Origin of the sequence: Lacinutrix mariniflava, assembly GCF_001418015.1 — a bacterium.
Classification (GTDB): domain Bacteria; phylum Bacteroidota; class Bacteroidia; order Flavobacteriales; family Flavobacteriaceae; genus Lacinutrix; species Lacinutrix mariniflava.
The window spans coordinates 173,014-230,684 of record NZ_LIQG01000015.1 but is presented as its reverse complement, the minus strand read 5'-3'; the positions used below and the strand labels follow the sequence as shown (position 1 = coordinate 230,684).

At 31.0% G+C, this 57,671-nt stretch carries 53 protein-coding genes and 1 riboswitch (2 of these 54 only partly in view); of the genes, 12 read left to right on the top strand and 41 right to left on the bottom strand.

Features of this window, described 5'->3' with window-relative positions:
* From ASC44_RS01105 to ASC44_RS01075, 7 genes are all read right to left on the bottom strand, one after another.
* Positions 1 to 1,474 carry the start of a VIT domain-containing protein gene (locus ASC44_RS01105; protein WP_055445775.1) on the bottom strand. It extends 1,850 nt beyond the left edge of the window, so the window shows 1,474 of its 3,324 coding nt (coding positions 1–1,474); its start codon is at positions 1,472 to 1,474; the stop codon falls past the left edge of the window.
* Between the two features lie 163 nt (positions 1,475 to 1,637).
* Entirely contained in the window at positions 1,638 to 3,275 is a 1,638-nt protein-coding gene (locus tag ASC44_RS01100) for a tetratricopeptide repeat protein (RefSeq protein ID WP_083476213.1), read from the bottom strand.
* A 104-nt stretch (positions 3,276 to 3,379) separates the two neighbouring features.
* Complete coding sequence (locus ASC44_RS01095; protein WP_055445773.1) at positions 3,380 to 4,441, bottom strand: AMP-binding protein; 1,062 nt, start codon at positions 4,439 to 4,441, stop codon at positions 3,380 to 3,382.
* Positions 4,442 to 4,444: 3 nt separating this feature from the next.
* A complete protein-coding gene (locus tag ASC44_RS01090; RefSeq protein WP_055445772.1) occupies positions 4,445 to 5,401 on the bottom strand; it encodes a CPBP family intramembrane glutamic endopeptidase in 957 nt (318 codons plus the stop codon).
* A 3-nt stretch (positions 5,402 to 5,404) separates the two neighbouring features.
* Positions 5,405 to 6,436 (bottom strand): o-succinylbenzoate synthase, encoded by a 1,032-nt coding sequence (locus tag ASC44_RS01085; protein ID WP_055445771.1) that lies wholly within the window; start codon positions 6,434 to 6,436, stop codon positions 5,405 to 5,407.
* A gap of 11 nt (positions 6,437 to 6,447) precedes the next feature.
* Complete coding sequence (gene menA / locus ASC44_RS01080; RefSeq protein WP_055445770.1) at positions 6,448 to 7,350, bottom strand: 1,4-dihydroxy-2-naphthoate octaprenyltransferase; 903 nt, start codon at positions 7,348 to 7,350, stop codon at positions 6,448 to 6,450.
* A 10-nt stretch (positions 7,351 to 7,360) separates the two neighbouring features.
* A complete protein-coding gene (locus ASC44_RS01075) occupies positions 7,361 to 8,200 on the bottom strand; it encodes a 1,4-dihydroxy-2-naphthoyl-CoA synthase (RefSeq protein WP_055445769.1) in 840 nt (279 codons plus the stop codon).
* Positions 8,201 to 8,494: 294 nt separating this feature from the next.
* Between ASC44_RS01075 and ASC44_RS01070 the strand changes: the two genes are divergently transcribed.
* Positions 8,495 to 8,920 carry a hypothetical protein gene (locus ASC44_RS01070; protein WP_055445768.1) on the top strand — a complete coding sequence of 142 codons (426 nt, stop codon included), beginning with the start codon at positions 8,495 to 8,497 and terminating at the stop codon, positions 8,918 to 8,920.
* Between the two features lie 278 nt (positions 8,921 to 9,198).
* Here ASC44_RS01070 and ASC44_RS01065 read toward each other — a convergent pair whose 3' ends face one another.
* The 5 genes from ASC44_RS01065 to ASC44_RS01045 form a co-directional block, all read right to left on the bottom strand.
* Entirely contained in the window at positions 9,199 to 10,029 is an 831-nt protein-coding gene (locus ASC44_RS01065) for a CvfB family protein (protein WP_055445767.1), read from the bottom strand.
* A gap of 189 nt (positions 10,030 to 10,218) precedes the next feature.
* A complete protein-coding gene (locus ASC44_RS01060) occupies positions 10,219 to 10,560 on the bottom strand; it encodes a DUF2853 family protein (protein ID WP_055445766.1) in 342 nt (113 codons plus the stop codon).
* 119 nt (positions 10,561 to 10,679) lie between these two features.
* The gene (menD, locus tag ASC44_RS01055; RefSeq protein WP_055445765.1) at positions 10,680 to 12,398 is read right to left on the bottom strand and encodes a 2-succinyl-5-enolpyruvyl-6-hydroxy-3-cyclohexene-1-carboxylic-acid synthase; all 1,719 of its coding nucleotides are present in this window, start codon (positions 12,396 to 12,398) and stop codon (positions 10,680 to 10,682) included.
* 39 nt (positions 12,399 to 12,437) lie between these two features.
* A complete protein-coding gene (locus tag ASC44_RS01050; RefSeq protein ID WP_055445764.1) occupies positions 12,438 to 13,568 on the bottom strand; it encodes a chorismate-binding protein in 1,131 nt (376 codons plus the stop codon).
* Between the two features lie 3 nt (positions 13,569 to 13,571).
* Positions 13,572 to 13,997 carry a PaaI family thioesterase gene (locus ASC44_RS01045; RefSeq protein ID WP_055437023.1) on the bottom strand — a complete coding sequence of 142 codons (426 nt, stop codon included), beginning with the start codon at positions 13,995 to 13,997 and terminating at the stop codon, positions 13,572 to 13,574.
* Between the two features lie 47 nt (positions 13,998 to 14,044).
* Here ASC44_RS01045 and ASC44_RS01040 point away from each other — a divergent pair, with 47 nt between their 5' ends.
* Positions 14,045 to 14,677, top strand: a complete 633-nt coding sequence (locus ASC44_RS01040) for an alpha/beta hydrolase (RefSeq protein WP_055445763.1) — start codon at positions 14,045 to 14,047, stop codon at positions 14,675 to 14,677.
* 60 nt (positions 14,678 to 14,737) lie between these two features.
* On the opposite strand, the gene ASC44_RS01035 is transcribed toward ASC44_RS01040, so the two are convergent.
* The 12 genes from ASC44_RS01035 to dnaK all read right to left on the bottom strand — a co-directional run bounded on the left by ASC44_RS01035 (position 14,738) and on the right by dnaK (position 26,373).
* On the bottom strand, positions 14,738 to 15,574 hold the full coding sequence (locus ASC44_RS01035; protein WP_083476212.1) for an IS3 family transposase: 837 nt from the start codon (positions 15,572 to 15,574) through the stop codon (positions 14,738 to 14,740).
* Positions 15,575 to 15,588: 14 nt separating this feature from the next.
* Entirely contained in the window at positions 15,589 to 15,960 is a 372-nt protein-coding gene (locus ASC44_RS01030) for a transposase (protein WP_055434618.1), read from the bottom strand.
* Positions 15,961 to 16,222: 262 nt separating this feature from the next.
* A complete protein-coding gene (locus ASC44_RS01025; protein ID WP_055445762.1) occupies positions 16,223 to 16,885 on the bottom strand; it encodes a CPBP family intramembrane glutamic endopeptidase in 663 nt (220 codons plus the stop codon).
* A 128-nt stretch (positions 16,886 to 17,013) separates the two neighbouring features.
* Complete coding sequence (locus ASC44_RS01020; protein ID WP_055445761.1) at positions 17,014 to 17,847, bottom strand: LytR/AlgR family response regulator transcription factor; 834 nt, start codon at positions 17,845 to 17,847, stop codon at positions 17,014 to 17,016.
* A 423-nt stretch (positions 17,848 to 18,270) separates the two neighbouring features.
* Entirely contained in the window at positions 18,271 to 18,675 is a 405-nt protein-coding gene (locus ASC44_RS01015) for a hypothetical protein (RefSeq protein ID WP_055445760.1), read from the bottom strand.
* 34 nt (positions 18,676 to 18,709) lie between these two features.
* Entirely contained in the window at positions 18,710 to 19,291 is a 582-nt protein-coding gene (locus tag ASC44_RS01010; protein ID WP_055445759.1) for a Crp/Fnr family transcriptional regulator, read from the bottom strand.
* A complete protein-coding gene (ribB, locus tag ASC44_RS01005) occupies positions 19,292 to 19,954 on the bottom strand; it encodes a 3,4-dihydroxy-2-butanone-4-phosphate synthase (protein WP_055445758.1) in 663 nt (220 codons plus the stop codon).
* 131 nt (positions 19,955 to 20,085) lie between these two features.
* Positions 20,086 to 20,601 (bottom strand): PAS domain-containing protein, encoded by a 516-nt coding sequence (locus ASC44_RS01000; protein ID WP_055445757.1) that lies wholly within the window; start codon positions 20,599 to 20,601, stop codon positions 20,086 to 20,088.
* 96 nt (positions 20,602 to 20,697) lie between these two features.
* Positions 20,698 to 20,827: riboswitch (cobalamin riboswitch) on the bottom strand.
* A gap of 123 nt (positions 20,828 to 20,950) precedes the next feature.
* Positions 20,951 to 21,604 (bottom strand): peroxiredoxin-like family protein, encoded by a 654-nt coding sequence (locus ASC44_RS00995; RefSeq protein WP_055445756.1) that lies wholly within the window; start codon positions 21,602 to 21,604, stop codon positions 20,951 to 20,953.
* A gap of 322 nt (positions 21,605 to 21,926) precedes the next feature.
* Positions 21,927 to 23,210, bottom strand: a complete 1,284-nt coding sequence (locus tag ASC44_RS00990; protein ID WP_055445755.1) for a hypothetical protein — start codon at positions 23,208 to 23,210, stop codon at positions 21,927 to 21,929.
* 91 nt (positions 23,211 to 23,301) lie between these two features.
* Entirely contained in the window at positions 23,302 to 24,249 is a 948-nt protein-coding gene (locus ASC44_RS00985; protein WP_055445754.1) for an NAD(P)H-dependent flavin oxidoreductase, read from the bottom strand.
* A gap of 222 nt (positions 24,250 to 24,471) precedes the next feature.
* Positions 24,472 to 26,373, bottom strand: a complete 1,902-nt coding sequence (gene dnaK, locus ASC44_RS00980) for a molecular chaperone DnaK (protein WP_055445753.1) — start codon at positions 26,371 to 26,373, stop codon at positions 24,472 to 24,474.
* A gap of 201 nt (positions 26,374 to 26,574) precedes the next feature.
* Between dnaK and ASC44_RS00975 the strand changes: the two genes are divergently transcribed.
* The 5 genes from ASC44_RS00975 (at position 26,575) to ASC44_RS00950 (ending at position 32,005) form a co-directional block, all read left to right on the top strand.
* The gene (locus ASC44_RS00975) at positions 26,575 to 27,075 is read left to right on the top strand and encodes a hypothetical protein (protein WP_055445752.1); all 501 of its coding nucleotides are present in this window, start codon (positions 26,575 to 26,577) and stop codon (positions 27,073 to 27,075) included.
* Positions 27,076 to 27,191: 116 nt separating this feature from the next.
* Positions 27,192 to 28,616: an L-serine ammonia-lyase gene (locus tag ASC44_RS00970; RefSeq protein WP_055445751.1), complete on the top strand. Its 1,425-nt coding sequence runs from the start codon at positions 27,192 to 27,194 to the stop codon at positions 28,614 to 28,616.
* A gap of 145 nt (positions 28,617 to 28,761) precedes the next feature.
* Positions 28,762 to 29,580, top strand: a complete 819-nt coding sequence (gene panB / locus ASC44_RS00965; RefSeq protein ID WP_055445750.1) for a 3-methyl-2-oxobutanoate hydroxymethyltransferase — start codon at positions 28,762 to 28,764, stop codon at positions 29,578 to 29,580.
* 278 nt (positions 29,581 to 29,858) lie between these two features.
* On the top strand, positions 29,859 to 30,557 hold the full coding sequence (locus tag ASC44_RS00955) for an RluA family pseudouridine synthase (RefSeq protein ID WP_055445748.1): 699 nt from the start codon (positions 29,859 to 29,861) through the stop codon (positions 30,555 to 30,557).
* Positions 30,558 to 30,634: 77 nt separating this feature from the next.
* Positions 30,635 to 32,005 (top strand): aldehyde dehydrogenase, encoded by a 1,371-nt coding sequence (locus ASC44_RS00950; protein ID WP_055445747.1) that lies wholly within the window; start codon positions 30,635 to 30,637, stop codon positions 32,003 to 32,005.
* A 14-nt stretch (positions 32,006 to 32,019) separates the two neighbouring features.
* Here the strand turns inward: ASC44_RS00950 and ASC44_RS00945 are convergent, their stop codons facing one another.
* The 15 genes from ASC44_RS00945 to ASC44_RS00875 form a co-directional block, all read right to left on the bottom strand.
* Entirely contained in the window at positions 32,020 to 32,844 is an 825-nt protein-coding gene (locus ASC44_RS00945) for a sensor histidine kinase (RefSeq protein ID WP_055445746.1), read from the bottom strand.
* Positions 32,837 to 33,220: a hypothetical protein gene (locus ASC44_RS17820; protein WP_161804990.1), complete on the bottom strand. Its 384-nt coding sequence runs from the start codon at positions 33,218 to 33,220 to the stop codon at positions 32,837 to 32,839. Before ASC44_RS17820 ends, ASC44_RS00945 begins: the two co-directional genes overlap by 8 nt.
* A 356-nt stretch (positions 33,221 to 33,576) precedes the next feature.
* Positions 33,577 to 34,308 carry a hypothetical protein gene (locus tag ASC44_RS00935; RefSeq protein WP_055445744.1) on the bottom strand — a complete coding sequence of 244 codons (732 nt, stop codon included), beginning with the start codon at positions 34,306 to 34,308 and terminating at the stop codon, positions 33,577 to 33,579.
* 19 nt (positions 34,309 to 34,327) lie between these two features.
* Positions 34,328 to 35,050 (bottom strand): hypothetical protein, encoded by a 723-nt coding sequence (locus tag ASC44_RS00930; protein ID WP_055445743.1) that lies wholly within the window; start codon positions 35,048 to 35,050, stop codon positions 34,328 to 34,330.
* 11 nt (positions 35,051 to 35,061) lie between these two features.
* Positions 35,062 to 35,583 carry a hypothetical protein gene (locus ASC44_RS00925; protein WP_055445742.1) on the bottom strand — a complete coding sequence of 174 codons (522 nt, stop codon included), beginning with the start codon at positions 35,581 to 35,583 and terminating at the stop codon, positions 35,062 to 35,064.
* A 154-nt stretch (positions 35,584 to 35,737) separates the two neighbouring features.
* Positions 35,738 to 36,460 (bottom strand): hypothetical protein, encoded by a 723-nt coding sequence (locus tag ASC44_RS00920; RefSeq protein WP_055445741.1) that lies wholly within the window; start codon positions 36,458 to 36,460, stop codon positions 35,738 to 35,740.
* 14 nt (positions 36,461 to 36,474) lie between these two features.
* Entirely contained in the window at positions 36,475 to 36,837 is a 363-nt protein-coding gene (locus ASC44_RS00915; protein WP_055445740.1) for a hypothetical protein, read from the bottom strand.
* 225 nt (positions 36,838 to 37,062) lie between these two features.
* The gene (locus tag ASC44_RS00910; protein ID WP_055445739.1) at positions 37,063 to 38,601 is read right to left on the bottom strand and encodes a YifB family Mg chelatase-like AAA ATPase; all 1,539 of its coding nucleotides are present in this window, start codon (positions 38,599 to 38,601) and stop codon (positions 37,063 to 37,065) included.
* Between the two features lie 90 nt (positions 38,602 to 38,691).
* Positions 38,692 to 39,651 carry a YheT family hydrolase gene (locus ASC44_RS00905; protein WP_055445738.1) on the bottom strand — a complete coding sequence of 320 codons (960 nt, stop codon included), beginning with the start codon at positions 39,649 to 39,651 and terminating at the stop codon, positions 38,692 to 38,694.
* A gap of 115 nt (positions 39,652 to 39,766) precedes the next feature.
* The gene (locus ASC44_RS00900) at positions 39,767 to 43,354 is read right to left on the bottom strand and encodes a T9SS type A sorting domain-containing protein (protein ID WP_055445737.1); all 3,588 of its coding nucleotides are present in this window, start codon (positions 43,352 to 43,354) and stop codon (positions 39,767 to 39,769) included.
* A 98-nt stretch (positions 43,355 to 43,452) separates the two neighbouring features.
* Positions 43,453 to 45,078, bottom strand: a complete 1,626-nt coding sequence (gene ade, locus ASC44_RS00895; RefSeq protein WP_055445736.1) for an adenine deaminase — start codon at positions 45,076 to 45,078, stop codon at positions 43,453 to 43,455.
* A gap of 171 nt (positions 45,079 to 45,249) precedes the next feature.
* Entirely contained in the window at positions 45,250 to 47,640 is a 2,391-nt protein-coding gene (locus ASC44_RS00890) for a protein-disulfide reductase DsbD family protein (RefSeq protein ID WP_083476211.1), read from the bottom strand.
* Positions 47,637 to 48,953 (bottom strand): tRNA lysidine(34) synthetase TilS, encoded by a 1,317-nt coding sequence (tilS, locus tag ASC44_RS00885; protein WP_055445735.1) that lies wholly within the window; start codon positions 48,951 to 48,953, stop codon positions 47,637 to 47,639. The genes ASC44_RS00890 and tilS overlap by 4 nt, the downstream gene beginning before the upstream one ends.
* Positions 48,954 to 49,050: 97 nt before the next feature.
* A complete protein-coding gene (locus ASC44_RS00880; protein ID WP_055445734.1) occupies positions 49,051 to 49,890 on the bottom strand; it encodes an alpha/beta hydrolase in 840 nt (279 codons plus the stop codon).
* Positions 49,891 to 49,892: 2 nt separating this feature from the next.
* A complete protein-coding gene (locus ASC44_RS00875) occupies positions 49,893 to 51,209 on the bottom strand; it encodes an anthranilate synthase component I family protein (protein WP_055445733.1) in 1,317 nt (438 codons plus the stop codon).
* 75 nt (positions 51,210 to 51,284) lie between these two features.
* Between ASC44_RS00875 and ASC44_RS00870 the strand changes: the two genes are divergently transcribed.
* The 3 genes from ASC44_RS00870 to ASC44_RS00860 all read left to right on the top strand — a co-directional run bounded on the left by ASC44_RS00870 (position 51,285) and on the right by ASC44_RS00860 (position 54,314).
* Positions 51,285 to 52,175 (top strand): aldose 1-epimerase family protein, encoded by an 891-nt coding sequence (locus ASC44_RS00870; protein WP_055445732.1) that lies wholly within the window; start codon positions 51,285 to 51,287, stop codon positions 52,173 to 52,175.
* Between the two features lie 41 nt (positions 52,176 to 52,216).
* Positions 52,217 to 53,575 (top strand): DEAD/DEAH box helicase, encoded by a 1,359-nt coding sequence (locus ASC44_RS00865; protein WP_055445731.1) that lies wholly within the window; start codon positions 52,217 to 52,219, stop codon positions 53,573 to 53,575.
* A 148-nt stretch (positions 53,576 to 53,723) separates the two neighbouring features.
* Entirely contained in the window at positions 53,724 to 54,314 is a 591-nt protein-coding gene (locus ASC44_RS00860) for a hypothetical protein (RefSeq protein ID WP_055445730.1), read from the top strand.
* Positions 54,315 to 54,373: 59 nt separating this feature from the next.
* Here the strand turns inward: ASC44_RS00860 and ASC44_RS00855 are convergent, their stop codons facing one another.
* Positions 54,374 to 54,763: a MotA/TolQ/ExbB proton channel family protein gene (locus tag ASC44_RS00855; protein WP_055445729.1), complete on the bottom strand. Its 390-nt coding sequence runs from the start codon at positions 54,761 to 54,763 to the stop codon at positions 54,374 to 54,376.
* Positions 54,764 to 54,954: 191 nt separating this feature from the next.
* On the opposite strand from ASC44_RS00855, the gene ASC44_RS00850 reads away from it, so the two are divergent.
* Together ASC44_RS00850 and ASC44_RS00845 are read left to right on the top strand one after the other, a co-directional pair.
* Entirely contained in the window at positions 54,955 to 56,022 is a 1,068-nt protein-coding gene (locus ASC44_RS00850; protein WP_055445728.1) for a sensor histidine kinase, read from the top strand.
* Entirely contained in the window at positions 56,015 to 56,725 is a 711-nt protein-coding gene (locus tag ASC44_RS00845; protein ID WP_055445727.1) for a LytR/AlgR family response regulator transcription factor, read from the top strand. Before ASC44_RS00850 ends, ASC44_RS00845 begins: the two co-directional genes overlap by 8 nt.
* On the opposite strand, the gene ASC44_RS00840 is transcribed toward ASC44_RS00845, so the two are convergent.
* A protein-coding gene (locus ASC44_RS00840; protein ID WP_152973241.1) for a M50 family metallopeptidase crosses the window boundary here: on the bottom strand, positions 56,722 to 57,671 show its 3' portion. 178 nt of this gene lie beyond the right edge of the window; 950 of the gene's 1,128 nt are visible here — the last part of the coding sequence; the start codon falls outside the window, past its right edge — the gene reads right to left on this strand; it ends in the stop codon at positions 56,722 to 56,724. The genes ASC44_RS00845 and ASC44_RS00840 overlap by 4 nt on opposite strands.

Sequence of the window (57,671 nt, the reverse complement as noted above, 5' to 3'; positions counted from 1 at the left end):
TCTCTTCATTTTTTCGTTGTAACTTGTTTAGTTTTTGCTGAGCCCATATACGTTGAACTAGTTTATTCTCTACATCGTTTGTTATGGTAATTTGCTCTTTTAAAGTTGTTTCTTTTCCATATCCAAAATTTAGAGTAATTACATCATTTACCTTAAAACCTTTGCCTGTAATAGAGAAATCGTTTGAAACCGTAGTTGGTTGATTTGGATAAAACTCTATATTTTTATTATTGGTTGAAGCACCCAAAAATTTAAACGACTGGTATATTATCTCATTTACAGCATCATTAACACTTGTGTTTTTTAAGTTGATATATTTTCCATTTGAAGCTTCTGCTATAGTATTTAATTTTGCGTGATTCGCTTTAATAATACTATTTACAACAAAAAAAGGTTGCTTTGTTTTCACGGAAAGTGCACTCAAATTTCTCATTCCATCTGAAAACAAAAGCACTTCATCAGTATCAACAACTTTAAATAACTTATCGTAAGATGTACCACCGTCATAAATAGAATTAGCAAGTTCCATCTTTAAATCTTCCCAATTTCCATCTTCAATTTTAAACATCTTATCTTTAATAATTGTGTTACTAAAGCTTATTAGTTTCACATTTACATTTTTTAAATGTTTTATATAATTGTTTAAAAAAGAAATCTCTTTTTCCAAATCTCTATTTTCCATAGATAGAGAAACATCCCAAAATAAGGTTATCGTTTTCGATTTTTTACGTAATCTTTTTTCTGCATTCAGTTTCTTATAGATATAGAAGTAGTCTTCTGAAACAATCATTTTATTATTAATCTCTTGTGGTATTTTTATAGTTAAAGCCTTACTTGGTGTGTAGTTTTCTTTTTCAAATTTTGCATAATAATTTTTATTTACCGTACTAAATTTAAAATCCTCAAGACTACCTTTATCTAAAGATGGTTGTAATTTCTGATCAAAAACATTCATAGTAAAACTAAAATGATCTAAGTCCTTTTTAAAACCTAAAGGCAACTGAAAATAGTGTGCATCTTCACTCAAAATCAGTTCTTGTTCATGTGCTAGAACAATACGTTTATGCTTTTTAGCAAAAATTGGATAAATACGTGCCTTGTAATTATTACCAGTTCCTTTTTCTAGTAATATTGGATCTACACCTCGTCTTACCACAGCTTCGAAAGCAACCCTACCTTGCTCCTTTTCTACGACTACGGCTTCTCTAAGTTTTCCATTTACATCTAATGCTAATCTTGATACATCTTGACCTTCGCCTAACGGAAAATTTAATTCGCCTTCTAACACTGTATTAGTAGGGTTGTAAAAAAGCATATCGTATGTTGTGGTCGCTATATTTCCAACGACTTCTACCTTTATATCTAGAGAAGTAATTCCTAATTTGTCTTCACCAACTTTAATAGATGGCATGTCTTGCGCTTGTATTTGTACTATCGCAAAAAACATAAAGAGTATTTTTAAAATGTTTTTCATAATCTTTGGTTTTTAAGTTTAATGTAAAACTATAACCAAAGTCTATATTATAAAATATAGAATGAGTGAACAGGTACTTTTAATGAGTGAAAGCTACTTTTAAGTATAGCGCAAAAAACAAGAGAAACACTTTCGTGTTTCTCTTTTTTAAAATTCTTTTCTTTTACATACTTATTTTTGCTACGATATTTTTATCCTTAGGGTTATTTAATTTTATAACTTTAACCTCTTTAGTTTGGTTTAATTTCCCAAAGTTTTTGTAAATAATTAGCTTTACAAATGCAGCTGCATCTTTTAAATTACTATCGCCCTCGTATTCAAAACCAATATAATAATCTCCTTTAGCAGCATTCCTAATAGTATATTCTTCTGGTCCAAAAACGTCATTAACACTAACTAACTCACCTCCCAAGCGTGTACTAGAATTATTCCTTGACACCACCTCTAAAGAAGGATCTATAACTTGCATGCTAATAGTATTGATTTCACGATTCCAACTTGCTAACACTCTTAAATCAAAAGTTGTATTTAATTTATTGTACGCTTCTAATTTAGAGTCATCAATATCTTCCATAGTTTGCAGCATCCCATTTATTTCGTTTTTAACTATTCCATTAATTTTTGAAGTATCTTTTGTTAACTCTAATAAATTAGTTAATAAGTCGAAAGCTTTTTGTTTTTTACCACTATCAATATAAGCTTGGGCTAAATCAATAAAAGACTGTGCATCATTTGGTCTTAAAATTAATAGTCTCTTATAAATTGAATTTGCTAAATCGTAATCTTTATCAACTTGTAATTTCATAGCCAATCCTTTTAAAGTTTGGTAATCATCCATTTTTGAAAAAACAACATCATTTAATACTTCTTTACCAATTGATTTATTGCCTGTTTCATTAAAAAAAGAATAAACATCTATATAATAAGAACTAAAATCTTTATATTTTTCTTTTTGTGTATTAAATAATTCAAAAGCTTTTTCTACAGAAGACTCATCTTCTAAAGCTTTAAGGTAAGCTGGTTTACTTTTTTTCGTTACTACTTTTAAGCGTCCTTTATAAGCTACAGGTTTAGTTATAGACTTTTTAAAGGTCGTATTTACAGCAGTATTTCTATACCTTTGAGTAGTTACAACAACGACACCATTAGAGCCTTGACTACCATAAAGCACTGCTCCTCCTTGTCCCTTTAAAACATTAATAGATTTAATAGAATTTGGATCTAAAGACTCTAATAGACCATAAGTAGAAATCGATCCATCTATAACAATTAATGCATTATTATTACCTCGCATAGATCTAGCACCTCTTAACGATATCGTGTTTTTTTTCCTATCTACAATTAATCCACTAACTTTACCTTCGAGCGCATTTATCGCATTAAAATTATTTCCCTGATTAAGTAATTTATTATCTATTTCTTTATAAGCATAAGTTATTTCATTTCTTTTTGTTTCAATGCCCATTGCTGTTGTTACAACTTGCTCTTGAATTAAATTTGAGATTTTTAAAGACAAATTTATCGGATTACTATTTAATATTTTTAATTCTTCGCTCTTATAACCACTAAAAGAAAAAGTAAGTGTTTCTCCAATAGAAACATTTATAGAATAATTTCCATATAAATTTGTTTGTGCTCCATTTTCTGTCCCTTGTATATTTACAGTTACGCCTGGAAACGGATTTCCATCTTCGTCTAATACAATACCATTAATAATTTCCTTTTCTTGAGATACTGGATTCTGAGCAAAACTTTGCGAAGCCATACAAATAATCAAAAATAATTGTAAAATTGATTTCATAATTTCGGTTTTTGGATTTTTGGATTTTTGGATTAATATAAATCTATAATGAGGAAACGCATCTTCTCAACATGCAAAACATTATTTTAAACAAATAAAATACTTTATGTTATTTTTGCTACACTTAGCGTCTCTTTACGTTTAATTTTACCGGAGTCCGTTAAAACAAACGCGTCTGCATAATATACAACTTTAGGTCTAGAATATGCGTTTAACGTATTAAATAGTGAAACATCTATATTATTTTCTTTTCCTTCAATAACTATAATAACACGTTCTCCAAGTATTTTATCTTCTTCTGAAGCTATAAAAAAACGAGCGCTTATAGCACTACTTAAAACGTTTTCCACTTGCTCAGGAAACACTTTTATACCTCCAGAATTAATAATAGAATCTGCTCTACCTATCCACTCAAATTCTGTTTTAGACTGAAGCTTAACCACATCATTTGTAATTATTATAGTATCTGAAACAAATGGAGCATTAACAATTAAACAGTCTCTATCGTCTTGCGTAATTACTATATTAGGCAAGGTTTTGAAACTATTAATTTTATATGAATTATTTAATTGTCTTACAGCAATATGAGATACAGTCTCCGTCATACCATAGGTTTCAAAAATATTAGTTTCTAATTCTTGTAATTTAGAATTCAATGCAGACGATACTTTTGCTCCTCCAACAATAACCGTTTTAATCGATTTTAATTTATCTAAATTTTTTTCAAGTTGTAGAGGCACCATTGCAGTAAAATGGTAATGTTTTTCTAAATCTATTTTAAGGTCAGACTTTGGTTCGATACTGTCAATTTCAAGCCCTAAAACTAGAGCACGAATCAGCATCATTTTTCCAGCTATATAATGAGCTGGCAAGCATAAAAGAGCTTTACTACTTGGTTGTAATTTAAAGTATTCTCCCGTTGCAATAGCACTATTTACCATTGCTTGTTTTTTAATTATAACTAGCTTTGGAACACCAGTAGATCCAGATGTTTTAAGCTCTATTGTATTCGAGTTATCTAACCATAATAGCAAGAAATCGCCAATATCTTTATTGTAAGACTGCTCACTTTTAATTAATTTTAAAGCAAACTCTTTTAGAGCAATAAAACTATAATGGACTCCATTATACTTAAAATCCTCATGAATACTATCGAAAATTGGCATGTATTATTCTATAATTTTATAGTTCTCCTCTAGTGGTTCTACCACCTTCCCAAAAAGTTTTTCTTTCCAGTTAGTCCATTTATACACTTTAGCAAAAATGAAAATGATAATAGGAAAAATTACAAATACAGGTAAAACAATATCTACAAATCCAACACCTGGTTCAGAAACATCTTTAAAAAGAGAGTGAGTTTGTAAAACTGTCCAATCTGCAGAAACTAACAACGCACCAAATAAATTGTTTGCCGCATGAAAACCTAAGGCCAATTCCATACCATCATCCATAAGCGTTATAATACCTAAAAACAGACCCGTACCAATGTAATATACCATTACCAAAGTTCCTAGTTTATCTACTTCTGGGTTAAAAAAGTGCATACCTCCAAAAATAAAAGATGTCATAAGTAACGGAAACCATCGGTTTTTCGCCAATGTACCAAAACCTTGCATTAAATAACCTCTAAAAATATATTCTTCAGTACTTGTTTGTATAGGTAAAAGAACGATTGCAATAACAGCTAGAATTAAAAACCTTTTTAATTTAAAATTCCAAACATAACTCTCCGGAGAAAAATAATAGTCCAATAATACCATACTTGAGGAGATTATTCCCCAAAAAATAAAAGCAAACCAAATACGTTTCCAATCTATTTTTTTTCTTGCTGTAGTTACTTCTCTTATAGACTGTTTATGCAAATATTTAACGACTAGAAATAGGGCCGATAAAGCAAAAGCGAAAGATAATAACATTAAAAACAGGTTTAGATTAGGTTCTAAAGCAGTCATTAATTCTTGCTCAGTCATCGAAAAAATCGAACCTCCTTTTTCTACAGCCTTTAAAAGTGCCGCAACAGTAAAAGGAATTTGCCCAATAACGGCACCAATAATTACTATTACAGAACCAATAAGGTATCTCCAAAATTCGTGTTTAACCTTAAATGCTTGTTGTATAAAATCCATCTTCTATAAATTAAATTTCCAATTACTATTATTGTAATGCAATGTACCATTTTTTACTTCTAAAGGAGATTGAAAGTTGTTTGTAAACAAACTTCCAGTACCCAATCCTTGAGGCATTGTACTCTTTTTTAAATACGTGTATTGCGCAATGGCACTAAGCCCAACGTTGCTTTCTAATGCACTTGTAATCCACCAACCTATATTCTGTTTTTCAGCTAGAGTAATCCAACTGTTACTGCCTTGAAAGCCACCAATAAAACTTGGTTTTAAAATAATGTATTGTGGTTTAATAATCTCAAGTACCTTTTCCTTTTCATGCGTTGTAAATACACCTATCAATTCCTCGTCCAAGGCAATTGGCAACGGTGTTTTTTTGCATAGATTTGCCATAGCTTCTAATTGATTTTGCTTAATTGGCTGCTCTATAGAATGTAATTTAAAATCGCTAAGTCGTTTCAATTTCTCTAAAGCATCCTCTGGACTAAATGCGCCATTAGCATCTACACGTAATTCTATATCGCTTTCGCTGAAATGCTTTCGTATACCTTTTAGTAATTCCAGTTCAGTATTAAAATCTATTGCTCCAATTTTAAGCTTGATGCATTTAAAACCTGCTTCAATTTTATCTTGAATTTGTTGTTTCATAAAGGCTTCGGTTCCCATCCAAATTAAACCATTGATAGGAATAGCGTCTTTGCCTTTTGTAAATTTTGAAGGGAATAAATTAAACTCATCTTCAGATTCTAGAGACAAAAAAGCCATTTCTAAACCCATCTGAATACTTGGAAATTCGATATTTGCCATTAAAAGCCAGTCTAAGCCCTTTTTTATATTATCGCAAGTGTATTTAAGTTGTTGTTCGTAATCTGGTCTATCGTCTATAGATAAACCTCTAAGAATACCACATTCTCCAATACCTTTTTTACCTTCAGAAGATAAAATAATAAACCATGTTTCTTTGGTTTTCAAAACACCTCGAGACGTACCACTTGGTTGTTTAAAATTAAGAATGTATTTATGATAAGTAGCTTTCACTTAATAAGTGTTTATAATATGTGACCAATACCTAAAAGTAAGGCTAACAACACCGTAGACAGTGCTAATTTTTTTAATTCTGGATCAAAATCTGTTAAAACAGTAATTGCATTAACGCGTTTTAAATGTAATATTAAAGGAATATAAGCTAGAAAAAAGATTAAATTAAATGGTGAAACGTAATATAAAATACCGAATAAAAACGATGCTATAATAGCTCCCAAAACTAAAAAATTATGATATCTTTTTGCTTTAACTTTACCTAGTTTTACGGCTGTTGTTATTTTATTACTTTTTAAATCACTTTCTATATCTCTCATATTATTGAGATTTAAAACACCTGCACTTAAAAGGCCTAATGCTATTGCTGGTAATATGGTTACATGATCGAATTCTTTTGCAAATAGAACATAACAACCTACAACACTTATAATTCCAAAAAATAAAAACACATAAATATCACCAAGACCTCTGTAACCAAAGGCTTCACTACCCATAGTATATTTTATTGCAGATCTTACAGCAAAAGCTGCAATACCAAAAAATAAAAGGGCTAATAATAAATGTTTATACCCAAAAGCAGAATATATTAAACTAACGGTGAGGCCAATACTTATTAAAATATTTATTCTAATGGCATGAAACATTTGGTCTGGAGATATAGCACCACTTTGTATGGCACGTTCAGGACCAATTCTGTCATCGTTATCTGTACCTTTTTCAGAATCACCATAATCGTTAGCCAAGTTGGATAACACTTGATAGCTAATAGTTGCCGCAATTGCTAAAATAAATATCAGCCAATCGAAAACACCATTATACTCTGCTAAAGATCCAGCAACAATTATTCCTGCGATAGACAGTGGTAATGTTCGCAATCTAATAGCGGATAACCAAATAGAAATGTTTTTCATTAATATAATTTTATGGAATCCATTGCTTAGGGAAATTAGGTTTTCTTTTTTCTAAAAAAGCATCTCGTCCTTCTTTTGCTTCATCTGTCATATAAGCTAAACGGGTTGCTTCACCAGCAAAAACTTGCTGTCCAACCATTCCGTCGTCTGTTAAGTTCATAGCAAATTTAAGCATCTTAATAGATGTTGGTGATTTTTCTAATATTTCTTGAGCCCATTGGTAGGCTGTATTTTCTAATTCGTCGTGTGGAATTACGGCATTTACCATTCCCATTTCGTATGCTTCTTGAGCAGAATAATTGCGCCCTAAAAAGAAAATTTCTCTTGCTTTTTTCTGTCCTACCATTTTTGCTAAATATGCAGAACCATAACCTCCATCAAAACTTGTAACATCTGCATCGGTCTGCTTAAAAATGGCATGTTCTTTACTCGCTAAAGTTAAATCGCAAACCACGTGCAAACTATGTCCTCCACCAACTGCCCAACCCGGAACAACCGCTATAACTGCTTTAGGCATAAAACGAATAAGACGTTGTACTTCTAAAATATTTAATCTATGGTAACCATCTTCTCCAACATAGCCTTGCTTACCACGGGCTTTCTGATCTCCTCCAGAACAAAAAGAATAAATTCCATCCTTGGAAGATGGACCTTCAGCAGATAATAATACTACTCCAATATTAACATCTTCCTGTGCATCGTAAAAAGCATCATAAAGTTCTTTTGTTGTTTTTGGTCTAAATGCATTTCTAACATCTGGTCTATTAAAGGCTATTCTTGCAACGCCGTTACATTTATTATAGGTAATATCTTCATAATCTTTGACTTTAACCCATTTTATCTCGCTCATATTATCATTTATTTTTCAGAATTTAAAAATACATAATTTTGATTATTGTAGTCCTGATTATTTAATTATTCTTTTAACTATTAATAGCATTCTGTTTTTTTAATTTAATGAGATAAATGACATAATAGCAGTAACAAATTACATCACGTAAGTATTAACCTACTTAGTAATGTTTTTTAACAGATAAATACAACACTTAATCCTTACTCCTGTTTATTAGTTAATAAATAAAGACAAATTAGGAGGTGGCCAATATCTTTGTCTCGTTATTAATTAATCTATAAAACCCTAAAAATGAGAACAGTTGACTCACCACTCTACCAAGACGTTCTAGAAACCCATCACCTCACTATTGGCGATTTTTATTTTTTCAAAAATTTAATAGTTGCGGAAGTAAAAGAAGGTGTCCATTTAGACACATCAAATACTAAGACTCTTATAAAAATTACAAAATCATTTTTTAAGAATAGACCTTTTGGTCATGTTACAAATAGAATAAACCAATACTCGGTTTCACCATTAGACTTAGTACACTATAGTAATCAATTAGAAAACGCAGTGTCATTTAGTTCTATAGTATATAATAATCATTTTGATGAAATGAACGTAAAAATTGAACAACATTTCTTGAAGAAACCATTTTATATTGCAAATAATCTAGCAGACGCTGCAAATTGGGCAAAAGAAAAAGCTCAAAATATGTTTACAATTAGCGCATAAAACGTCTTAATTAAATATGATACAAACCTTTGTTAGTTTGTATAAGAAGACGGCTAGTTGTTTTTTTGCTGATTATAGCTGTGTTGTAGATTATAGACAACCTTACTAAATACGTGCTATTCTATTAAATTATTTAACCTAATTAAAAATATAAATTGATATAAAAATATTTTAATAACTAATAAATGCCCCTTAAATATCAAGTTAGTTGAAAGCTACTACGTCTACTTAGGTAGAATAGTAGCTTTATTTTTTTACTAAAACTTAAAACTGTAGGATTACACTAAACGAATACCATCCTTTTCGATAGTAATTTGTTTCTGCTTATAAAGTGTACCAATCGCTTTTTTAAAGTTTTTCTTACTCATTTCTAAAGTTTCTTTAATTGCTTCTGGAGAAGATTTATCGTAAAGTGGTAAAAAACCTGAATTATCTCCTAAAATTTCTAGAATCTTTTTAGCATTAGGTTCTATGTTTCTAAAACCAACTTGCCCTAGAGCTATATCTAATTTATTTCCTGGTCTTATTTTTTTAACAATCCCTTTTAAACGATCTCCAATACTTAATTCTTGAAAGATACTGTCTTTATAAATTAGTCCTGTATGTTGCTTGTTTACAATAACATTCATCCCAAAATCACTTGGATGCGACACTATTAGTTCCACTTCCTCGAACTCAGCAACTGTTAGTTCTTCATTATCTAAAAACCTATTTGTTTTACTTGTTGCTACAAGTCTTTCACTCTTTTCATCTAAATAACAATGTACTAAATACCAACCTCCTTTTTTCATTGGAAAGGCCTGTTCTTTAAACGGACAAAATAATTCTTTTACCATTCCCCAATCGAGAAAAGCACCATAATCGTTTACTGCATTACAACGTAAAACTGCAAAATCGTCTACTGTAATATGCGGCTCGTCTGTAACTGCCACTAAACGTTCATCGTTATCTAAGTATATAAATACTTCTACATCATCTCCAACTTTAAAAACGTCCTCAACATAACGGTTTGGCAATAAAACCTCGTTACCATCTGTATCTCCAAGAAACATACCTGGTTCGGTTTCTCTTAGTATTTCTAAAGTATTAAATTTTCCTATATTTATCATGCTGCAAAAATACTAATATTAATACTCAAAAATGATGTTTTTTTCATTTTGAAAGCATTTTTAAAATCTAAATATAAATTCTAAATAAAAAGGACACTATTATATAGATTTTAAAATAAACGCATAATACAAAAAAAGCGCTACAACTTGATGTTGTAGCGCTTTTACTATTTATAGTTTAAAACTATTCTATTTATAAACAGATTCTTTTTTAAAGTGTCTAGCTAATAAATAATAAACAACTGCTCTATATTTATTTCTGTTAGACTTACCATATTTTTCCATTACAGAAGCGATTGCTTTATCTAAATCTGCACTATCTTCTAAACCTAATTTTTTAATTAAAAAATTATTTTTAACTGTAGCTAATTCTTTATCATCTGAACCCGAAACCGTTGCAGCATCCTTATTGTAAATAGACGGTCCACAACCAATTGTTACTTTAGTTAAAAAATCCATATCTGGAGTTTCACCAATTTTATCTTTTAAATCTGCCGCGTATTTTGCAATTAGATCATCTCTTTTACTCATAATTATAGTTTTAAGTTGTTTTTATTCTCCTTAAATATACAATTTTTTTAAACCAATAAAATTATTCATTTAACAAATTCCTTCATCAATATCGATAAACGGAAAAATATATCGATTAATTACTTAATTGCTTTAAAATACTTTAAAAGCGCCTCATCATTCAAATCGTTTGGAGTAAAGATTTCTAGTAATTTAGGTTGACTTTCTTCCTTATAAAAATGGCTTAAAACCGAATCTAATTCTAATTCACTTGAAGCCGTATTATATTTAAAACCATACATCTTACAGTATTGTTTTGCTGTTAAATTATGCTTGGTCTCAAAATAAGTGTCATAATTTGATGTGTTTTTATGACCCGGTAAAATTCTAAAAATACCTCCTCCTCCATTATTAACAACTATTACTCTAAAGTTGTTGGGTATATAATTATTCCAAAAGGCATTACTATCGTATAAAAAACTTAAATCTCCTGTAATAAATGTCGTTCGTAATTTAGAAGCTAATGCAGCACCAATAGCTGTACTTGTGCTTCCATCGATTCCACTAGTTCCTCTATTACAAAAAACTTCTATAGATCTCTTTACATCGAAAAGTTGCGTGTATCGAATAGCAGAACTGTTCCCTACTTGTAATTGACAATCGCTTGGTACGGCTTTTAATACAATTTCAAAAGCTTTAAAATCGCAAAAAGGAATGGTTTTTAAATAAATTTCATGCTTTTCTCTTCTACTATTAAAAGCAGTTAGCCAAAAACTATTGTATTCACTTTCTACAATGTTCGTTTGCGGTAAAAACTGAGAAAAAAATGCATTAACAGGCATTTTAAACACTTTGTTTAAAGCAAAAAAAGTATTGTTTGCATGGTATTCTCCAACGTGCCAATGTTGTTTTAAGTTACAATCTCTTAAGAATTTTTTAATCTTTTTAGAAACCACAAGTCCGCCAAAAGTTAAAAGAACCTCTGGTTTTAAAAGCTCTAATTCCTCAGTATTTAAAGCAGCTATTAGCTTATCTATTCCTGGAATAAAACGCTCATGATGTATATTAGACGTTGTTTCGGTAAGTACTAAAACACTTTCGTCTTGCGCTAATTTATCTAAATATTCTTGTTCTACACTGTTGGGTTGGTTTACACCAACTAAAACTAATTTTCGTTTTGCTTTATTCCATTGCTTAACAAAAATACTTAAATCTATATTTTCAATATCTTTTTCCGCAAGCGGAATGACTTTTGGGTTCACAACTAGTTCATCGACCCTATCATACAAAGGTTCGTTAAACGGAATATTTATATGTACTGGTCCTTTTTCTAAAACCGATACGTTAATTGCCTTATTTATTTCTTCTTCATTAAAATCTTGTACACTCTTTTGTAAATCTAAACACTTTGCTTTTTCACTTCCTTCAAGTTTATTTACTTCATCTATATCTTGCTTTAAATTAGCAGAATACAAAATGTGATTCTTATAAACATCTTCTTGATTTATAGTTTGTCCGTCGCCAATACCAATTAAATGTTTTGGTCTATCTGCACTTAAAACTACTAAAGGAATGTTACTATAAAAAGCTTCTGCAACAGCAGGATAATAATTTAAAAGTGCACTGCCCGAAGTACAAACAACAGCTACTGGCTCTTGAATTTGCTGTGCAATTCCCATAGCAAAAAACGCAGCACAGCGCTCGTCTACAATACTATAACATTTAAAAAAGGGATCGTGAGTAAAACCTATTGTTAATGGCGCATTTCTACTACCTGGAGATAATACTATGTGTTGTATATTTTTAGCTTTACAAAGCTGAACAACGGTTTGAGCGAGTGGTATTTTTGGGTGCTTCATCTGTGGTGTAAAAATACAAAATCACACTTTTAATCCGAATTAAAACAACACCTTTTTCATGGTTTGTGTTTTATTCACCGTTTCTTGCCATTCATTTTCAGCAATCGAGTCTTTTGTAATACCGCCACCAACATAAATACTAGCTTTTACATCCGTTAATTGCATGCATCGTAGGTTTACATATAAATTAGAAATCGTTTTTACGGCACTGTACGCATTATTTTCTACGTTTCTACGGTTTGTGTTTCGAGTGGTTTTTTCTTTGATGTTTAGTTCGCCTAAATAACCTGAGTAAAACTCACGATTATAGTTTTCGTTGTTTAAAATAAATTGCTTAGCAGTTACTTTTGGTAAGCCACAAACCGCAGGCGTTGGATGTAAAACAGTTACAACTTCTTTTAAATTTGAAGTCAATAGCCCCGAAACTCTAGTTTTTAAATGCAGTAAATTACCTGCTTTTATAGTTTCTACTTTTGCCACACTTAAATTAGTGACTGAAGCTTCTAAACTTTCGACTAAAAAATCTGTAACCAATTGTTGTTCTTCAGTTTCTTTGGCTTCCCATTTTGGGTTGGCATCTCCTTTAAATTCCTGAGTACCTGCCAAAGCCATTGTTGTAAACCTGTTTCCGGTGACGCTTAATAATGTTTCTGGTGTTGCACCAAGCCACAACCCTATTTTTGGGTGATACCAGCAATACACAAATGCTGTTTTGTATTGTGATAATAAGCGTTTAAAAAGCTGAATGGGATTACTTTCTAAAAGTGCCACTTCTTCCTTTCGTGAAATTACTACTTTCTTAAAAGTGTTCTCTTTTATCGTTTTTATAGCTTTTGAAACTAAAGCGATATGAAACGTTTTCGCGTGGTTTAAATCGGCTTCACTTTCGTTTGACTTCAATTTATCTTCAGCTTCTCGATTGTCTTCAGTAACACTAAAACTTGTTTCTAAACTATCGGATTGCTCGGTAGGAATTAATACTGTTTGCTTGTCTGAATCGAAAGGAGAAAAAACGAATCCGCTTTCAGTTAAATTTTCAGAAGTATACACTATATCATTTTCTTGAAACACGCCTTTAACAACCGAAGTATTGGGTTTAGAATACAATACAAATGGTAAAGCATCGTCAAAATGATTTTGGGTACTCTCGAAAAAATCTGATGATTGCATTTATTACTTCTTTTTTGGTAACGAGATTGTAGACAATCTACAAATAGAAACTAAATTATCGGCTTCGTCTGTTACTCTAATATCTAATAATTGTGTAGTCCTTCCTTTGTGTAAAAAAGTCGCTTTTGCATAAACATAACCGTCTTTTACGCTCTTTAAATGGTTTGCTGTAATCTCTAAACCGCGTACAAACATATTCTCTGTGTCTGTAAATATATGCGACGCAAAACTACCAACACTTTCGGCTAATGCTGCCGTTGCTCCACCATGTAATACGCCATCTGGTTGGTGTACTCTTGGTGTTACTGGCATTCTGGCTACAAGAAAATTGTCGCCAAAATCGACCATTTCAATGTTTAAAGTTTCCATTAAAGTATCTTTACTAGAAGCGTTTGCTTTTGCTAGCATTTCTGTTTTAGAAATATTCATCTATTTACTGTATTTTTATAACCTCAAAAATACGAAACATAGCAAGAATGCAATCTACCCAAAAGGAAATATTTTATACTACTAACAAACCTTATTCTACTTTAAACACTTTAACAGATAAAACCAAGAATGTATGGTTTGTATGCCATGGTTTGGGTTATTTAAGCAAATATTTTATTAGATATTTTAAAGGCTTAAATGCCGAAGAAAATTACATTATTTCTCCTCAAGCGCCTAGTTTGTATTATCAAGATGGTTTTAAACATGTTGGTGCCTGCTGGTTAACTAAAGAAAACACACAAACTGAAACTCAAAACATTGTCAATTATTTTGATTCTATTTTAGCCGAAGAACAAATTCCTGAAGACAAAAATATTATTGTTTTAGCCTATTCTCAAGGTGTTAGCGTTGCAACTCGTTATCTTAAAAATAGACAGTTACCATGTTCTCAACTTATATTGCATTCTGGTGGTTTACCAAAAGAATTAGTTGCCGAAGATTTTAAACTATTAAAAGCAAAGGTCTCTTTGGTTTATGGGACTGAAGATGAATATTTAGATGCAGAACGTATTGCTCATGAAACTGAACGTGCCCGTGAATTGTTTGGAAACGATGTGAGTATTATTCCTTTTGAAGGTAAACACGTGGTTAATGTGGATATTATTAATGGCTTGGTATGATGGATTGGTTGGATTTAGGGCGTGTCTTGTCCTGAAATATGGCTACAGGTTAAAATTGAATTAAGCTGATAATTTATATACCATATTAGGTGTTTTATAATCTAAAGATAAATGTAATCTTACTTCATTGTATAAATTAATTGCATTTTTTGCAGCTCTCTTAGCGTGACTCACGTTATCAAAGGTCTGGTCTAAATAAAATTCATCTTTTAAAATTCCATTTACACGTTCTGCCATTGCATTTTCGTAACAATGATTTTCTTCGGTCATACTAATATCTATCTTTTTTCTTTTGAGTATTTGTGTGTATACATTGCTACAATACTGTATTCCTCTGTCCGAATGATGAATAAGTTGTTTAATGCTTTTAGCTTGATAAATGGCCTTGTTTAGCGCTCTCACACATCCTTTAAGTTCCAAGCTATCACTAATATCATAACCAACTATTTTCCTGGAATGCATATCTGTTATTAAAGCTAGGTAGCAAAAACCTTTTATGGTTCTAATGTATGTGATATCAGATACCCAAACTTGGTTAGCTCTAGTAACTTCTAAGTCTTTTATGATGTTATTATATTTATAAAAACGATGATAAGAGTTCGTAGTTCTAGCACTGGTTTTCCTTCTAAGTGTCAGCATTTGATGTTTTCTAAGCACATTAAATAAAGTATCTCTAGCAACTTTAATATTGGCTTTATTAAAATCTGCATTTAATGATTTTACAAGTTTTCTCACGCCTTCTCTAGGAAGGGATTTGCGTCTTTTTCTAACGATATTAATAATCTGAAGTTCTAGGTTTAAACGCTTATCAGCTCTTTTTTTATGCTTGTAATAAGCATTGCGTTTAAGTCCAAAACAATGGGTTATAGTTGTCAAAGAAGCAAATCCCTTAGATATCTTTTTGGCTTTACTTAAGGCTTTATACTTAGCTTTTTTTTTAGTTCATTAACTGATTTATAGCCAAGATCTTCAGCAGCTACTTCAAGATAACAATCCTGTACCATAGCATCGAGATCCTTTTTAAGTAGTAGTTTTTTAAGTTGCTCAACCTCTTTTTGAAGTGCTTTAATTCTAGATATTTCGTCTTTTGTTTCCACTTTTACTCTGGTATTCATTAAATCTTTACGATTGTACTTTTTAATCCACACATTTACTGTTGTAGGTGCAATAGAGTAGAGTTTGCAAAGTTCACTCTTTGTGTGTTTACCGATTGTAAGTTCGGCTAAAATTTTTAATTTAAAAGGTTCACTGTAACGTCTAATTACTTTGTCATTTCTATACATAATGTTTAAAATTATGTAGCCTTATTTCAGGACGGGTCAGCGTTTCGTTTAACGTTTTTGTATATGGTTTGTTGCGTGGTTTAACGCACCTAATTTAGCAAATAATTACCGACCAATAAGTCCGCGAGGACTTTCGTAAGTAGGCGATAAGCCAGCAATAAATTATATACGGTGTTGTGCTTTCGTTATTTTAAGCAACTTATTTTTTTTAACAATACTTACATTGATTAAGTAAAAATCTTATCGGTACTTCTAGTTATCGTTAAGCCAAACCAAAGTAAAAACTCAAAATACCTAGTGTGTTAAAAAAACCATGTATCATAATCAAAAACCACAAATCATATTTGCGAATGTAGAATACTATAGATAAGAGTGCTCCGGTAATTACTACGACTAGTTGCCCAGTAATTCCTTGCTGCATGTGCATGTAACCGAAAAAACCACAAATTATTAGAATATTTATAGCAAGACTGATTTTACTGTCTCCAAAGAATTTTACGAACTGTCGCATAAGATAACCTCTAAAAATAATTTCTTCTCCAAATCCAGCAGTAACCCACACTATTAATAACCAGATGATTGTGTTTCCAAGGTTTCCTTTCAATTGGCTCATGCTTGAATAATCAATAGTAACTCCTGTTAGTATCTCGATTCCAGGAACGACTGCAAAAACATAAAAAATAAAGAGGCCTAGTGCAACTAATGGAGCATGTACAAGGAGATTTTTTACATTGAATTTTTCACGTTTAAAACCAAGCACTGAAAATGGTTTTCCTTTGTACTCTATAAAATTAGCTATAATAATGATAATAGAGATAATTATATTTTCAAAAGGTGTTCTAGTGATTGGCCCAAAGTACATGAAACAAATAAATGCTAGGGTAAATAATGGTATTAATGTATTTCGTAATGTAATTTTGTTCATTGTTATTTGATTTTAAATTCAAAGCAAAATAATGAACAAAACTTCTGAAAAACCCTTTAAATACTCATTCTTTTACTGAATAGTCCCAAATTAATACCTGAATAGTCGTTAGTTTTTTCAATTTCTTATTAAAACCAATCCATAAATTCTTTTCGTTTATAACGACTGATGTTGATTTTGGCAATCGTATCATTTTCAATAGAAGTTTTTAACCTAATTCGTAATTTGCCATTTTCAATCTTTTCAACATGGTCTACCGCATCTTTATGAATGATAATTTGACGATTGGCTCTAAAAAACAATTGGTCGTTTATTTTTTCTTCGAGTTCATTCAATGTAAAATCTGTGGTGATTGTGGTGCCATCATTTTGAACAGTATATACAATTTTGTTTTCGCTATAGAAACATGCAATTTTTTCGTAGGTAAGCTTGGTTATTTTCGCACCACTTTCAATAGTAATTTCATAACCTTTTATAGATAGCTTATATAAATTGTAGATGTCTAGGGAATATGCTAGTCCTATGAGAATAAAACTTAACAACAAGGTAATTAGCAATCCAATTAATAAATAATAGAATTCTGTTTCTCCACCAGCAATTATATTTAAGACAATACCTAACGGAATATACATGACGGTAATATACCCAAGAGTAGTAACCATATACCATGAGATAGAGGCGATTTCTACTTTTTTAGAGAAATACTTTTTCTTGTAAAATTTAAAATTAAGCTCTGCTATGATTCCAATAAGAATACACAAAGCAATAGTGGATAGAAAACCTTCTATTGGAAATCTATACGATTTACCATCTGGAAAACTCTCAGGAGTTGATAAATGATTTACAACTAAAGAGAAAATTATAAAAACAATTAATTTCTGAACCCAACTCCAAAGAGAACTATGATTAAATTTAAGCGATACTGTTTTTAATGCATTCTTGGTAGGTTGTTTAATAGTCATCAGTTAGTAACTCTTTTTTGTAAGATTCAAACGTGAAAAATAATTTCTTCAAAAATAGGTTTAATATATTTTTCAATTTTACTCCAAGAAGTAAGTTTTGTCTAATTTTTCTAAAGAGTTTCATTATTGGTTAGCGGTTTCTGGTAATGAGGCACAATATTTCGTTGATATAAAATCGTTTCAATGTTTTATATCATACGTTAAACGAAGTTCGACTATTTTTTTGACAAAGTCAAGTATTCGGTTTTAGTACTTTTTATATTAAAATCAAGTTGAATTTAATTTTCCTTTTCCTAAAAAAGCATAGCTGTCTCAACATTAAAACGAGTTAGTCTTATTACACTTTGTGCATATGTATCAATATAAATGATATGGATTCGTATGAGAAAATTTTCCTAATAAAAATTAAATGTAGCAGCTATTCTAGTAACTCACTTTCGATTTATTTTTAAGCTTATTTTCTATAATAGGATATAAATTATACGTTGGATAAATTTCGGTTTTAAAAGCCTTCCATGCGGTTCTTTCAATTGCTAAGTTTACAGCTGATAATTTTGAAGCAGGAAGTTCTAAAATGACCATTTGACCAATTCCCATAACCACAAACCAATTAACTACAGCCACACCTTCTGGTAGGAAGTTTTCATAAAAACCTTGATCTGTTCTTATTTTTTCAATCTCATTTAAATTCATGCTTTGATCATGTTTAAGAAAGATTGTTAGTAATAATTTGTCACTAGGTTTTTCTGAACTTGGTTTTGCATCAATCGCTTGTGAGTATCCTATAAATTGTAATAAGAATAGCCCCAGGAATAATACCTTTTTCATACTTTATAATTTTAATTTTATTGTGTATTTTATTTTACTGTTGCAACTTAGATTTTATTCTACTTAAAGTTTCTTGAGAAATATTAATATAAGAAGCAACTATTTTGTTTGGTAGGCGTCTAACAATATTAGGGTTTATTTTAAACAACTGCTGATACCTTTCGGATGCATCGAGAGTTGTAAATGATATTAATCTTTTAGAACTATTAACGTAGGCTTTTTCTAAATAAATGTTATAAAAATCTTTCCATTTAGGAATCGTTTTTATGAGGGTTCTAAAGTCATCATGAGTTATATATAACAACTCACTCTTTTCTATAACTTGAATATTTTCTTGTGCTGGTTCGTTGGTTATAAAGCTAACAAGTTCTGTCGCAAACTGATTTTCGAATGCTATATAACGTGTAATATCCTTGCCCTCTTCATCTATATAAAAAATTCTTAGACACCCTTTTTTAACGAAATAACTAACCTGACTGTTCTTTCCATTTGAAAGTAAAATTTCATTTTTACTTTTTTTAATGGGTTTAAAATAAGACAAGACCACTTTTAAGTCTTCATCCTCAATATCAATATTCTTTTTTATGAAATTTGTGAGTTCAATATAGTGCTCCATTTATTTATAGTCTCTTACAAATTTACGGTAATGTATAATATCTTGTATTGATAGTGCCATTAAATTATGTTCTTCTGTAAATTCTATAATACTATCCATTTGCGCCATTGTACCGTCGTCGTTCATTAATTCGCAGAGTACAGCTTCTGGTTTTAAGCCTGCTAATTTCATTAAATCTACGCTTCCTTCTGTATGCCCATCTCTTTCAAGTACACCGTTGTTTTTAGCTCTTAAAGGAAATATATGCCCTGGTTTTGCCAAGTCGCTACTTACCGCATTTTCGTTGCTGGCTACTTGTATTGTTTTCAATCTGTCTTTTGCTGAGACTCCCGTAGTCACTCCTTCCTTTGCTTCTATAGAAATAGTAAAAGGCGTTTGAAAACTACTCGTATTTTCTTTTACCATGTATGGCAAATTAAGTGAATCTGCTTTTTCATTGGTTAAACAAAGACAAACAATACCACTACATTTTCTAATCATGAGTGCCATGTTACTATTGGTCATATTATGTGCGGAGAATATTAAATCGCCCTCGTTTTCTCTATTTTCATCGTCCATTAAAATAACTCCACTTCCATTTTGAAGGTGTTTTAATGCTTTTTCTACACGTTCCTGGCTATCGTTACCAAAAAGTGTTAGTGTATTTAATTCTGTAAGTACCATTATTCGTTTTTATTGTTATTTGAAAACACAAAACTAATGGTCTCTTAAATCAATTTGTTTGACGTAGGTCAATAAATGTGATGTTTTTAAATTTTATAGTCAGCTTAACAGAAAACTAAGTATTAATTGCTTTAGTATTCTAATACAGAACTATTATTACTTTTTATATAAACTTCTTTTTCTAAAGCTAGTAAATGAGACAATTTCCCTTCTTTATTTTTTAATGGAAACACCTCTATTTCACAGCGATACATTTCACCGCTTTTTTTATAGTTTATTATGGTTTCCTTAAATGGTAATTGATTTTTAATATTTTCTCTTATTCTATTTAAGGTTTCTTCTGAAGTCTTTTCGCCTTGTAAAAAATTTGGAGATTTACCTTTGGTGAAATTTACGGGATAGCCCGTCATCTCTTTAAAACCAACATTAACCCATTCTATTTTTTGATTACTATTAGTTAAAACTATAGCATCGAAATTTACTTTATTTAATTGTTCTTCTATATTAAAAGACCAATTGTATTTATCTTGAAACTCTTTTAACGCAGCTATGTCTGAGTTTCTTTTAAAATCCTCGGATTGCTTTTGAAGAAACACAGAATAGATATCCCAGCATTGTAATGGTCCACGAAGTATTATTTTTGACATTGGTTTCAATTTTAATTGCTTTTTAAATGAAACACTAATAGTGAAGAATAACTACATTCTTAAAAACTATTAACAGGCTTCAAATCGCGAAAGCATTATTATTAATTAGTAAAGGCAAGTAATCTGGCTTATAATAATTTAGATTATTAATTACAGTTGCGCGACAGCTTGTGATTTTAACACAATTCCTTTTAACGTATAAACGACCTTTTACAATACAAGGATAATACTTAATAAATGAACTTACAATGTCTTGATATTATTTAACAAAAAAGCCCTTGAAAATTTCAAGGACTTTATTTTTTTGAGAACTGTTTAAATTGAATTACTTTATAAAGACAGTAAAGCTTTATAAAGTTAGTTTTTTCAAGGCCTCAATAATCTCATCTGGCTCTGAGCGCGTTCTATAATCAACATTAACATAATTCCATTTAACCAGTCCGTCACGTCCCAAAATAAACGTAGCCGGAATAGGTAATATAGCACCGTTACCATTGTTAATTTTATCTAAATCAAGATTTCGATCTACTCGCATATGTTCCATCAAAAACTCAGGTACTTCCCAAGCCACACCGTATTGCGAAGCAACTTTTGCATCCTGATCTGACAATACTATAAATTCCATTTCATTAATCTCACTTTTAGACAAAGACCCATCTGGTACTTGTGGGCTAATGGCAACTAATGTCGCACCCAATTCATGAATTTCACTTAATTTAGCTTGCAACGCTCTAAGTTGTAAGTTACAATATGGACACCAATCACCACGATAAAATGTAATAACAACTGGTCCTTTTTCTAGTAAAGTATCTAGCGATACTAATTTTCCTTCAGGATTAGGCAACTTGAAACTTGGAGCTTTATGCCCAATTTTGATAGCATCATCTCCTTTTTCGAAAGCTTTTGCTTTTGCAATAATATCATCGACACCTTTCATAAAGTCTGGTTTAGCTTTTCTTCCAGCTGCAATTTTAGCGTCCGTTTGTTCTTTTAAGGTTTCCATAATTTTCTTTTAATTATATCTCAAAATCTCAACATATAATTTTTAATTATCCACTCTATTTAATTGTAAATATAAGTACCCAAATTTCAATATCATTATATAATGATACACAATGTTTCATATTATGTGAAAAACGTAATTTGACTATTTATTTTAGGAAAAATAATTTCAAATCGTAATAAAAAGATCAAATTATCACTAATTTATTCTTTGTCATATACTATAAAACATTAAACAACAATATTGCTACTCTTCATTCAAAATTAATAAGTAAAAGCGTTTTAATATCTAAGAAATAGATGCGTAACGATTAGAAGTTTGGTTAGTTCACTTTTTTTGTACAATCAAAACATTCCAACAGTTCTAATGGCAAGTTAAGTTTTCCGGAGCCCTTGAGCGGATCTTTTACTACTCCTTTTTTATCTATAACCTTTTTAAATTCTTTGGCATAAGCAACTAAATCTATTCTTCGAGATATCATTTTCTCGATAATTTCTTTACCGTCTAACGCTTGTATTTCCTTGGGCCATGCGTTTAAAGCATCGTATATTACCTTATTGGTTAAAGATTTTTGAAGTTTTTCAGCTTCAGCAATAAATACCTTTTCGGAAGTATTATATAAGAAATAACGATCGAAAGGATATACCAAACCTGGCATGAAATCAATCTCTTTTTCAAAAGACTGCAATTCTGGAACCATATTTTTATTAGATAAAATAGTAGGAATTATACCTTCGGTTTTAAAAAAAGCATTATCCCGATCACCTGCCAATGGAATGGCTCTATAATTATGGTCTTGTTTCTCTATTACCCAACCGTATTGCTTGGCATGCCTATCCCAATCGCCTATAAGGAAATCGAATAAACGCAAACGTATAAGTGCAGATTTATCGATTACAACAGTATTTTCTTGATTAAGTTTTAATTTTTGTAAATCGTCCGTCTCAATAATTTCAATTGCATTTTTATTATTTGTCCAATTTACATGGCTGTCTGTTTCATACTCTAATAAATACAACCTATTACCAAATTGTGCATTGTAGTTCTCTAGTATTTTTTGCTTTGGAATAAATACAATTTTTGGATGTGTAGTGTAAATACTAGCGGCTTTTGCGAGTTCGGAAACCAAAATAGCACCATAAGGATGCTGTGCGCTAATACCATCGATAACAATATTTTCTAAACCTAATGTTTTAGCTAAATCTGGAATTAATGCTCGTGGGTCTTTATTTATACTTCTAAGTGTATATTTTATTCCTTTTTCAGATTCCAATTTTAAAGAATGGGTTTGCTTTCCACCACCCTTTTTTAAAACCTCCATCCCTCCTTGTAAGGAGTCTAAAAAAATTACTGGCACTTTTATTGGGGTTTCCCATGCTTTCCGATATTGCTCTCCTTGCATTAGTAATTTAATATCGTCTGCTTTATATAATGTACTTGCAGCTAAAACCACAGAGTCTATAGCCTTAAAATTAAAAGACGAAATATTATCAATGTTTAGTAATTCTGCTTTTTTGAAATTTTCATTAGTACTAGACAAAGACCAATATAACGCCCCAATAAAAGCTATAACAATAAATATAAAAAGTTTACCAAATGTTTTCATTAACTATATAGCACTTACAATTACAAAGTAATTAAAATTTATTAATTATTCAATGCATTTTCATGTTATAAAAGTTTGAAACAAAATATTTTTAACTCACTAATTTAACAATGATATCCTTTACAGGCAAAATGGCTTTTGTGTACTCTATACTTGGTCCTGCAACCCAAACTGTTTTATAAGTTGCCTTTTTAGCTGCATTTTCTGTAGCTTTCATACCAATAGAAAAACGAACCATCTTCACCCATTTTTTTAAGGTTTTGCTTTTGTTTAAAAAAGATTCAATCCAAGATTCTTTAGTTCCAATTTTCTGAACATAAGGCGTATTAATTACTGTACAAGGTGTACCAGAAATACGTTGCGTCATAATAATATCTTTAGCACCATAATCTACACAAGCCTGCTTATATTCTTCTGTAACTCCTGCTTCTATAGATGCTATAAACGGACTTCCAACGCTAACACCTTCTGCTCCGTAGCTTATCATTCTATCAATATCTGCTTTACAACCTACACCTCCTGCAGAAATTACAGGAATGCTTAGCGCTTTACTTAATTGGTTTGTTAATTCTTCTGGAGATAAGTTTCCTCTGTGCCCACCAGCTTCGCTATTTACTGCAATCGCAGCGTCTGCACCTAATTGCTCTACTTTTTTAGCAAAACGTAAATCGGTAACATCACAAAAAACTTTTATTCCTGCTTTGTGTGCCTGCTTAATGGTTTCTTCCGGGCTTCCTAAAGAAGTGATTATAAAATCGCATCCTTCTTCGCAAATCACTTCTAACTGACCTTTATATTTTAAGTTAGATTTATTTACAATTAAATTAAAACCAAAAGATCCTCCTTCAACTTTATTAGCTTTAAGTTCCTTTAAGACCGCTCTTAACTCATCGAGTGTTCTATAATTAAGTGCAGGAATACAACCTGCAATTCCACCTTTCATAGCTTCTGTAACCATTGCAACGTTAGATACCAAAAACATTGGTGCTTGAATTATTGGGTGCTTAATATTTAGAAGTTGAGTTAATTTAGTTTGCATGATGTCTTTATTAGTTTATAACAAATATAATCAATAATTTATTATGCATGCATAATTCTTTTTTAATATGAAACATAAAAAAACGCAACCAAATTAATGGTTGCGTTTTTAATATTGTGAGATTCTTCGCTTTCGCTAAGAATGACAATTTTAAAAAAGATACTCAGTCAAGCTGAGCATAAGCGATTCACACAATTTTGCTTTACAAAATTGGTTCTCTGCTTATTTAACTTCTTCGAAATCTACATCTTCTACATCGCTATTCTCATCAGCTGGCTGCTCTGCTCCTGCTTCTGGTCCAGCTGCTCCACCTTGAGCATCTGCTTGTGCTTTGTACATTTCTTCACTAGCTACTTTCCAAACTTCGTTAAGTTTGTCTAAAGCTGGCTCAATAACTGCCACATCTCTAGTTTCGTATGCTACTTTTAATTCTGCTAAAGCTTCTTCAATTGGTGCTTTTTTATCATCAGATATTTTGTCACCAAATTCTTTTAGTTGATTTTCAGTTTGGAAAATCATAGAATCCGCTTCGTTTAATTTCTTAGCGTTTTCTGCTGCTTTAGCATCTGCTTCTGCATTTGCTTCAGCATCAGCTCTCATTGCTTTAATTTCTTCTTCAGTTAAACCAGAAGACGCTTCGATACGGATATCTTGTGTCTTGTTAGTTGCTTTATCTGTTGCAGAAACTTTAATAATTCCGTTGGCATCGATATCGAAAGTTACTTCAATTTGAGGCACTCCTCTTTGTGCTGGTGGAATATCGCTTAAGTGAAAACGTCCAATTGTTTTGTTATCTGCAGCCATAGCTCTTTCACCTTGTAATACGTGGATTTCCACTGAAGGTTGGTTGTCTGCTGCTGTAGAGAATACTTGAGATTTTTTTGTAGGAATAGTAGTATTTGCTTCAATAAGTTTCGTCATTACGTTACCCATTGTTTCGATACCTAATGATAAAGGTGTTACATCTAAAAGTAAAACATCTTTAACATCTCCAGATAAAACTCCACCTTGAATTGCTGCTCCTAAAGAAACAACTTCATCAGGGTTTACGCCTTTAGAAGGTGCTTTTCCAAAGAACTTTTCTACTGCTTGTTGTACTGCTGGGATACGTGTAGATCCACCAACTAAAATTACTTGGTCGATATCACTTTTAGATAATCCTGCTGCTTTTAAAGCTGTTGCACAAGGCTCTATTGTTCTTTTTACTAAATCGTCAATTAACTGCTCGAATTTAGAACGTGTTAATGTACGTACTAAGTGTTTTGGTCCAGATGCAGTTGCTGTAATATAAGGTAAGTTAATTTCTGTTTGCTCTGAAGCAGATAACTCAATCTTAGCTTTTTCTGCAGCTTCTTTTAAACGTTGTAAAGACATTGGATCTTTACGTAAGTCCATAGACTCTTCAGCGTTAAACTCGTCTGCTAACCAATCAATAAGTTTTTGATCTACGTCATCACCACCTAAGTGCGTATCACCATCTGTAGATAAAACTTCGAATACACCATCTCCTAATTCAAGGATAGATACATCATGCGTTCCACCACCAAAATCGAAAACAACGATTTTTTGATCAACTCCTTTTTTGTCCATACCATAAGCTAAAGCTGCTGCTGTTGGCTCGTTGATAATACGACGTACTTTTAAACCTGCAATTTCACCAGCTTCTTTTGTAGCTTGACGTTGTGCATCGTTAAAATATGCTGGTACAGTAATTACTGCTTCTGTTACTGAAGTACCTAGGTAATCTTCAGCTGTTTTTTTCATTTTCTGTAATACCATTGCAGATAATTCTTGTGGCGTATATAAACGACCATCAATATCAACACGTGGTGTATCATTATCTCCTTTTACTACTTTGTAAGGTACACGTTCTGCTTCTTTTTTAGACTCAGTATACTTGTTACCCATAAAACGTTTAATAGAATAAACTGTTTTTGTTGGGTTAGTTACTGCTTGTCTTTTTGCTGGATCTCCAACTTTAATTTCTCCACCTTCTACAAAGGCAATTACAGATGGCGTTGTTCTTTTACCTTCTGCGTTAGGGATAACTACTGGCTCGTTACCTTCCATTACAGAAACGCAAGAGTTGGTAGTTCCTAAATCGATTCCAATAATCTTACTCATATCTTTATTTGTTTTATGTTTTTCCGCTTAATGCGAAATAAATTTTATTAATTATTTACAAATGCATAAAGACAATGATTATGCCATTAGAAAAAATGTGACATGATGTCATATTTTATATTTAGAAATTATTTCTATTTGACGTTACTTTGGTATTAGTTTTGATACACTTAAAGAAAAACAATCTTAAACTATTTACATATGAAACGTATATTATCTATTATTTCGTTATTTGCTATATTTTTAATGTCTTGTGAAGGTCCTCAAGGTCTTGATGGTCGAGATGGTCAAGATGGCGCCATTATAGCCTCGTCTGCTTTTGAAATAGAAATTGATTTTAATACAGCTAACAATTATGAATATACTGAAGCTTATGGATTCGATGTCTTTCCTACCGATGTTACTTTAGTCTATCTATTATGGGAAACTGTAAACGGGCAAGATATCTGGAGGCTTACACCACAAACGGTTCAGTTTAATGATGGTACTTTAGTTTATAACTACGACTTTACGCAAACAGACGTTAGATTTTTTCTGGAAGGCACAACAGATTTTTCACTTTTAGACAATTCATATACCCAAAATCAAGTCTTTAGAGTAGTAGTTGTTCCTGCAGATAATGTAGGCCGTATTGACTACGCTAATTTAGAACTGGAAACTGTTATGTCACTTTATGACATTAAAACGTTTACTAAAAGATAAATTAGTAAAAAAAACATAAATACAAACAGCTTTGATTAATTAAATCAGAGCTGTTTTTTTATGCTCTATACATAAACAAAAAGCTATATTTGTAGCACTAAAACGATATAGTAATTATGGAATGTATTTCGGTTTTCGATATGCTTAAAATTGGTGTTGGACCATCGAGTTCTCACACTTTAGGACCTTGGCGTGCAGCCGAAAGATGGTTACACGAATTAAAAGAAGACAAGGTTTTTAATAATATTACCAGAATTCAAGTAGATTTATATGGCTCGTTATCCTTAACAGGAAAAGGGCACGCTACAGATTTGGCTGTTATGTTAGGTTTAAGCGGTAGTGATCCAGAATATATTCCTACCGAAACTATCGATATTATTATAGCCTCTATAACAAACACAGAAAAAATTGTTTTAGGAAATGAAAAAATAATTGATTTCGATCGTAATTCTGAAATCATATTCAATCGTGTATTCCTTCCTTTTCATTCTAATGCAATAACATTTACTGCATTTAACATGAATACAGAAATACATCAATCTACCTTCTACTCTATTGGTGGTGGTTTTGTTATAAAGGAAGAACGCACTGTTGATGCAGAAAACCAAGAACTTAAAAGTGAATTTCCTTTTCCGGTAGATAAAGCGACTGAGCTATTAGCTTATTGTAAAAGTGAAAATAAAATGATTTCTGAAATTGTTTTAGAAAATGAACGCTCCCTTAGAGACGATAAAACTATAGATTTCGAGTTAAAACGTATTTGGCAGACCATGTTAGATTGTATGTTTACGGGCTGTCATACCGAAGGTACTTTACCTGGAGGTTTAAATGTAAGACGTCGTGCTTTTGATATTCATAAAAATTTGAATATTGAAATGCCTTATGTCACTTCGTTAGATTGGCTAAACAGTATTAGGCAAAGTGAGGTTAAATTTAGACAAATATTAAAATGGGTAAGTTGCTTTGCATTATCTGTAAACGAAGTAAATGCATCGCTTGGTCGCGTAGTAACTGCTCCTACTAATGGTAGCGCTGGTGTTATCCCATCAGTTTTAATGTATTACATGGTAATAGAAAATCATGAAGCAGATTTTAAGCATATTAAGCAATTTTTATTAGTTGCCGGAGAAATAGGCAGTATCTTTAAAAAAGGTGCCACTATCTCTGCTGCAATGGGAGGATGTCAGGCCGAAATTGGCGTAAGCTCTGCAATGGCTGCAGCTGCTTTAACAGAGTTACTTGGTGGCTCGCCAGAACAAGTAATGATTGCTGCCGAGATTGCAATGGAGCATCACCTTGGTTTAACCTGCGATCCTATTGGTGGTTTGGTACAAATACCTTGTATAGAACGTAATGCAATGGGAGCAATTAAAGCTATTAATGCTGCCGAATTAGCATTAGATACAGATCCTAAAAACGCAAAAGTACCTTTAGATAAAGTTGTTCAAACCATGTGGGAAACAGCTAAGGATATGAATAATAAGTACAAAGAAACTAGCGAAGGTGGTTTAGCTGTTAGTGTTAATATGGCAGATTGCTAGAATTGGATTGTTATACTCTAACTGATTCAAAAAAAATAGAGATAATCGCGTAATCTAATTAACCAAACAAATCGAATTAATTAAAAGATCGAACAATCGAGTAAGTAATTTTAGTATTTTTACAATCTATCTTAATATAAATTAAATGTCTGTAGCAAAAAAAGAATATAAAAGAGTCACTGTAAAATCATTAGTTGATATGAAAAAACGTGGAGAGAAAATCTCTATGCTTACTGCATACGATTATACCATGGCAAAAATTGTTGATGGCGCAGGTATAGATGTTATTCTAGTAGGAGATTCTGCTAGTAATGTCATGGCTGGACACGAAACGACTCTGCCTATTACTCTAGATCAAATGATTTATCATGCATCTTCAGTAGTACGTGCTATTCACAGAGCTTTAGTAGTTGTAGATTTACCTTTTGGTAGTTACCAAAGTGATCCAAAAGAAGCTTTACGTTCTGCTATTAGAATAATGAAAGAATCTGGTGGACATGCTGTAAAAATGGAAGGTGGTAAAGAGGTAAAAGACTCTATAAAGCGTATTTTACATGCTGGTATTCCTGTAATGGGACATCTAGGTTTAACACCACAATCTATATATAAATTTGGTACTTATACTGTTCGTGCTAAAGAGGAAGAAGAAGCTATACAGCTTAAAGAAGATGCATTAATGCTTGAACGTGCTGGATGTTTTGGTATTGTTCTTGAAAAAATTCCGGCGAAATTAGCGCAAGAAGTTGCAGAGAGTGTGTCTATTCCTGTAATTGGAATTGGAGCTGGAAATGGTGTCGATGGTCAAGTTTTAGTGACACACGATATGATTGGTATGACTCACGAATTCAATCCACGTTTTTTAAGACGTTACATGAATTTATATGAAGAAATGACTAATGCATTTACACAGTATGGTGCAGATATTAAGAGTGGAGATTTCCCAAATGATACTGAACAGTATTAATTTTTATGATTTATAAAAAATGGGCTTATAAGTTTTTTATATACACTATAATTCTAAATATTATAGTAGCTTTTCTTGTTATTAATTCTACAATGTTTAATACTCATTCTTTACAAATAATGATTTGTGCAATCACCTCTTCTTTATTTTTATTATTAGGATTAACATTTGGGATTATATCTTACAAAAAAAAGGAGTTAAATGATTTACATAAGAAGTTGGGCTTATATGGAAATTTAGGAATACTTTTTTTAGTATTATTATTCAAATATTAAGTAATGTCTAAAATAATTTCAACAAAAGATAATCTACAAGTTATCTACGAAGATAACCACATCATCGTTGTAAATAAACGCGCAGGAGATATTGTACAAGGTGATAAAACCGGAGACAAACCACTAAGCGATGTTGTAAAAGAATACATAGGAGAAAAATATAATAAGCCAGGAAAGGTTTATTTAGGTACTGTACACAGACTAGACAGGCCAACTACAGGCTTGGTTATATTTGCCAAAACCAGTAAAGCATTGCCACGTTTAAACAAACTATTTGTTTCTAAAGACATCTCTAAAACCTATTGGGCTTTAGTAAAAAACAAGCCTGAAAAAGAAGCAAACACGTTAATCCACTGGCTTAAAAAGAACCCTAAAAACAATAAATCTCGAGCACATATTAAAGAAGTTCCAGAGAGTAAAAAAGCTATTCTACATTATAAAACAATAAAGACTTTAGATAATTATTTCTTACTTGAAGTAAATCTTGAAACTGGTAGACACCATCAAATTCGAGTACAACTTTCTAGTATTGGTTCTCCTATTAAAGGTGATTTAAAATATGGTTTCGATCGTAGCAATAAAGATGCAAGTATTAGTTTACATGCTAGAAACATTAAGTTTATTCATCCTGTTTCTAATATCGAACTAGATATTACAGCACCTTTACCTAAAGATCCTATTTGGGACGCTTGCCAAAAATAAAATATTTTTAGGTGTTGTTTTTAAGGGCTTACGATTATTAATTAAGTTTTGTAACTTTACTTTTCTAATCTATTTCTATGATCCCTGACTTACTACAATCTCAAAAAGACTATTATAAAACTGGAGAAACCAAAAGTGTTCCATTCAGAAAACAAGTTTTAAAAAACTTAAAAACTGAACTTATAACGCGTGAAAACCAGATTATAGAAGCCTTGGCTAAAGACTTTAAAAAGCCAGCTTTTGAAAGCGTTTTAACTGAAACTACCGTCGTACTTTCAGATTTAGATTTAATGATTAAGAACGTTAGCAAATGGGCAAAACCAAAACGCGTACTTCCTGCCCTTTTAAACTTCCCTTCTACAGATAGATTATATTCTGAACCTTACGGACAAACCCTAATTATAGCACCTTGGAATTATCCGTATCAATTAGCAATTGCTCCAATGGTTGCTGCTATTGCTGCAGGCAATACCGTTATTTTGAAACCGAGCGAATTAACACCAAATACTTCAGCTTTATTAAAAAATATTATAGAAACTGTTTTTAAGCCAGAACATGTATATGTTGTAGAAGGTGGTGTAGATATTTCTACAAAATTACTAGAACAACGTTGGAATTATATTTTCTTTACCGGAAGTGTACCTGTTGGAAAGATTGTAGCTAAGGCTGCTGCTGAATTCCTTACACCACTTACTTTAGAATTAGGTGGTAAAAACCCATGTATTATAGACGAAACGGCAAATATAAAATTAACTGCTAGACGCATTGTTTGGGGTAAGTTTTTAAATGCTGGACAAACCTGTATTGCTCCAGATTATATAGTAATTCACAATAGTAAAAAAGATGCTTTTTACGAAGCCATGAAAATTGAAATTGAAAAGGCTTACTCTAGTGCACCAATAGCATCTAAAGACTTTTGTAGAATTGTAAACGAAAAGAATTTTAAGCGCTTAGTCCGTATGCTAGACAATGAAAATTGTATCATTGGAGGACAAACAGAAGCTAACACTTTATACATCTCTCCTACTCTTATAGACGAACCTAGTCTTGATAGCGAAGTCATGAAAGATGAGATTTTTGGTCCCATTCTTCCTGTTATTTCCTATACAAATGATACTGAAATTGATGCCATAATTTCTAAATACGAAAAACCGTTATCGCTTTATGTATTTAGTACAAATTCAGCGAAAGCTAAAAAAGTAATTGAAAAATATTCTTTTGGCGGCGGTTGTATTAATGATACTGTAATTCATTTTGCAAACCACAGATTACCTTTTGGAGGTACTGGAAATAGTGGAATTGGTGCTTATCATGGAAAACTATCATTCGACACTTTCTCACACCAAAAAGCAATAGTAAAAAAAGCAAATTGGCTAGATCTACCTGTTCGCTATGCACCTTATACTGGAAAACTTAAGAAAATAAGAAAGATTTTAAAATGGTTATAGAAGACTATATTTTATTATTCTTCGTGTTTATATGGATACTTTAGCTCCAATGTTACACCTTTACCAACCTTGGAATTAAGACTATATTCGGTATTAATTAGTTTTGCACGACTTTTCATGTTTAATAAGCCTGAACCTTTTTGCACAGTTTCGATATCGAAACCTTTTCCATCGTCGCTTGCCACAATAATGAGCTTATCTTCTAAATAGTTCAATTTAACTGATAGATTTTTAGCCTCAGAATATTTTACTGTGTTCGAAAAGAATTCCTGCAAAATTCTAAAAATAATAATTTCATGTTTGGCATTTTTAAAAGGAATAATTTCTCCTTTAACATTCAGTTCGGCAGTAGCAAATTTTAATTTTTTTAATCTATTGAGCTCATTTTCTATAGATTGCTCAAATCCAATATTTAAAACTACTTCATTATTTAGAGAACGAGACAACATCCTCACTTCTTTTAAACTCTGTTTTACTGTGCTTGCTGCCTCTGTAAAATTTTCTTTAACATCTTCACCAATTTGGGTTTTTAGTATGTTCATTTGCATACTTGCAGCAGCCAGTAACTGTCCAACATTATCATGTAACTCCCACCCAATATTCTTTAAAGTTTGCTCTTGTATTTCTGTCTGCGCATTAGAAAGTTCTACTTCAAAAGCTTGTTTTTGCTTAATTCTATCCAACAAAAGTTTGTTTTTTCTTTTCTGAAAAACTATAAAAAATAATATTACTAATGTTGTAACTATTACTAAAACGCCTATCATATAGATTAGCAAATAACGTTCTGCAGCTGTAGATGTTTTTTGTCCTTGAAATAAAATTATAAGAAGGTTAGTCATTTTTAAAATGTGGTTTAGAAACGATGAGTCCAATAGCAAAACAAGAATACATAAAGATATTGGCAAAAACAAAAATGCGTCGTTTTAAATTAACGAAATCCCAATCTGAGACTGTGTTATAGGCGTCAAAAAATAAAATAGGTGTGATAATAATCCACCAAAGAATGACACCACTTAATGCATAAAAACTATATGTTTTAAAAGCATTATTAATAGCTTCTGAATTAATTAACTCTATAAAATATATTGAACACGCAATTAGCAAAGTAAATGCGCCAGATAGTTGATAGAAAGAATGATTTTCTCTAAAAAAAATAAGAGGATGCATAAATAAGTGACCTAATATTAATACACTAAATATTATAACTAACACCACGACCTTATTCTTATTAATACGATTTTGTAACACATGATAGATATAATACATAAGAAACAGCACACTACCAAATAACCAAAACAAATTATACCAAGCTACACTCTTAAAGCCTAAATTACCTAAGTATGTTGTTAACGGGAAATTAAAATCGTAAAAATAGGTCGCACCTATAAAATCGACAAAGACTATGTAGATTAAAAAAAATATAAAAATTCGAGTCGAAGTATTTTTATATTTTCTAAAATAAAATACACCTATCAACATGGCCAAAAGCTCGAAAGCATAGGTTATAAAATTAAAATATTTTGTGATAAATTCTAGCAATTCTATAAATTATTAGAAATGTAAAATACGTCTTAATTTTCTAACGAACTATTCTTTTCTGGTTTGCAAACTATTAACCCAATGGAGAATACAGAGTACATAAAAATATTAGCAAATAGAAATACTTGCCATTTAAGAATAATATAGTTCCAATCTGAAGTATTAAAATAACCTTCAAAAAACGTTAATGGAGTTGTTAATATTGAAAATACTAAAATACCACAAGCGACATAAAAAGGAAAATGATGATAGAACAGTAATACTTTTTCAGACTTAAGAATTTGTATAAAATATGCTGACACTATAAATAATATTATGAAAAAACTAATAACATCTATGGATTGAAAATAAGTGTTTTTTAAAATTTCCCATTGTAAAGAAATAATTAAAGTACTAACAATTATATAACTATACATGCCATACTTTACCACCTGCTTTACGTAAAAATTATTTAAGTTTTTTCTAAAGAAAAAAAGAAAAAATAAGGTTGATGCAACCGTCCAAAATATTTGAAACCACCAATAGTTTTCTTCAAAAACTGTATCTTCAAAATAAATAGACAACCATTTAAAGGATTCATTATTCTCTACATACACCGGATAATTACCTATGTTTTCTACAAATAAAATGTAAATTAAAAAAAAGATAAAGTATTTTACATTTGTATTTTTAAATTTTCTATAACAAATCAAACCTGTTATAGCCGCCATTAACTCAAAAAGCTTTGTAATTATAGAATAATACTCGATTAAAAACGCTTTCATTATTTTAAGTTAGACGACATTATTTTGAGCTTAACTTTGGTTTTGAAACTATTAGACCTATTGCAAAAGTTGAATACATAAAGACATTAACAAATATATTAATTAAACTCCTTATTTCTATATAGTTAGAATCGTTATATTGAAAATATACTTCATAAAAAACAAGAGGTGTTTTAATTAACCAAAAAATTAAAATTGCTAAACTGATATAAAAAGAAAGTGATTTATGAAAATTTAATATTTTTTCGTTGTTAAGCATCTCAATAAAAAACAGAAATGCACATTCTAAAATAATTAAGCCACCTATTATATTCACTAATGCTAAGCTCGATTTAAAAACCGAAGGCCAAGAAATTACGATACTAGAAACACCTATAATCAAGAACAAAAACGTACTATATTTAAGTATCTTTCTATGCATTGCAATTTCTAATATTTTATTAAAGTAGAAGGCATAGAATATTACCGCTCCAAACTTCCAAAATATAGTATACCACCAATAATTTCTAGAAAAATAAGTTCCTCTTAAAAATTCTCGTAGAAAATTTAAGGATTCTATTTCATAAAAAAGCGTTGGATAGTAACCAATCACTTCAATAAAAATAACATAAATTAAAAAATATATAAAATATTTTTCAGCTTTAGGCTTATAAAATTTTAATAATATAAGCCCAATAGCTGCTGCCATAACCTCGAAAGAGTTTATAATTAAAAACCTGTTTTCAAGTAAAAAATCTTTCAATGTAATATTATTTATTGTGGAAAGTTAGCCTCAGGAGGATATCCATTATTACTATCATTCAATGGGTTTCCTCCAGGAACATCTCCTCCGTCTCCCGCTCTTAATGCAGATCCTCCTTTTTGGTGTACTTGCTCTACTCCGCTTGAAGTTGGCACCATAAACATTGTAGTGTAGCCTACAACTATTGTAGAATCTACTTTTTTATCTGGATAAGCACCTAAATAGACTCTTACACCATCCATTGTATACCCTAATTCTTTACTTTGCTGTTCTGCATAGTTTAAATAATTACGCATGTCTTTTAATGACCACCAAGATGAGCGATTATCTGGACGAATTACAATATTTTTTGTAATTAATTCGTGCCTGTCGTCGAAAGCTTTATCTAAGGTTTTAGCATCCTTTGGAGAGATTACACCAGAAGGCTTTACAACAACCATAGGCGTTCCAAAATCTTCGGTTTTACAGCAATAAAAATACATTATTAATGCACCAAGTATTAAGCCTAATATTAGGCTAAGTAAGTTTTTCATTTTTTTATTTTAGTTTAAAATTAGTAAGGGAAGTAGTAAAGTGATTTTACTACACACTATTTAGTATTTAAATAAGTTGTACAAATACCAAAAACTGTATCATAGATTTTAATTTTAAGATTAATAGCACTTAAAAGTAATGAAAAAAAAACAATTATGTTCTTTTTTCTGGATTAGACACTATTAGCCCAAATGCAAAAATGAGATAAGTAAATGTTATTGCACATATTTTAATAGCCAACTTTAAAAAGATAAATCCCTGATCTGATGTATTATAATATTCTTCAAAAAAACCGACAGGCGTAGTAACAATCCAAAAAGAAAATATTCCTACACTTACATAAAATGGCAACGATTTATAAAAAATTAAAACCTTTTCAGAATATAGTAATTCCATTAAATATATAAAGACCAGAAAAAGTATTAAGAAAAAATTAATTATGTCTAAGACAATTATATAGTTAGATTTAAAAATGTCATTATATACTACAAATAATAAAATTGATAAGAAAAAACAGAATAGCGATATCCATTTAACACAAGACTGTATTCTTTTAGTAATTACAATATTATAATAATAAAAACCAAAAAAAGCAGTACTTCCAATTGTCCAAAAAAGAGTATACCACCAGTAGTTACTTTCAAATATAGTATTTTTAAGAGCCTCTTCAATCCAATTTAAAGATTCATACTTTCGGAGATATACGGGATAACTTCCAACAGTTTCTATTATTAAAACATATAATAAAAAGTAAATAAAATATTTTGCATGTTTGTCTTTTCTGTACTTTTTTAAAAGCACAAGGCCAACAAGAGCTGCAAAAATTTCTACACCTTTATAAATAACACGATAATTTGATTCTAAAAAAGAGTTCAATAGTATAAAATGTTTTATTGCGGATAAACGGCATTTGGTGGATTTCCATCATCACCTCTATCCATTCCTTTGGCATTAGGAATGTCTTTATTATTTCCATCTCCATCACTCTCCGTAGGCACCATAAAAATAGTTGTTAATCCTTTTACATCTTTTTCGGTTGTTTCAACTCCTAAATAAAAGCGTACACCATTTACATTTGGGTGATTCTCTTTTATCTGGGTTAAAAAATTTTGCATGTCATCTAACGAATACCAAGACGATCGATTATCTGGTTTTCCTGCTGCTGCTTCATTCTCTCTAGCCCTTAAGCTTGTCCAATTATCATTTAATTCTTTAGCTTCTAAAGCTGAAATTATTCCTTTTGGTATAGACATCGTTTTTGTTTAATTAGTTAATAGCGTTTATTATTAAAAAAATCTTTACTTTTATTTTATTGAAATTGTTTTTATTTTTTTTGCGCCTCTTGAAGCGAAAGCATGCTGTCCTATCATTACTTAATTCATTTATTATTGAATAATAAATTTAGAATAAAATCACGTAGAAACTCATAGCAAACTACTGTTCTCTTATTAGAATTAACGTTAATATGTGATTGAAAATTAACCAAGCCAACCTTCTCTATCTAGGCTTCTATATTGAATAGCCTCGCTTAAATGGCTGCCGTTTATATCTTGTGAGCCTTCTAAATCGGCAATGGTTCTAGATACTTTTAAGATTCTATCGTATGCTCTTGCCGAAAGATTTAAACGTTCCATAGCCGTTTTTAATAATGTTTTTGAAGCTTCATCTAACTTGCAATGTGCTCGAATTTGTTTTACATGCATTTGCGCGTTATAATGTACCGTTTCGGAATCCTCAAAACGTTCTGTTTGTTTCTCTCGTGCTTTAGTAACACGTTTTCTTATATCTACTGAGGCTTCTCCTTTTCGTTCGTCTGAAAGCTTATCGAAAGGCACAGGAGTTACTTCTATATGTATATCTATTCTATCTAATAAAGGTCCAGAAATTTTACTTAAATAGCGTTGCATTTCCGCAGGACTAGATGTTATTGGAGAATCTGGATCGTTAAAGTAACCACTAGGGCTAGGATTCATACTAGCAACCAACATAAAAGATGATGGATAAGTTACCGTAAATTTAGCTCTAGAAATAGTGACTTCTCTATCTTCTAAAGGTTGTCTCATAACTTCTAAAACTTCTCGCTTAAATTCGGGAAGTTCATCTAAAAACAAAACACCATTATGACATAGAGAAATTTCACCTGGCTGTGGATAACTACCTCCGCCTACAAGTGCAACGTTCGAAATCGTATGATGCGGACTCCTAAACGGTCTTTGAGCCATTAAACCTGAATTTGCTTTTACCCTACCAACAACCGAGTGTATTTTTGTAGTTTCCAAAGCTTCTTTAAGCGACATTGGTGGTAAAATACTTGGTAAACGTTTTGCTAACATAGTTTTTCCTGCGCCTGGAGGTCCAACCAAAATGATATTATGTCCACCTGCCGCTGCAATTTCCATACAGCGTTTTATGCCTTCTTGTCCTTTTACATCTGCAAAATCGAAATCTGGATAATCAAGATTTTTATAAAATTCTTCTCTTGTATTAATTATTGTTTGCTCTAAAGCTTCTCCTTTATCGAAAAAATTAATTATTTGTTTAATATTATCAATACCAAAAACCTCTAAATCACTAACTATCGCGGCTTCTTTTGCATTTTGAATAGGAAGAATAAAACCTTTAAAACCTTCTTCTTTTGCTTTTATAGCAATTGGTAAAGCGCCTTTAATAGGTTGTAAACTCCCATCGAGAGATAATTCTCCCATAATTAGATAGTCCTCTAAATTATCGGCCTGAATTTGTTTTGACGCCGTTAAAATTCCCATTGCCAATGTTAAATCGTAGGCAGAGCCTTCTTTGCGCAAATCGGCAGGAGCCATATTTATAGTGATTTTTTTACCAGGAATTTTGTAACCATTGTTTTGTAATGCCGCAGCAATACGATAATTACTTTCTTTTATAGCATTATCTGGAAGTCCTACAAGATGATATCCTATTCCGGAATTAACGTTAACTTCTACGGTTATTGTGGAAGCTTCGACTCCAAAGACAGCACTAGCAAATACTTTTTTAAGCATAAATGGTTGGTTTAGAAACTAAATGTAGGAAAATAAGTGGATTATTAAACCCTAAACTTAATAAAGTTAAAAATCTAAATGCTTAAAACCTCATAATTTACTAAGAAACTCAATCGTTCTTTTTTCTGAATAATATATATTTTCTGAATCATAAAAACCAACATGACCACCATATTTAGGTACTTCTAAATGCAAATAAGCACTCTGTTTTGCTGCTTCTAATGGATAACATTCTTTTGATAAAAAAGAATCGTTTTCTGCATTAATTAATAAGGTTGGTATTTTTATTCGTTCTAAAAACTGAAGACTACTTGATTTTTCATAATAATCGTAAGCATCAATAAAACCATGCGCTTTAGAGGTATAAACGTCATCAAAATCTTTTAGCGTTTTTACAGATTTTAAATTTTTATCTTTAATTTGATCTGGAAATAATTGCTGTTTACCTTTTAATTTATCTCTTAAGTTTTTTAAAAACTTCTTAGAATACAAATAGTTTTCGGTAGACATTAATTGCTCTAAGGAACCTTTTAAATACACAGGAACAGAAACCGTTACTGCTCCTTTTATTTCCTTCGGAATGTCTTTGTTCTCTCCTAAATACTTTAAAATAACATTTCCGCCAAGGCTGAAGCCGTTTAGAAAAATGGTGTCGTAGTTAAAATGATCTGTAATATGTTTTATAACCGAAGCTAAATCATCTGTTTTACCAGAATGATACGATTGAAAACTTGTGTTTACCTCTCCACTACAACCTCTAAAATTTACACAAACCGCATCCATAGTGTTAGCATTAGCAATTTTAGCAGAACCTAACATGTAATGGCGCTGTGCATTGCCTTCTAATCCATGTAAAATAATTAATAATTTGTTGGTTTTATTAGGTGCATAACTCCAATCTAAATCTAGAAAATCGTTGTCTGGTAATGTGATACGTTCTCGTTTTTGAGTGACACCTTCTACTTTTCGTAATAATCCAGAATATATGGTGGATAAATGTCCGTTTCTAAATATAAATTTAGGTTTGTATGTTGTGTGTAGAATTGGCATTTAGTTACTGTTTTAAAAGGCTTTTAATGTTGACATTTTTGTTCAAAGATAAGTAACAAAAAACCTTTCAGTTTTATAGCTGAAAGGTTTAGATTTTAGATTTATGTAGTAAAAATTACTTTTTTATAAACTTTATTGATTCTGTGTTATTTCCCGATTTAATCTTCAAGAAATACATGCCTTGAGATAAACTACTAATATCTAGATTCCCTTTTTCACTTGTAAAGTTTACTGTTTTTAATGGTCTTCCGTTTATATCGTAAATAGTAACAGATTCTAAAATTGTTTTTCCTTCTATGTTTAGAGTATTGTTTGCAGGATTTGGAAATATTGAAATAGTAGAAGTTTCAAACGCTTCCACAGATAGACTAGCAACTATTTCTGTACTCACAGTATTGGTAACAATAGCAGGATTGAAATCGAAGAAAATATCTGCTGTATTATTAAAAATATCACCAACTACTACATTATCTTTTGGTTTAATTTTATAAGCTATAAAACCATGAGAATTAGGCTCGTCGCTTGTGCTATCTGCTAGGTTAATGTTATCGAATATAAACTTAGCCATACTACCATCTGTAATCTCTACTCTACCTGTGTGGCTTAAACTTTCCAACTGCATGGTTGTCCAATCTAACTTAGAATCTAACACATTTTCTACATTTACATTAATGGCACTTGCTGTTCCTGTGTTTTGAAAACGAATAATGTAATGCAAGTATTTGTCTGCATCTTCTAGTAAGATTTGATTACCTTCTAAAACTCTAATATCGTTTGGATCGTATGAGCCAATTACTGTTTGGTTTAATGTGAATACATTATCGTCTGGCGTGTTATCTCCTGTAACTGGATTTACAGTCACAGTTGAAACTAAAACATCATCTATATTAGTTATTGGTGGTGCAAATACATTAAATTCTAAATCTATGGTTTTAGTCTCAAAAGGATTTATGTCTGTAAAATTAAAAGTTAGTGTGTTTGCTGTTTGAGACGATATAGCTTCGCTCGCGCTTAAGAAGTTTAGTTTCGCATCGTCAAACTCGAAAGTAACATTTCCACTTAATTGTGTTGTTCCTATGTTACTATATACTATTTGATATGAGGTATCGAAACCTGGTCTTGGGTCGTTTTGTGTAGGATAGACTGAAATGTTTAAATCGCTAATTGAAGTTGCAGCTATAAGACAAAAATGAGCAGTATCATAGACCTCTCCACTAGTTGTAAAATCAGAAATAAAATAATCTGGTGTTGCCGTAAAACTTACATTAGGAGCAAGATAAGTATATAATTCTCCTTGGCTTACATCTAATTGAAAAGTCCCATCAGGTTGAGAAAAAGTAGCAAAAGAAAAACCATTTCCAACAACAGCCACTAATGCGTTATTTACTGAAATACCATTTGTATCACATCCATCATTATTAAAGTCGTAAGTAACAGAACCAGATATTTGATTTTCTAAAATACCTAAATTTCTATACCAACCAATTTTTCCAAATTTATTATTAGATTCTGAAATTGAATAGATAATATCATTCTTATCGTTACCATCTAAATTACTTGCAACTAGAGCGCTAACTCTATTATTTTCACCTATATCAATTGGTCCATAAAAATTGCCTTGATGATTTCTATACAAATTAACTTCTCTATCATCTGGAGTACTTGAATAATTTTGATTAACTACATCTAAATCGCCATCATTATCAATATCAATTAATAATTCGAAAGTTGAAAAAGTATCATCAATAAGATGATAGCTTCCAAAATCTCCTTGAGCATCTGTATTTTCGAACCAACCTAACTCGTAATTAAAATAAACCAGAATATCATTATCACCATCCGAATCTATATCAAATGTTTTTAATCTTCTTATAGTTTCTGAAGTTTGTATATTTTGAGGAGCGCTAAAACTACCACTACTTCCTAAATTTTCTAACCACGAAAATGGCGTGTTTATTACAATATCTAAATCGCCATCATTATCCAAATCTGAAAAAATATAATCGTCTAAATCATCAATAGCTTCTGTAATAATTTGTTCTGTTCCATAATTACCTTGTCCATCTGTATTTTTAAACCACACCATTTTGTCTCCAAAATTCTCTAGCATAACAATATCTATATGACCGTCATTATCCACATCAAAAACATTCATGTTTCTAGCACTTTCCGAACTGTTTACAATAGATTGATGCAAAATATAATTACCTAAACCGTCTGTATTTTTATAAATCCAAATTTTATCATCTAGAGTAGAATTAATAATAATGTCTAAACTTCCATTACTATCAACATCTACAATATTTAAAGTGTTAAATTTATTTCCTTGTACAGAAATTATTTGTTGCGGTCCAAATGCTCCATTTCCATCCAAATTTTCATACCAACCCAATGTGTCATTTAAACCAGAAACAAAAACAACATCTTCATCTCCATCGGAATCTATGTCTGCAGATTGTATGTTATTTATTCCTTTTATATCATTTATTATAGATTTAGAGTTTCCAAAAATTTCACTATTATTTTCATTTTGAAACCAGCTTACTTCATAGCCATCTACTCCAGAACATACGAGGTCTTGGTATCCATCTCCATTTAAATCTGCTGCATTAAATTTTAAATAAGCTATGGCATTGTTTATTACATCGTTACTTGTAAAATTTACCTGCCTAATTATTTGCTCTGTACTAAATGTACCTAGTCCATCGGTGTTTTCGAACCAAATAATTGCACCATCATTATTGTAGTTTGAAAACGTATCAAAATTATCTACAAAATATAGCATATCCATATCGGAATCTCCATCTATATCTATTGCTTTACCTAAACTACTATTTTCGTAAGAAGAATTAAAAGAGAATTCCCATGTAAATATACCAGAACCATCATTTTTAAAGTAAATATTATCTGATGATTTGCTTCCATATAAATCTAAAACGCCATCTTGATTAAAATCTACCAAGTTAATATCATACATACCTCCAAAGACATCAAATAATAAGTTTGTAGTAGTAAAAGCGCCATTACCATCTGTGTTTTCTATCCAATAAATTGCTCCATCTGGACTTCCATAAGGTGCGTAAACAATATCTATATCGTTATCATTATCAATATCTCCTGTAGTTATACTTAACAATAGAGTTGTAGATGATGTGGAAGCATTGGTTATTAATTGCTCGGTTCCAAATGCTCCAGATCCAAGATTTTTGTACCATGCTATTTTTCCATCGAACTTTGAAGAAATAATAATATCCAATTTAGAATCTCCATCAAAATCATTAATATCTAAATCATTATAATTATTAGTAGCAATTGTTTGAATGGTTCCAAAATTGCCTAGTCCATCTGTGTTTTCATACCAACCCAATACAGACGTATTTGTAATAGAATTGTATCCTAAAATAACTAAATCTAAATCTCCATCATTATCTAAATCTCCTATCTTTAATTTATTTGTACTAACATTAGCATCTATTACATTTATAACACCCATTGTTCCTGCGCTATTTGTGTTTTTAGACCAACTAAAAGGATTAGACTCATAAACTAAGTCTTGATCTCCATCTCCATCAAAGTCACCAGCATATGCTTTACTAATATTATATTTTGTAGAATCTATAACACTTTCATGAAATGATATTTGTCCACTCACAAATTGTATACTAAAAAGAGTTACGATAAATAATAGTAGATTTTTTGTCATAATACGTTAAGTTAGGAGTAAGTTATAAAGTTACAATAAAATTATTGCAATATATAAGTACTGTTTTTATAGATTATGTTACAAGTGTTCCGAGTAATTTAATTCAATTCCAACCCAACAAACTCAAAAACAGCTCCACTAAATAATCCTTTATCACTTAGCTTTAATGCAGGAATAACCAACAAAGCCATAAAAGATAACGACATATAAGGCGCGTGTAAGGTACAACCCATAGTTTTTGCCATTTTATCTAATTCTTGATATTGCTTACCAATAGTTTCACCATTTTTATCACTCATAATTCCAGCAACTGGTAATGCTACAGTTTTTTCTTCGGAAGAATTAACGGCACAAATACCACCTTCTGCATCAATAATAGCATTAACTGCTTTACAAAGTGAAGCATCATCTACTCCAACTGCAATAATATTATGAGAATCATGACCAACAGAACTGGCGATTGCACCTTCTTTTAATCCGAAGTTTTTTATGAAGGCAATAGCAGGTTTTGCATTATTATAACGATTAACAACCGTAATTTTTAAAACATCGCTTTCTGTGTTAGAGACTAGATTTCCGTTTTCTATAAAACTATCTGCAATAATCTCGTTAGTTACCAACTCACCATCATTACATTCTATAACGCGAATTTTTTTTGCTGAAGATTCAAATCTAAAATCTGAAACTTCTTTTTTATCACAATTAAAATTATTAAGGTTTTCGAAAGCTACATCTTTAATATTTACTTTTCCATAGTCGTAAACCAACTCACCATTTATATACGTTTGAAGCGTTTTAAAATCTTTTAGGTCTTCTACTATAATACAATCTGCGGCATCACCAACTTTAAGCGTTCCAACATCTAAATTGTAATGCTTAATTGGATTAATACAAGCTGCTTGAAGCACTTTAAAGATATCAATATCTTTTGCTACAGCTCTAGCACAAACTTGATTGATGTGACCTACTAGTAAATCGTCCGGATGTTTATCGTCACTACAAAACATCATGTTTTCAAAATGTTCAGGCAGTAAATCTATTAAAGCATTAAAATTCTTAGCGGCACTACCTTCGCGAATAATAACTTTCATGCCTTTTTGCAGTTTTTCTAAAGCTTCATCATAAGTAAAACATTCATGATCTGTAGAAATTCCCGCAGCAATGTATTTTGTAATATCGTCTCCTCTTAAACCTGGCGCATGACCATCTACTGGTTTGTTATAATGTTTAGCCCAAGCAATTTTCTTAAGCACTTCTTCGTCATCGAAAAGTACACCTGGGTAATTCATCATTTCGGCAAGATATTTAATATCCGGATTAGCCATTAATGTTTTAATGTCATCAGAATCTATAACAGCTCCTGCCGATTCAAAACTAGTAGCAGGCACACACGAAGGTGCTCCAAAATTGAATTTAAACGGTGTTTGTTTTCCGTTTTCAATCATGAACTCTACACCTTTCACTCCCAGTACATTTGCTATTTCATGTGGATCGCTAACTGTAGACACTGTGCCATGTCTTACAGCCAATTTAGCAAACTCACTTGGCACTAACATAGAACTTTCTATGTGTATATGCGCATCTATAAAACCTGGTAATATATAATGATTTACATCATTGTCTTTTTCTACAATAGAAATAATTTTTCCTGCTTCAATACTTACTTCACCTTTGTAGATAAATTTGTTTTGTATGTCTACTATGTTTCCTTGAATTGTTTTCATAAATACTTTTTAAAACACTTCGACAAGCTCAGTGTGACGTTGGATATCAAAATTGTAATAACAACTAAAATAGAAGCTTTATATTTTTAATTTAATATAGAAAACAAATAGAAACAGAACTATTAGTCTCAGCGATGCCTTATACCTTTATTTTCCTATACTTTTTCTTTGTTACTTTTTATAATTTTCTAAACCTTTTTGTAACCATTCTAAATACGCTTCTTCATTAGGTTCGTAAGCATTAGTATGGTTTAACATTTCTAAATCATTATCTAACAACACGTAAAAAGGTTGAGAGTTATTTTGAAAATTAACCGTTTGTAGTGTCGCCCATTTGTCTCCAATCGTTTTAATATTCTTTGCCTTACCATTGGATTTCAAGAACTTAAATTGCTCATCTTTTGATAATTCTTTTCTATCATCTACATAAAGAGAAATAGTAATATAATCGTCGTTAAGCATCTTAAATATCTCGTCTTCACTCCATACTTGCTCTTCCATTTTTCTACAGTTTACGCAAGCGTAACCTGTAAAATCGAGCATGATAGGTTTGTCTTGCGCTTTAGCCGCAGCTAAACCTTCTTCTAAATCTTTATAACAGTTAATTCCTAAAGGACACTCAGATTCCTTTTCGTAAATACTATACCATAAAGGCGGAGGAAAACCACTTAGCATTTTTAAATTAGCATACTTAGTATTGGTTAATCCTGGAATTAAATACACAGTAAAAGCAAATACTAAAAAGATAAAAGACCATCTCCATTTTGTTGGCTTTTTATAAGGTCCATCGTGTGGAAATTTAATTTTGCCTAGTAGATAAAGTAACATGGCAATACCTACAATAATCCAAATACCAATAAACACCTCTCTTTTTAAAAGTCCCCAATGCTTTACTAAATCGGCATTAGATAAGAATTTTAGAGCTAGTGCAATTTCTATAAACCCTAAAACAACTTTTACTGTTGTTAACCAACCTCCAGATTTTGGTAAAGAGTTTAACCATTTTGGAAACATTGCAAATAAGGTAAATGGTAAAGCTAAGGCTAAACCAAAACCACTCATTCCCATTGTTAATTGCATAGCTCCACCATCGCTAGTTAATGAGCTTCCTAATAAAGTTCCTAAAATTGGACCTGTACAAGAAAACGATACTATGGCTAAGGTTAATGCCATAAAAAAGATTCCAATTGCACCACCAATACTATTCGCTTTACTATCTAAAGCAGCACTCCATGAATGCGGAAGCGTCAATTCGAAATAACCAAAAAATGAAAATGCGAACGCAATAAATATTACAAAAAAGATAATATTAAGCGTCACATTTGTAGAAATATTATTTAAAATTTCAGGATCTAAAGAATCTAATACGTGAAATGGTAAGCTTAATAAGAAGTAGATTAAAAAGATAAAAAAGCCGTACATAATAGAGTTAGCCATTCCTTTTTGCGAATTACCCGAACTTTTAGTAAAAAATGATACTGTTAAAGGTATCATAGGGAATACACAAGGCGTTAACAACGCAATTAAACCTCCTAAGAAACCTAAAGCAAAAATGGTAAAATAACTCTTCTCCTCTACGTCTTCTGCTTTTGTATATTTTTCTGCACCTTTAATATCTAATCTTAAAGCTTCAGATTTTTCAATATCACTATCGCTTAAACTAGCCGCTTCAGATCCGGTTAATAAGTCTCCAGATAATGATGTTTCAAACTCAAAGGTCTCTGGAGCTAAACATTTTTCGTCATCACAAGCTTGAAAAAAGGCTTCTCCTTTTATCGTTTTTGTTTCAGGATTTAATAGTTTTATTCTTTGTGTAAAAGTTGCTTTCTTTTCAAAGTAATTAACTTTCATATCGAAAGCCTTTTCGAATTTACGAACAAGTTTAGATTCTTCAGTTTTTCCTATTAATTCAAAATCTTTAGAAGCTGTATCAAAAGTAAATTCTGATGCTATTGGCCCTAAGTCATTATCTTGTTTCTGACTATAAATATGCCATTTATTATCTAAGACAGCAGTATAAATTATATCGTACTCCGTATCTGATATTTTTTTTGCTTTAGAGGTCCATTTTACGGGTTCAAAAATATTAGCCTGCTTCTTTGTATTACTTGAAGGCAACTTAAAAGTAAGGACTTCGCTATCGAAAATACATTGCTTATCGTCACAAGCTTGGTATTCTACTTCGGCTTTAATACTTGTAATATTTTTATTTAAAATTTCTACTTTTTGAGTGAAGATTGCTTCATTATCAAAGTAGGTTAAATCCATTTGAAATACTTTATCAAACTTTGTAATACTATTACTTTCTTTTGCTTTACCAACAAGTTTAAAGTCGTTAGTTTTGGCAATAGAATCGTAAACAAAACTTGTAGGTATTGCTCCTCCTTCAGCTAAGTTCTGAGAGTATAAATGCCAATGATCCTCTATTATTGCAGCATAAATTAGATTATATTCTGTATCAGAAATTTTTTCAACACTAGTTTCCCATTGTACAGGGTTAACTTGTGCAAACATAGTTTGCATTGAAAATAGTACGAATAATAAAGTAAAGATTTTCTTCATTCCTTCAAGGATATTTTTAATATGTTATTAGTATTACTAGTCACTTTAAAGCGCTCGTCTGCTCTATAGTTTAAAACCCAAACGATTTCTTTATTGGAGCATAATAAAAGACATTTCTCTTTATCTAACAAAGATAGTTTTTCATCTTTAAAATACTTACTCAATTTCTTTTTTCCGTTGCCTCCTAATGGGTGAAAATAGTCGCCATCTTCCCATTTCCTTACAGTTAATGGGTAGCTTAAAATTTCTGCATCTACAAAAATCTCGTTTGGTGATACTTTTTCTATTGTGTTGGCTACTTCAAAAAAGAGAATTCCATTTGGTATAGATTTGTTTTTTTCTGATGAAAGAATAGTCATTGGAATATTTTCTTCTTCGGAAGCCAATGGTGCCAAAATAATATGCAATCTGTCTTTTATTAATCGATGTGTTTCAGAAAAAATTTGCTTTCCGCTTTGTGCAGATAATAAATTTTGAATATCTCCAAAAGCAGTAAAACCAAATGGTTTAAATGTTTCTACTAAGTAGGCTTTTGGGTTTTTAAGTTTAGTAAACTCTGAAATATCGTAGGTGATTTCGTCATTATTAACAGCTACAATAGCACGTTTTAAAACGGCATTTACACTTTCTTCTACAATATCTGAAGCCTCATTTAAATGCATTAAAGTAGCATCGAAATTTTGTAATAATTGTGAGTTTGTCTCTTTTAACTTCGGAATAATTTCATGGCGTAATTTGTTTCTTAAGTATTTAGTAGAGGCATTACTACTATCTTCTCGCCATTCAATTTTTTGTTGTTCAGCAAAACTTAAAATTATTTCTCTAGAAAACTTTAATAATGGTCTTACAATGTTTCCATTAATTTCTGGAATTCCTGTTAAACCATCTAAACCTGTTCCTCTAGTTAAATTAATAAGAAAAGTTTCTAAATTATCGTCTGCGTGATGTGCTGTAAAAACATAATCAAAACCTAACTGATTTGCTAACTCTTGAAACCAATTATAGCGCAATTCTCTTGCTGCCATTTGTATAGACAACTTACTTTCTTGAGCATAAGCTGTAGTATCAAAATGCTGTATAAAAACTTCTAAATCTAGAGCTTCTGCTAAATTCTCAACAAATGCTTGGTCTCCATTGCTTTCTTCGTCTCTTAAATTAAAATTGCAATGAGCAAGTGAAATATCGAGTTTAGTTTCTTTACATAAATGCGTAAGTGCTACGCTATCTAATCCTCCAGAAATGGTGATAAGTATCTTCTTTCCTTTTAGGAAATTAAAATTGTTGTTTATATGTTTTTGAAACGCTTTTTGCACGTTGTAAATGTACGTTTTTTGAAGTTTTTTTAATACGAATTATGATGATTTTAATACTTGCAAGATTATATCTCTAAAAGGCATAAAACTAGAAAGCTTACTCTTCACTAATTCCTACCAATTTCTCATTTAACCACTTTGTTAGTGTCTGCATCATTTCATGTGCACAAACATCATGATGCAATTCGTGATAACAGTGATTATAAAGTTTTAATTCGGCAATTTTAGATTGCTTACAAAACTCTACGGAACCCTTATAATCAATAATTCTATCGCCAGTTCCATGCGTTATAAATGTTGGAACCTTCAAATTACTTGCGTTGGCAAGAGCATATTCACCTGCTTCCATTACAGGAAACAAATACATAGGACTAATTTTATCATGAACCAATTCGTCTTCTTGATAACGCACTACCTCACTTGCAATACTTGAAATAGCAGCTTCTTCAATGTCGCTTGGTAAAGTGATAGAAGGTAAAATGGTAAGCATAAACTTCCCTAAGTTTACTTTCCATTTTGGAGGCGTAAATGCTAATTTTAAAAACGGACTCGTAGCAATGACTCCTTTAATGTTTGGTTGCTTTTTTAAAGCATAATTAAGAACAATATTTCCACCTAAACTATGTCCATAAAGAAACACTGGTAAATCTTTAAATAAAAATTCGGCTTTATTAATAACACTTTCGAGACTTTCTAAAAGCGCATTATAACTTGGACAATTACCACGTTTGCCTTTTGTTTTACCATGACCAAATTGATCGTAGGCAACAACTGCATAGTTTTCTTTAAGTAAATAAGGCACTACAGATTCGGCATAACGACCAGAATGTTCTCCCATTCCATGAACCAAAACTACAACTGCTTTAACCACTTGTGGTTTCCAATACTGTCCAAATAATTGCGTATTATAAAGCTCGAATGTAAAAGTGTTTTCCATTACTAATTTTCTAAAACTGTTCGCATTGCTTTGGCTTTAACCAAGCATTCTTCGTATTCTTTAAGTGGTTCGCTTTTAGCTGTAATTGCGCCTCCAACAGAATAGGATACGTATAGTTTAGCTTCATTATAAAGAATACTTCTAATCACTACATTAAAATCGAAATCGCCATCTGGTGTAATATAACCAACACTTCCAGAATATAAACCACGTTTGGTTTCTTCTAAATCTTCAATAATTTTCATTGCTGAAATTTTTGGAGCTCCTGTCATGCTTCCCATTGGAAACGTAGTTCTTATTATATCTATTGGGCTTGTGGTGTCTTTAACTTCCGAAACCACTGTAGAAATCATTTGGTGTACTTGGTCGAAACTGTATATTTTACACAGCTCTTCTACTTTTACACTACCTTTTGTTGCTGTTTGCGAAAGATCGTTACGTACTAAATCTACTATCATTATATTTTCGCTACGCTCCTTTTCGTCACTTACCAAATCGTTTTTTAAAATAGAATCCATAATATGATCTGGATCGCGTTTGGCTGTTCCTTTTATAGGTTGCGAAATTACTTTTGTGCCCTCTTTTTTTATGTAACGTTCTGGTGAAGCTGACAATAAATAATGACTTCTCACTTTTAAAAACGTTGCAAAAGGTGCATTTGAAATAGCATTAAGCTTATTATAAGTTTCTAAAGGTTGAATAGTTGTGTTTTCGGCATAGAATTCTTGACAAAAATTAGCTTCGTAAATATCTCCTCTATGTATGTGTGAGAGTACTTTTGTTACTTTATCAAAGTATTCGTCTTTATGTATTCTTAATTTTATTTTTATTGGATTATCTGTTTCATTTAATAAATTGTCAGGTTGTTCCTCTTCACAATGACGTATTGCTTCTAAATCAGTTTCAAACTCATCATCAACAGCTTTTAAATAAAGCATTTCTACAGTATCTCCTTTAAATAAAAATATTTTTTTTGGCTGAAAGAAATACAAATCAGCAAACGCTAGACCATCAATATTATTAGACTTTAAAGTTTCTATATCATTCTTTAAATCGTAAGTTAAATAACCAAAAATCCAGTCTTTAGTCGTTGTGTAATATTCTTTTAGTTTTTCGAAGGCATTAAAATAATCGGTTTGTATTGCGGTAAAGGCATCTACAGCTAAAACCGCATCGTAGCTAGAGTATTTTTGATTGTCTTGAAATTGTTCTGAATTAGAATCTAACCAAACTACATCATCAAACTGTTGTGCCCAAGACAATAGATTTTGCTTGAACTCCTCAGGATTAGTTATTTTATGTTTTGTTGTTGTTCTCAATATATAAATGTTGTGTAAAGTTAAGCAGATTTGGTAAAAAAACGAGTATTTTAGTCATGAGTTTAAATAAAAAAAATGTTCGAATTATCTAATGCCACTTTAAAAATTAAGATTAAACCGAAAGGTGCAGAACTCTGCGAAATAGCTTCTGTAAAGAATAACAGGCAATTTATGTGGCATGCAGATCCTAATGTTTGGGGAAGCTTTGCTCCTAACCTTTTTCCTATTATTGGAATATTAAAAGACGGAACCTATATTTATAATGGTAAAAAATATAACATGCCAAAACATGGTTTTGTTAGAGGCAATGAAGACATTAAGCTTATTAAAAAGACTAAAAACAGCCTCAGTTTTAGTTTAACTTATAATGACATTTTACTAAAAATATATCCATTTAAATTTGAGTTTATTATTACTTACACATTAACCGATAACACCTTAGATGTTAGATATACTGTAAAAAACCTGGATAACAAATCTATCTATTTTTCTGTTGGAGGACATCCTGCATTTAAATGTCCTTTATATAAGGATGAAAATTATACAGACTATAATTTAGTTTTTGAAACTGAAGAAACATCTAAAACACATTTATTAAATACACAAAACGGATTAGTAAAAAATACAACCAAATCTATTTTCAATACTAAAAATAGTATTCAATTAAAACCCGATTTATTTAATAACGATGCCCTTATTTTTAAAGATTTAAAATCTAGAAAAATAGCTTTAGTTAGCGATAAACATGGAGAAATATTAAATATGACGTTCAAAGATTTTAACTATCTTGGTATTTGGGCAAAACCTAACGCACCTTATGTTTGTATTGAACCTTGGTTAGGCATTGCAGATTCAGAAAACACGTCTCAAAACCTAGTAGAAAAAGAAGGTATTATTAAATTACCTGAGAATGAAACCTTTAGTGCAAACTATAGTGTACAAATACATGAGCATCATTTAGGGTAAACAAAATATTAATAGTAATTTTGCGGCTTAAATAACATGCTTTGACTTTTAGAGATTTAAACTTAAATACACCATTATATAACGCGCTTGACGATTTAGGCTTTACAACGCCTACTCCTATTCAAGCCGAAGCTTTTAGCGTTGTTGCCAGCGGAAAAGATATGGTTGGAATTGCGCAAACTGGAACCGGAAAAACCTTTGGTTATATGCTTCCAGTGCTTAAAAATTTACCATTTTCTAAACAAGAAAACCCAAGAGTACTGGTTTTAGTACCTACTCGAGAGCTTGTTGTACAAGTGGTAGACGAGATAGAAAAGCTAACTAAATACATAAATACACGTGTTTTAGGTGTTTATGGTGGTACAAATATTAATACTCAAAAAAGAGCTATTGCTGAAGGTATCGATATTTTAGTTGCGACTCCTGGTCGTATGTATGATTTAGCTTTAAGTCATGTTTTAAATTTAAAATCTATTCAGAAATTAATTATTGATGAAGTAGATGTAATGTTAGACTTAGGTTTTAGACATCAATTAATTAATATTTTCGATTTGCTTCCAGAACGTCGTCAAAATATTATGTTCTCTGCAACCATGACCCATGATGTAGATGCCTTAATTGTAGATTTCTTTAAATCTCCAGAAAAAGTATCTATTGCAACCTCTGGAACACCATTAGAGAACATTAAGCAAACACGATATATAGTTCCTAATTTTTATACAAAATTAAATTTACTAAAGCATTTACTTCAAGATGCAGAGACTTACAATAAAGTCTTAATTTTTGTTGCTTATAAAAAGATGGCAGATCGCCTTTTCGAAGCTTTAGCCGAAGAATATAACGACGAACTTTGTGTTATACACTCTAACAAAACACAAAATTACAGATTGCGTAGTATCGAACAATTTCGTGAAGGTGATAATAGAATATTAGTTGCTACAGATGTTATGGCTCGTGGTTTGGATATTGATAATGTAACGCATGTTATAAATTTTGATACTCCAGATTTCCCAGAAAACTATATGCATAGAATTGGTAGAACTGGTCGTGCTGAACGCGAAGGACTAGCGCATGTATTTACTACAGAAAAAGATTTGCATGCGATTGAAGATATCGAAACTTTAATGCAAATGACTATTACTGTTGCAGATCTACCTTCTGAAGTTGAGATCTCTACGGAATTAATTGAAGAAGAAAGACCTCAAATTAAAGAACACAACAATCCACACAAGCGTAAAAAAGACGAAGATGCTCCAGGACCTGCTTTTCATGAGAAATCTGAAAAGAATTCTAAGGAAAATAAAGGTGGATCTTACAAGTTTAAAATTGCAGCTAAGTATAAGAAGCCTAAAACTAGAGGAGATAAAAATTATCAGAAATTTAATAAGAATAAAAAGTAGTCTTAATTAAAACTAGGCTACTTGGGTTTGGAATAGTTGTAAAACCTTTTTAATTTCTTTTTTAAGTTCGATTTTAAGAGTAATATCTTTAAGTATAAAATATTATCTTTAGTTTTTCGTTTGTTATAAAACGCTCTAAACCTAACTAATGTCTTCTGCTATTTTTAACTTACTACCTAACCTTCAACCGTTTCATCACGAAACGCATTATGAGGATTTGTTTTTAAATCAACATTGGGTTTTGGTAAATGGTATCTCTAAAAAGAAGGCTGTTTATGTTTTTAAAGATGAAAACACCCTTCATATTTCTGAAAGCAAAACAACCACAGAAACGTCTTGGTGCATTGAGAAAAAGAACACATTCTCTATTGTAACCGAAGATGGAGAAACCACAGTTAAAGCCTATTTTAAGGATAACGATGTATTAATACTTAATAGATTACAAACCGATGACTGCGCTATTTTTATAAACGAAAGTAGTTATACCGACTCTTTAAATTCGTTGGAAGATGTGCAAGAGTTTCTTCATAATAAATACAAGAATAAAGCTAGCAATTTAATATACGATCACGAGTTCTATTATATAGAAAAGTCTAATGAATTTGGACCTTTTACTGTTGACGAGCTCACGAAAAAAGTTAAAAGCGAAACCATTAGCCCTTATTGCTTTGTAAGAGATGTAAATGAATACGATTATAGTAATCGATTACGCATTAAGGATTTAATAAGAGAATTGTAAGAAAAAAGAGTAACCCACGTACCAATAGATTACTCTTACTTTATATAAAATTTTAAACCTTATTCTTTAACAAGGCTTCTTAAAATTAAGATTCCCACTCTAGCGATTATAAAAGAGAAAAGCCCAAAAGTAGCTGTTAATAAAGAGACTTTAAGTCCGCCTGCAAAAACAGCCGGATCAACATTTCCCATAGATTGAATAGAATCAAAAGCTTGAATAAGTCCTAAAACGGAGCCTAAAAAACCTATTACTAGCCCCAAAAGACTTGAATCCACAGTAAGTTTTATCATTTTACTAGAAAGTGCTTCATTTTTTTTAAGACTTAAAAAGCCTTTAATAATAAAGAAGAGAGAAAGTAAGAAGCAAATTAAAATAAGTGACATAAAAAGTGATCCTCCTTCATTAAAACGATCTACAAGAGGATTAAGTGACATTAAAAATACATTCATAATTGTTCGTATTTTGATTAAGATACTTCAAACTTACTTTAGATTTCTGCTTTAAAAAATTAAAAGCGATAGACTACCAAATTAGCAATCGATTCTACAAAATGCTAAAACAATTGCTAAACCCGTCATTCGTCTATAAATTGTAAATCTCGAATAAAAATATACTATTATTGTAATACAATTTACAAATAATGGTAAAAAAGGAATTCATCTTAAAAAAACTCGGACAAGGACTATTACATGTTCTATTCTGGTTTGGTGTACTCTTATTTTACACTTACTTTTTTGGCGTCGACAGTACAGATTTTAATAAAACACTATACTTTTCACTATTTTTAATGCCAATAACAGTAGCGACCACTTATGTTTCTATCTATAAATTAATACCAGAATATTTAATTACAAAACAGTATTTCCGTTTTGGCTTATATAGTCTGTATACTCTAATAATATCTGCTTACTTAATTTTTGTTTCAATCTTTTTTAGTTTGATTCTCTTGTCTGATTTCGAATATGACAAAATGAATCCAATAAGTAAAAACTTGATATTTGTAATGACAGGTGTTTATCTTGTAGTTATTATTGTTAGCGCTTTTAAATTGTTAAAGTTGAATTTAAAAAACAGTGAAAAAGCAAATGTTTTAGAAACCAAAATACTCGAAACACAGTTAAAATTAAAAGAACAAGAATTAAACTACCTAAAGATGCAAATTCATCCGCACTTCTTGTTTAACACATTAAACACCATGTATGGTTTCGCATTAAAAAAAGCAGACGAAACTCCAGAAATGATACTAAAACTATCGAATTTACTAGATTACCTACTCTACCAAATAGATAAGCCTTTTGTAAGTTTAACCGAAGAAATAAACCATATAAAAGATTATATAGCATTAGAGCAATTACGCTTTAATGATACATTAGCTGTTTCGTTTGTTTCTGATAACATTAAGGAAACTACAAACATATCACCAATGTTATTAATGCCTTTTGTCGAAAACAGTTTTAAACATGGTTTTATACAAAACGGAACTCTTAAAGTAGATATTACTATTTCTTATGAAGCAGACAACTTAATGTTTCACATAAAAAACACGTCACAAAAGCAAACTACTAGTGAACATGGTATTGGCTTAGAAAATATTAAAAAACGATTAGAATTGCTCTACAAAGACCAATATACGCTAGATATTAATGACAATGAAACAACTTTTGAAGTTGTATTAAACCTAAACACAAAAACCTTAAAAAATGCCTAAACAAATCTCTTGTCTTATTGTTGACGACGAAGCTATTGCAAGAGAAATAATTGCAACACATTTATCTAAAATAGATAATATCCAAATTGTGAAAAATTGCAGCAATGCAATTGACGCTTTTAATTGTATTAGTGCTAATAAAATTGATCTCGTTTTTTTAGATATTAATATGCCAGAAATTTCAGGGATTGCTTTCGCCAAGTCCATAAACAAGGATATTAAAGTCATTTTTACTACAGCTTATCGCGATTACGCTTTGGAAGGCTTCGAATTACAAGCAGTTGATTATTTGTTAAAACCTATTGCTTTTGAGCGTTTATTGAAAGCTGTAAATACTTATTTTGATGTTTACAATACAAAAGAAATAGAGATAAGTAAAACTGAAGAGGTAAACGATTTTATGTTCGTACGCTCAGATAGACGCATGCTTAAAATTGATTTTAATACTATTGTTTACATTGAAAGCTATAGTGATTATATAAAAATTCATCTAGCCAATGAAACCATTGTTACTCGTGAGACCATTAGCGCTATTGAAGCTAAGTTACCAAAACAGCAATTTATGCGTATTCACCGTTCTTATATTATCTCGATAAAATATATTGACGCTTTTACAAACGAGTATATTACTATAGGGGATAAAGCATTGCCAATTAGCAGGAGCTATAAGAAGGAGGTTTTAAATGTTTTAGAACAGTATTAAGTCTCTTTTTGAGTTCTTATAATTATCGCATTCCATATTACTAAATCATCCTCTTCTAGTATAATTTTATTGTCTAAAACGAAATTTAAATATTTGGTTTTTTCATTTCCTAATCCTTGAAGATGTAATCCGTAATAAAGGTACATCGCAGCACATAACGTTTGATTATTGGGGAAATTAAAATTTATCAAAGGTTTTAAAAGTTTCACTCCTTGTTTTAAATTTCCCATCTCTATTAAAACAGAACCTCTTGTTCCTTGATAATGAGTATTTAATGGACTAATAGAAATTGCAACTTTTGAAGGATAATCAATATTTGTATAATCTTGCTTTAATAAACTAAACCAAGCCAACCCGTTATTTACTAACGCCTTATACGTTTTGTGTTTTTTATCTTCAAGCAACGGTAAAATAGTCTCATAAATAGAATAGGCCTCGTCAACCCTATTAATTTTAGAATAGATTAATCCTATATTCATTTTAGCTACTAACGCAATGTCTTTATTATCTATGTACTTTTCATAAATAGGAAGCGCTTTATTATATCGTTTCGCTTCAATAAACTCGTAGGCTTCAAAAAGATCATTTCCATTGAAATTAGTCCTTATGTCTTTTGAAAATATTAGTTTGAGCATACTTAATCCATCAGAAGGTAATTTAACACCTAGTTGAGTTACATAATATGGTAATAAGCTAATTACAACCAATAATACATTAGCAAAAATAAATGCTGAAAAAAAATTAATTCCATTTAAACCAGAGATAAAACGAAAATCGAAACCAAAAATATTATAAACAATTACAACTAAAATAAGATTTGTTAATGGGCCTCCTAAGACATTAATAAAGCGTCTTAATCTTATTTGCTTTATAGTATTAAAATTAGAAAAAGCCAATCCACCTTTGAAGTTTTGATTTAAAATTATTTTTATATTAGAAATCTCAA

Coding starts and splice junctions, on each gene's coding strand:
- ASC44_RS00945 (WP_055445746.1), bottom strand. CDS start 32,844: ATGACTAACCTTCTTATAATTTTATTTCAAGGACAAAAAACATCTACA.
- ASC44_RS00970 (WP_055445751.1), top strand. CDS start 27,192: ATGGAATGTATTTCGGTTTTCGATATGCTTAAAATTGGTGTTGGACCA.
- ASC44_RS00905 (WP_055445738.1), bottom strand. CDS start 39,651: ATGCCAATTCTACACACAACATACAAACCTAAATTTATATTTAGAAAC.
- panB (WP_055445750.1), top strand. CDS start 28,762: ATGTCTGTAGCAAAAAAAGAATATAAAAGAGTCACTGTAAAATCATTA.
- ASC44_RS01060 (WP_055445766.1), bottom strand. CDS start 10,560: ATGAGTAAAAGAGATGATCTAATTGCAAAATACGCGGCAGATTTAAAA.
- ASC44_RS00975 (WP_055445752.1), top strand. CDS start 26,575: ATGAAACGTATATTATCTATTATTTCGTTATTTGCTATATTTTTAATG.
- ribB (WP_055445758.1), bottom strand. CDS start 19,954: ATGGTACTTACAGAATTAAATACACTAACACTTTTTGGTAACGATAGC.
- ASC44_RS00925 (WP_055445742.1), bottom strand. CDS start 35,583: ATGAAAAACTTACTTAGCCTAATATTAGGCTTAATACTTGGTGCATTA.
- ASC44_RS00995 (WP_055445756.1), bottom strand. CDS start 21,604: ATGGAAACCTTAAAAGAACAAACGGACGCTAAAATTGCAGCTGGAAGA.
- ASC44_RS00935 (WP_055445744.1), bottom strand. CDS start 34,308: ATGAAAGCGTTTTTAATCGAGTATTATTCTATAATTACAAAGCTTTTT.
- ASC44_RS00850 (WP_055445728.1), top strand. CDS start 54,955: ATGGTAAAAAAGGAATTCATCTTAAAAAAACTCGGACAAGGACTATTA.
- ASC44_RS01075 (WP_055445769.1), bottom strand. CDS start 8,200: ATGAGCGAGATAAAATGGGTTAAAGTCAAAGATTATGAAGATATTACC.
- ASC44_RS00900 (WP_055445737.1), bottom strand. CDS start 43,354: ATGACAAAAAATCTACTATTATTTATCGTAACTCTTTTTAGTATACAA.
- ASC44_RS01100 (WP_083476213.1), bottom strand. CDS start 3,275: ATGAAATCAATTTTACAATTATTTTTGATTATTTGTATGGCTTCGCAA.
- dnaK (WP_055445753.1), bottom strand. CDS start 26,373: ATGAGTAAGATTATTGGAATCGATTTAGGAACTACCAACTCTTGCGTT.
- ASC44_RS00915 (WP_055445740.1), bottom strand. CDS start 36,837: ATGTCTATACCAAAAGGAATAATTTCAGCTTTAGAAGCTAAAGAATTA.
- ASC44_RS01000 (WP_055445757.1), bottom strand. CDS start 20,601: ATGTCAAAAATAATACTTCGTGGACCATTACAATGCTGGGATATCTAT.
- ASC44_RS00880 (WP_055445734.1), bottom strand. CDS start 49,890: ATGGAAAACACTTTTACATTCGAGCTTTATAATACGCAATTATTTGGA.
- ASC44_RS01020 (WP_055445761.1), bottom strand. CDS start 17,847: ATGACTATTAAACAACCTACCAAGAATGCATTAAAAACAGTATCGCTT.
- ASC44_RS00845 (WP_055445727.1), top strand. CDS start 56,015: ATGCCTAAACAAATCTCTTGTCTTATTGTTGACGACGAAGCTATTGCA.
- ASC44_RS00950 (WP_055445747.1), top strand. CDS start 30,635: ATGATCCCTGACTTACTACAATCTCAAAAAGACTATTATAAAACTGGA.
- ASC44_RS01065 (WP_055445767.1), bottom strand. CDS start 10,029: ATGATAAATATAGGAAAATTTAATACTTTAGAAATACTAAGAGAAACC.
- ASC44_RS01045 (WP_055437023.1), bottom strand. CDS start 13,997: ATGAATATTTCTAAAACAGAAATGCTAGCAAAAGCAAACGCTTCTAGT.
- ASC44_RS01070 (WP_055445768.1), top strand. CDS start 8,495: ATGAGAACAGTTGACTCACCACTCTACCAAGACGTTCTAGAAACCCAT.
- ASC44_RS00890 (WP_083476211.1), bottom strand. CDS start 47,640: ATGAAGAAAATCTTTACTTTATTATTCGTACTATTTTCAATGCAAACT.
- ASC44_RS00860 (WP_055445730.1), top strand. CDS start 53,724: ATGTCTTCTGCTATTTTTAACTTACTACCTAACCTTCAACCGTTTCAT.
- ASC44_RS00870 (WP_055445732.1), top strand. CDS start 51,285: ATGTTCGAATTATCTAATGCCACTTTAAAAATTAAGATTAAACCGAAA.
- ASC44_RS00910 (WP_055445739.1), bottom strand. CDS start 38,601: ATGCTTAAAAAAGTATTTGCTAGTGCTGTCTTTGGAGTCGAAGCTTCC.
- ASC44_RS00990 (WP_055445755.1), bottom strand. CDS start 23,210: ATGAAAACATTTGGTAAACTTTTTATATTTATTGTTATAGCTTTTATT.
- ASC44_RS01025 (WP_055445762.1), bottom strand. CDS start 16,885: ATGAACAAAATTACATTACGAAATACATTAATACCATTATTTACCCTA.
- ASC44_RS01050 (WP_055445764.1), bottom strand. CDS start 13,568: ATGCAATCATCAGATTTTTTCGAGAGTACCCAAAATCATTTTGACGAT.
- ASC44_RS00985 (WP_055445754.1), bottom strand. CDS start 24,249: ATGCAAACTAAATTAACTCAACTTCTAAATATTAAGCACCCAATAATT.
- ASC44_RS01010 (WP_055445759.1), bottom strand. CDS start 19,291: ATGGAGCACTATATTGAACTCACAAATTTCATAAAAAAGAATATTGAT.
- ASC44_RS01095 (WP_055445773.1), bottom strand. CDS start 4,441: ATGCCAATTTTCGATAGTATTCATGAGGATTTTAAGTATAATGGAGTC.
- ASC44_RS01040 (WP_055445763.1), top strand. CDS start 14,045: ATGCAATCTACCCAAAAGGAAATATTTTATACTACTAACAAACCTTAT.
- ASC44_RS01030 (WP_055434618.1), bottom strand. CDS start 15,960: ATGTATAGAAATGACAAAGTAATTAGACGTTACAGTGAACCTTTTAAA.
- menD (WP_055445765.1), bottom strand. CDS start 12,398: ATGAAGCACCCAAAAATACCACTCGCTCAAACCGTTGTTCAGCTTTGT.
- ASC44_RS00955 (WP_055445748.1), top strand. CDS start 29,859: ATGTCTAAAATAATTTCAACAAAAGATAATCTACAAGTTATCTACGAA.
- ade (WP_055445736.1), bottom strand. CDS start 45,078: ATGAAAACAATTCAAGGAAACATAGTAGACATACAAAACAAATTTATC.
- ASC44_RS00855 (WP_055445729.1), bottom strand. CDS start 54,763: ATGAATGTATTTTTAATGTCACTTAATCCTCTTGTAGATCGTTTTAAT.
- ASC44_RS01015 (WP_055445760.1), bottom strand. CDS start 18,675: ATGAAAAAGGTATTATTCCTGGGGCTATTCTTATTACAATTTATAGGA.
- menA (WP_055445770.1), bottom strand. CDS start 7,350: ATGAAAAACATTTCTATTTGGTTATCCGCTATTAGATTGCGAACATTA.
- ASC44_RS01090 (WP_055445772.1), bottom strand. CDS start 5,401: ATGGATTTTATACAACAAGCATTTAAGGTTAAACACGAATTTTGGAGA.